Source organism: Streptomyces sp. NPDC046900, assembly GCF_040644975.1.
Lineage (GTDB): Bacteria > Actinomycetota > Actinomycetes > Streptomycetales > Streptomycetaceae > Streptomyces.
In genome coordinates, this window is record NZ_JBEYXD010000009.1 from 1 (window position 1) to 57,671 (window position 57,671).

Annotated in this window: 46 protein-coding genes, 1 pseudogene and 1 riboswitch (1 of these 48 running past the window's edge); of the genes and pseudogenes, 26 read left to right on the forward strand and 21 right to left on the reverse strand. The window is 69.7% G+C overall.

Annotated features, from left to right (window positions below):
- Positions 1–2,095, reverse strand: a 2,095-nt coding sequence (locus ABZ904_RS11690) for a maltotransferase domain-containing protein (protein WP_361822693.1), incomplete at its 3' end; no start/stop codon positions are given.
- An 816-nt stretch (positions 2,096–2,911) separates the two neighbouring features.
- Here ABZ904_RS11690 and ABZ904_RS11695 point away from each other — a divergent pair.
- Positions 2,912–5,536: a glycosyltransferase family 1 protein gene (locus ABZ904_RS11695; protein WP_361822696.1), complete on the forward strand. Its 2,625-nt coding sequence runs from the start codon at positions 2,912–2,914 to the stop codon at positions 5,534–5,536.
- Between the two features lie 47 nt (positions 5,537–5,583).
- Here ABZ904_RS11695 and ABZ904_RS11700 read toward each other — a convergent pair whose 3' ends face one another.
- The 7 genes from ABZ904_RS11700 to glgX form a co-directional block, all read right to left on the reverse strand.
- Entirely contained in the window at positions 5,584–6,099 is a 516-nt protein-coding gene (locus tag ABZ904_RS11700; protein WP_359395104.1) for a DUF1990 domain-containing protein, read from the reverse strand.
- Positions 6,100–6,168: 69 nt separating this feature from the next.
- The gene (locus tag ABZ904_RS11705; RefSeq protein ID WP_361822699.1) at positions 6,169–7,839 is read right to left on the reverse strand and encodes a M4 family metallopeptidase; all 1,671 of its coding nucleotides are present in this window, start codon (positions 7,837–7,839) and stop codon (positions 6,169–6,171) included.
- Between the two features lie 242 nt (positions 7,840–8,081).
- A complete protein-coding gene (locus tag ABZ904_RS11710; protein ID WP_361822702.1) occupies positions 8,082–10,124 on the reverse strand; it encodes a M4 family metallopeptidase in 2,043 nt (680 codons plus the stop codon).
- Positions 10,125–10,398: 274 nt separating this feature from the next.
- Complete coding sequence (locus tag ABZ904_RS11715) at positions 10,399–10,644, reverse strand: helix-turn-helix domain-containing protein (RefSeq protein WP_359395098.1); 246 nt, start codon at positions 10,642–10,644, stop codon at positions 10,399–10,401.
- Between the two features lie 133 nt (positions 10,645–10,777).
- Complete coding sequence (locus ABZ904_RS11720; protein ID WP_359395096.1) at positions 10,778–12,703, reverse strand: ABC transporter ATP-binding protein; 1,926 nt, start codon at positions 12,701–12,703, stop codon at positions 10,778–10,780.
- Entirely contained in the window at positions 12,700–14,493 is a 1,794-nt protein-coding gene (locus ABZ904_RS11725; protein ID WP_359395094.1) for an ABC transporter ATP-binding protein, read from the reverse strand. The genes ABZ904_RS11720 and ABZ904_RS11725 overlap by 4 nt, the downstream gene beginning before the upstream one ends.
- Before the next feature lie 151 nt (positions 14,494–14,644).
- A complete protein-coding gene (gene glgX, locus ABZ904_RS11730) occupies positions 14,645–16,906 on the reverse strand; it encodes a glycogen debranching protein GlgX (protein ID WP_361822706.1) in 2,262 nt (753 codons plus the stop codon).
- Between the two features lie 271 nt (positions 16,907–17,177).
- Between glgX and ABZ904_RS11735 the strand changes: the two genes are divergently transcribed.
- The 6 genes from ABZ904_RS11735 to ABZ904_RS11760 all read left to right on the forward strand — a co-directional run bounded on the left by ABZ904_RS11735 (position 17,178) and on the right by ABZ904_RS11760 (position 23,786).
- Positions 17,178–18,386: an Ig-like domain-containing protein gene (locus tag ABZ904_RS11735; protein WP_361822709.1), complete on the forward strand. Its 1,209-nt coding sequence runs from the start codon at positions 17,178–17,180 to the stop codon at positions 18,384–18,386.
- A 348-nt stretch (positions 18,387–18,734) separates the two neighbouring features.
- Positions 18,735–19,937 carry an Ig-like domain-containing protein gene (locus tag ABZ904_RS11740; RefSeq protein WP_361822712.1) on the forward strand — a complete coding sequence of 401 codons (1,203 nt, stop codon included), beginning with the start codon at positions 18,735–18,737 and terminating at the stop codon, positions 19,935–19,937.
- Between the two features lie 86 nt (positions 19,938–20,023).
- A complete protein-coding gene (locus tag ABZ904_RS11745; RefSeq protein WP_359395086.1) occupies positions 20,024–20,791 on the forward strand; it encodes an enoyl-CoA hydratase-related protein in 768 nt (255 codons plus the stop codon).
- A 336-nt stretch (positions 20,792–21,127) separates the two neighbouring features.
- Positions 21,128–21,631 carry an ATP-binding protein gene (locus ABZ904_RS11750; protein WP_359395084.1) on the forward strand — a complete coding sequence of 168 codons (504 nt, stop codon included), beginning with the start codon at positions 21,128–21,130 and terminating at the stop codon, positions 21,629–21,631.
- A 146-nt stretch (positions 21,632–21,777) separates the two neighbouring features.
- A complete protein-coding gene (locus tag ABZ904_RS11755; protein WP_359395082.1) occupies positions 21,778–22,611 on the forward strand; it encodes a polysaccharide deacetylase family protein in 834 nt (277 codons plus the stop codon).
- Positions 22,611–23,786, forward strand: coding sequence for a hypothetical protein (locus tag ABZ904_RS11760; RefSeq protein WP_359395079.1), 1,176 nt, complete (start codon positions 22,611–22,613; stop codon positions 23,784–23,786). Before ABZ904_RS11755 ends, ABZ904_RS11760 begins: the two co-directional genes overlap by 1 nt.
- A gap of 56 nt (positions 23,787–23,842) precedes the next feature.
- Here the strand turns inward: ABZ904_RS11760 and ABZ904_RS11765 are convergent, their stop codons facing one another.
- Entirely contained in the window at positions 23,843–24,478 is a 636-nt protein-coding gene (locus tag ABZ904_RS11765; protein ID WP_359395077.1) for a GNAT family N-acetyltransferase, read from the reverse strand.
- A gap of 55 nt (positions 24,479–24,533) precedes the next feature.
- Here ABZ904_RS11765 and ABZ904_RS11770 point away from each other — a divergent pair, with 55 nt between their 5' ends.
- The 3 genes and pseudogenes from ABZ904_RS11770 to ABZ904_RS11780 all read left to right on the forward strand — a co-directional run.
- A complete protein-coding gene (locus ABZ904_RS11770; protein ID WP_361822716.1) occupies positions 24,534–25,445 on the forward strand; it encodes a MerR family transcriptional regulator in 912 nt (303 codons plus the stop codon).
- A gap of 60 nt (positions 25,446–25,505) precedes the next feature.
- Positions 25,506–25,718: an EF-hand domain-containing protein gene (locus ABZ904_RS11775; RefSeq protein ID WP_360997828.1), complete on the forward strand. Its 213-nt coding sequence runs from the start codon at positions 25,506–25,508 to the stop codon at positions 25,716–25,718.
- 147 nt (positions 25,719–25,865) lie between these two features.
- Positions 25,866–26,543: pseudogene (locus ABZ904_RS11780) on the forward strand (NAD(P)-binding domain-containing protein); the annotation flags it as partial.
- Positions 26,544–26,619: 76 nt separating this feature from the next.
- Here ABZ904_RS11780 and ABZ904_RS11785 read toward each other — a convergent pair.
- The 5 genes from ABZ904_RS11785 to ABZ904_RS11805 form a co-directional block, all read right to left on the reverse strand.
- Positions 26,620–27,177, reverse strand: coding sequence for a glycoside hydrolase family 25 protein (locus ABZ904_RS11785; RefSeq protein ID WP_361822719.1), 558 nt, complete (start codon positions 27,175–27,177; stop codon positions 26,620–26,622).
- 86 nt (positions 27,178–27,263) lie between these two features.
- Positions 27,264–28,295 carry a phosphatidylinositol-specific phospholipase C domain-containing protein gene (locus tag ABZ904_RS11790; protein ID WP_361822722.1) on the reverse strand — a complete coding sequence of 344 codons (1,032 nt, stop codon included), beginning with the start codon at positions 28,293–28,295 and terminating at the stop codon, positions 27,264–27,266.
- A gap of 177 nt (positions 28,296–28,472) precedes the next feature.
- Entirely contained in the window at positions 28,473–29,267 is a 795-nt protein-coding gene (locus ABZ904_RS11795) for a ferritin-like domain-containing protein (protein WP_361822724.1), read from the reverse strand.
- Entirely contained in the window at positions 29,267–31,576 is a 2,310-nt protein-coding gene (locus ABZ904_RS11800) for an HAD-IB family hydrolase (protein WP_361822870.1), read from the reverse strand. Before ABZ904_RS11800 ends, ABZ904_RS11795 begins: the two co-directional genes overlap by 1 nt.
- Entirely contained in the window at positions 31,576–32,403 is an 828-nt protein-coding gene (locus ABZ904_RS11805) for a hypothetical protein (protein ID WP_361822727.1), read from the reverse strand. The genes ABZ904_RS11800 and ABZ904_RS11805 overlap by 1 nt, the downstream gene beginning before the upstream one ends.
- Before the next feature lie 545 nt (positions 32,404–32,948).
- On the opposite strand from ABZ904_RS11805, the gene ABZ904_RS11810 reads away from it, so the two are divergent.
- From ABZ904_RS11810 to ABZ904_RS11820, 3 genes are read left to right on the forward strand one after another with little or no spacing between them, the layout of a single operon-like run.
- Positions 32,949–33,740 (forward strand): SDR family oxidoreductase, encoded by a 792-nt coding sequence (locus ABZ904_RS11810; protein WP_361822871.1) that lies wholly within the window; start codon positions 32,949–32,951, stop codon positions 33,738–33,740.
- Positions 33,741–33,779: 39 nt separating this feature from the next.
- Positions 33,780–34,487 (forward strand): lysophospholipid acyltransferase family protein, encoded by a 708-nt coding sequence (locus tag ABZ904_RS11815; protein WP_360997817.1) that lies wholly within the window; start codon positions 33,780–33,782, stop codon positions 34,485–34,487.
- Between the two features lie 12 nt (positions 34,488–34,499).
- The gene (locus tag ABZ904_RS11820) at positions 34,500–36,200 is read left to right on the forward strand and encodes an FAD-binding oxidoreductase (protein ID WP_361822730.1); all 1,701 of its coding nucleotides are present in this window, start codon (positions 34,500–34,502) and stop codon (positions 36,198–36,200) included.
- Positions 36,201–36,392: 192 nt separating this feature from the next.
- Here the strand turns inward: ABZ904_RS11820 and ABZ904_RS11825 are convergent, their stop codons facing one another.
- The 4 genes from ABZ904_RS11825 to gcvT all read right to left on the reverse strand — a co-directional run bounded on the left by ABZ904_RS11825 (position 36,393) and on the right by gcvT (position 40,729).
- Positions 36,393–37,760 (reverse strand): L-serine ammonia-lyase, encoded by a 1,368-nt coding sequence (locus ABZ904_RS11825; RefSeq protein WP_360997814.1) that lies wholly within the window; start codon positions 37,758–37,760, stop codon positions 36,393–36,395.
- Positions 37,761–37,845: 85 nt separating this feature from the next.
- Complete coding sequence (gene glyA, locus ABZ904_RS11830) at positions 37,846–39,108, reverse strand: serine hydroxymethyltransferase (RefSeq protein ID WP_359395053.1); 1,263 nt, start codon at positions 39,106–39,108, stop codon at positions 37,846–37,848.
- Positions 39,109–39,124: 16 nt separating this feature from the next.
- Complete coding sequence (gcvH, locus tag ABZ904_RS11835; protein ID WP_359395051.1) at positions 39,125–39,502, reverse strand: glycine cleavage system protein GcvH; 378 nt, start codon at positions 39,500–39,502, stop codon at positions 39,125–39,127.
- Between the two features lie 108 nt (positions 39,503–39,610).
- On the reverse strand, positions 39,611–40,729 hold the full coding sequence (gene gcvT, locus ABZ904_RS11840; protein WP_359395048.1) for a glycine cleavage system aminomethyltransferase GcvT: 1,119 nt from the start codon (positions 40,727–40,729) through the stop codon (positions 39,611–39,613).
- A gap of 183 nt (positions 40,730–40,912) precedes the next feature.
- Positions 40,913–41,026, reverse strand: a riboswitch (glycine riboswitch).
- A 165-nt stretch (positions 41,027–41,191) separates the two neighbouring features.
- Between gcvT and ABZ904_RS11845 the strand changes: the two genes are divergently transcribed.
- From ABZ904_RS11845 to ABZ904_RS11880, 8 genes are all read left to right on the forward strand, one after another.
- Entirely contained in the window at positions 41,192–41,866 is a 675-nt protein-coding gene (locus ABZ904_RS11845; protein ID WP_361822735.1) for an AAA family ATPase, read from the forward strand.
- A gap of 67 nt (positions 41,867–41,933) precedes the next feature.
- Entirely contained in the window at positions 41,934–42,725 is a 792-nt protein-coding gene (locus ABZ904_RS11850; RefSeq protein WP_359395043.1) for an enhanced serine sensitivity protein SseB, read from the forward strand.
- A 271-nt stretch (positions 42,726–42,996) separates the two neighbouring features.
- Positions 42,997–43,791, forward strand: a complete 795-nt coding sequence (locus ABZ904_RS11855) for an enhanced serine sensitivity protein SseB C-terminal domain-containing protein (protein WP_361822738.1) — start codon at positions 42,997–42,999, stop codon at positions 43,789–43,791.
- A 320-nt stretch (positions 43,792–44,111) separates the two neighbouring features.
- Positions 44,112–45,119 (forward strand): ABC transporter permease, encoded by a 1,008-nt coding sequence (locus ABZ904_RS11860; protein ID WP_360997802.1) that lies wholly within the window; start codon positions 44,112–44,114, stop codon positions 45,117–45,119.
- Positions 45,120–45,188: 69 nt separating this feature from the next.
- Complete coding sequence (locus ABZ904_RS11865; RefSeq protein ID WP_361822742.1) at positions 45,189–46,985, forward strand: ABC transporter substrate-binding protein; 1,797 nt, start codon at positions 45,189–45,191, stop codon at positions 46,983–46,985.
- Positions 46,986–47,095: 110 nt separating this feature from the next.
- Positions 47,096–48,094 carry an ABC transporter permease gene (locus ABZ904_RS11870; protein ID WP_361822745.1) on the forward strand — a complete coding sequence of 333 codons (999 nt, stop codon included), beginning with the start codon at positions 47,096–47,098 and terminating at the stop codon, positions 48,092–48,094.
- The gene (locus ABZ904_RS11875; protein ID WP_361822748.1) at positions 48,091–49,188 is read left to right on the forward strand and encodes an ABC transporter ATP-binding protein; all 1,098 of its coding nucleotides are present in this window, start codon (positions 48,091–48,093) and stop codon (positions 49,186–49,188) included. The genes ABZ904_RS11870 and ABZ904_RS11875 overlap by 4 nt, the downstream gene beginning before the upstream one ends.
- Positions 49,185–50,528, forward strand: coding sequence for a dipeptide ABC transporter ATP-binding protein (locus ABZ904_RS11880; RefSeq protein ID WP_360997794.1), 1,344 nt, complete (start codon positions 49,185–49,187; stop codon positions 50,526–50,528). The genes ABZ904_RS11875 and ABZ904_RS11880 overlap by 4 nt, the downstream gene beginning before the upstream one ends.
- 80 nt (positions 50,529–50,608) lie before the next feature.
- On the opposite strand, the gene ABZ904_RS11885 is transcribed toward ABZ904_RS11880, so the two are convergent.
- Positions 50,609–51,130, reverse strand: coding sequence for a hypothetical protein (locus ABZ904_RS11885; protein ID WP_359395028.1), 522 nt, complete (start codon positions 51,128–51,130; stop codon positions 50,609–50,611).
- Between the two features lie 365 nt (positions 51,131–51,495).
- Here ABZ904_RS11885 and ABZ904_RS11890 point away from each other — a divergent pair, with 365 nt between their 5' ends.
- Positions 51,496–52,152: a trimeric intracellular cation channel family protein gene (locus ABZ904_RS11890; RefSeq protein ID WP_359395122.1), complete on the forward strand. Its 657-nt coding sequence runs from the start codon at positions 51,496–51,498 to the stop codon at positions 52,150–52,152.
- Here ABZ904_RS11890 and ABZ904_RS11895 read toward each other — a convergent pair.
- Positions 52,061–53,287 (reverse strand): alpha/beta hydrolase-fold protein, encoded by a 1,227-nt coding sequence (locus ABZ904_RS11895; RefSeq protein WP_361822752.1) that lies wholly within the window; start codon positions 53,285–53,287, stop codon positions 52,061–52,063. The two genes, ABZ904_RS11890 and ABZ904_RS11895, sit on opposite strands and share 92 nt — an antisense overlap.
- Before the next feature lie 313 nt (positions 53,288–53,600).
- On the opposite strand from ABZ904_RS11895, the gene ABZ904_RS11900 reads away from it, so the two are divergent.
- A complete protein-coding gene (locus ABZ904_RS11900; protein ID WP_361822755.1) occupies positions 53,601–55,220 on the forward strand; it encodes an IS200/IS605 family accessory protein TnpB-related protein in 1,620 nt (539 codons plus the stop codon).
- Between the two features lie 78 nt (positions 55,221–55,298).
- Positions 55,299–56,159, forward strand: coding sequence for a thioesterase family protein (locus ABZ904_RS11905; protein ID WP_361822757.1), 861 nt, complete (start codon positions 55,299–55,301; stop codon positions 56,157–56,159).
- A 259-nt stretch (positions 56,160–56,418) separates the two neighbouring features.
- On the opposite strand, the gene ABZ904_RS11910 is transcribed toward ABZ904_RS11905, so the two are convergent.
- Positions 56,419–57,045 carry a TetR family transcriptional regulator gene (locus ABZ904_RS11910; protein ID WP_359395022.1) on the reverse strand — a complete coding sequence of 209 codons (627 nt, stop codon included), beginning with the start codon at positions 57,043–57,045 and terminating at the stop codon, positions 56,419–56,421.
- 134 nt (positions 57,046–57,179) lie between these two features.
- Between ABZ904_RS11910 and ABZ904_RS11915 the strand changes: the two genes are divergently transcribed.
- A complete protein-coding gene (locus ABZ904_RS11915) occupies positions 57,180–57,347 on the forward strand; it encodes a hypothetical protein (protein WP_359395019.1) in 168 nt (55 codons plus the stop codon).
- Between the two features lie 128 nt (positions 57,348–57,475).
- A protein-coding gene (locus tag ABZ904_RS11920) for a DUF4190 domain-containing protein (RefSeq protein ID WP_359395119.1) crosses the window boundary here: on the forward strand, positions 57,476–57,671 show its 5' portion. It continues 17 nt past the right edge of the window; only the first 196 of its 213 coding nucleotides appear in the window; its start codon is at positions 57,476–57,478; its stop codon lies beyond the right edge, outside the window.

Genomic DNA, 57,671 nt, shown 5'->3' on the forward strand with positions numbered 1-57,671 from the left:
TCTGCGGTGAGGACGGTCGCAGAACACTGAGCACATGCGCCGGACTCTCACCCGGCACAAGCCGCACATAATTGGTCCTGCCCCAGTGGTAGGTGGCACCGGTGAGCTCATCACGCACCGGCACGCTCTCGTGCCAGTCCAGGCCGAGTCGCGGCATGTCCAACGAAACCGTCGCCTCCTGGGTGTGGTGCGGATCCAGGTTGACCACCACCACAACCGTGTTCGAACCCGCACGCTTCGAGTAGACGATCACCTCGTCCTTGTCCGCATGATGAAAGTGCAGGTCGCGCAGCTGCCGCAGCGCCGGATGAGCCCGCCTCACCCGGTTCAGCCGCGTGATCAGCGGTGTGATGGTGCGGCCCTCGCGCTCGGCCGCCTCCCAGTCCCTGGGCCGCAACTGGTACTTCTCCGAGTCCAGATACTCCTCGCTGCCCTCGCGCAGTGGCACGTTCTCACACAGCTCGAACCCCGAGTACATCCCCCACGTCGGCGACAGCGTCGCCGCCAGCACCGCCCGCACCTCGAACGCCGGCCGCCCCCCGTGCTGCAGATACGCGTGCAGAATGTCCGGAGTGTTCACGAACAGGTTCGGCCGCATGTACGCCGCCGCCTCACCCGACAACTCGCTCAGATACTCCGTCAGTTCCTGCTTCGTGTTCCGCCAGGTGAAATACGTGTACGACTGCTGGAAACCGGCCCTGGCCAGCGTGTGCATCATCGCCGGCCGCGTGAACGCCTCCGCCAGGAAGATCACATCCGGATCCGTGCCGTTGACCTCCCCGATCACCCGCTCCCAGAACACCACCGGCTTGGTGTGCGGATTGTCCACCCGGAAGATCCGCACCCCCAGCCCCATCCAGAACCGCAGGACCCGCAGCGTCTCCGCCACCAGACCCTCAAGGTCCCCATCGAAATAGACCGGATAGATGTCCTGATACTTCTTCGGCGGGTTCTCCGCATACGCGATCGACCCGTCCACCCGCTGCCGGAACCACTCCGGATGCTTGCCCACCCACGGATGATCCGGCGAACACTGCAACGCGAAATCCAGCGCCACCTCAAGCCCCAGGGACCGCGCCCGCTCAACGAACCATGCGAAGTCCTCCACCGTCCCCAGCTCCGGGTGCACCGCATCGTGCCCGCCCTCCGGCGACCCGATCGCCCACGGCACCCCCACATCCCCCGCACCCGCCGACAACGTGTTGTTCGGCCCCTTGCGGAACGTCGTCCCGATCGGATGCACCGGCGGCAGATACACCACGTCGAAGCCCATGTCCGCGATCACCGGCAACCGCCGCGCCGCCGACCGGAACGTGCCGTGCGCACACTCCGCCGTCCCCTCCGACCGCGGGAAGAACTCGTACCACGACCCGAACAACGCCCGCTCCCGCTCCACCACCAACGGCAACGCCTCCGAGGACGTCACCAACTCCCGCAACGGAAACCGGCCCAACACCCCCTCCACCTCGGGCGTCAACGCCGCCGCCAGACGGGACGAGGCAGGACGTCCGGTGTCGCGCAGGGCGTCCACCGCGGCGAGGAGCACGTCCCGCCCGGCCTCGCCGTCCGGGACGCCGGCGGCCGCGCGCTCGTAGTGCCGTGCGCCTTCCTCCAGGACCAGTTCGGTGTCGATCCCGGCCGGGATCTTGATCTCCGCGTGGTGCCGCCAAGTGGCGACCGGATCGCCCCATCCCTCCACGGCGTAGGTCCAACGGCCCTCGCTCGCCACGGAGACGGTGGCGCCCCAGCGGTCGGTGCCGGGGGCGAGCTCACGCATCGGCGTCCAGGGACCGGGGCGCCCCTGCGGGTCCGTGAGCACGACGTCGGCGGCGACGGCGTCGTGGCCCTCGCGGAAGACCGTCGCGGAGATCTCGAACTCCTCGCCCACCACCGCCTTCGCCGGGCGGCGGCCCTGGAGGACGAGGGGGCGTACGTCCAGCACGGGGATCCGTCCCACAGCGGGACCGGCTTGCGGGGTCGGGGTGGGACTCGGGCCCGCGGAGGGTGTCCGCGGAGCGGAGGGCACGGTGTCGGTCTGCTGTGTCGAGGATGAACCGGTTGCCGGGGATTCCGGCGAGTGGTGCGTCGGGGGCATGACCGCTCCTGTCCGCGTCAACGTCGGTGGCGGATGAGGGTGCCGGAAGGCGAGGTACCGGAGGAGCCTTCCACCCTGCGGGGGTGGGCATTCCGGCACTTTCTTAACTACTCACGCGTATGTCTACCTTCAAGACCGGCCGCATCCGTAACAGCGAGAAAATGTCCGGTCCCGCCTGCTGGAGGGGCGAGGCCGGCAACGTTACGCGTGTCCGGTTAATTCTTGTTTACGCGTGCCCGGTCGGGCGCGGTCAAGGATTGTCCACTTGCGTCGGCCTGTTCGGTGATCGGGCGCCGGTGCCCTTGACCGTGCCGGAGACCGCACGCTCATGAGCGCCCGGCTCACCAGCGCCGCGGGAGCCCGGCAGCGGCCGGCGGGACGGAGTGCGAAGGCGCCCGCGACGTGCGCGGTCGTCATCGACGAGTCGGCACCGTCGGGCAGAAGTTCACCCGGATCGGGGCTTCCTGTCGCGGCCGGTACGCCCGTGGGAGGGCTTTCGTGTGAGGTGAGGCCGCCCGTCGACCGGGAGGGCGGAACCGGTCATATCAGCCCTCCTCGGCATGTAAAGGTTGCGTTGTTTTTTTGGACCGCTCGCGCAGGAGCCGGCGAGGGGGAGCGGCCGGGCGATCGCGGCCCGTCCGGCGCGTGAGGACCGGGCCGTTCGGGCCCGAGCGGGGTTCCGGAGCGCCGCTTCCGGGGTCCGTTCACCGCGACCGCGGCTGCCTGCGAACCCCTCGGGAAGCGAAACGCGCCCTTGCCGCGCGGCGTACCGTCGGGGGTGACACTCCGCGTACGTCCCCCGTGAAGGTGGAACTCGTGAAGGCCATCCGCAGGTTCACCGTACGTCCCGTCCTCCCCGAAGCCCTTCACCCGCTGAGCGATCTGGCGCGCAATCTGCGCTGGTCGTGGCATGCGGAGACCCGTGACCTCTTCCAGTCCGTCGACCCCGAGCGATGGGCGTCCTCCGGCGGCGACCCGGTGCGGCTGCTGGGGAGCGTGCCTCCCGCCCGGCTCGCGGTGCTCGCCGAGGACCGTCGCTTCCTGCGCCGTCTCGCCGCGGCCACCGACGATCTGGCCGACTATGTGACCGGCGACCGCTGGTACCAGTCCCGCGCGTCCGGCTCCGATCTCCCCGCCGCCGTCGCCTACTTCTCGCCCGAGTTCGGCATCACGGCGGCGCTGCCCCAGTACTCCGGCGGCCTCGGCATCCTCGCCGGCGACCATCTGAAGGCGGCCAGCGACCTCGGCGTCCCGCTGATCGGCGTCGGACTGCTGTACCGGCACGGCTACTTCCGGCAGACCCTCTCGCGGGACGGCTGGCAACAGGAGCACTATCCGGTGCTCGACCCGAACGAACTGCCCGTGGTGCCCCTGCGCGAGCCCGACGGCACCCCCGCCCAGGTCTCGCTCGGCCTGCCCGGCGGCCGACGGCTGCAGGCCCGTATCTGGCTCGCACAGGTGGGCCGGGTACCGCTGCTGATGCTCGACTCGGACGTGGAGGAGAACGCCCTCGGCGAGCGGGGCGTCACCGACCGGCTGTACGGCGGCGGCAGCGAGCACCGGCTGCTCCAGGAGATGCTGCTGGGCATCGGCGGGGTACGCGCGGTGCGCACGTACTGCCGGCTGACCGGGCACCCCGAGCCCGAGGTGTTCCACACCAACGAGGGCCACGCCGGCTTCCTCGGCCTGGAGCGGATCGCCGAGCTGTCCGACGCCGGCCTCGACTTCGACTCGGCCCTGGAGGCGGTGCGGGCAGGAACGGTCTTCACCACCCACACACCCGTCCCGGCCGGCATCGACCGCTTCGACCGGGAACTGGTGGCCCGGCACTTCGGACCCGGCGCGGAACTCGAGCGGATCGAGGTGGGGCGGATCCTGCGGCTCGGGATGGAGACGTACCCGGGCGGCGAGCCGAACCTGTTCAACATGGCCGTGATGGGCCTGAGGCTGGGCCAGCGTGCCAACGGCGTCTCCCTGCTGCACGGCAATGTCAGCCGGCAGATGTTCTCGGGCCTCTGGCCGGGATTCGACGCGGACGAGGTGCCGATCACGTCCGTGACCAACGGGGTGCACGCGCCGACCTGGGTGGCGCCGGAGGTGTTCCGGCTCGGGGCGCGGCAGATCGGCGCCGAACGCACCGAGGACGCCATGACGGTGGGCGGTTCCGAACGCTGGGACGCGATCGCGGAGATCGCCGGCCAGGAGATCTGGGACCTGCGCCGGGTGCTGCGCGAGCAGCTGGTGCTGGAGGTGCGGGAGCGGCTGTACGCCTCCTGGCGGCAGCGCGGCGCCGGGACGGCCGAACTCGGCTGGATCGACGGAGTGCTGGACCCCGACGTGCTGACGATCGGCTTCGCCCGCCGGGTGCCGTCGTACAAGCGCCTGACACTGATGCTGCGCGACCGGGACCGGCTGATGGAGCTGCTGCTGCATCCGGAGCGCCCTGTCCAGATCGTGGTGGCCGGCAAGGCGCACCCGGCGGACGACGGCGGGAAGCGACTGATCCAGGAGCTGGTCCGGTTCGCGGACGACCCTCGTGTGCGCCACCGCATCGTCTTCCTGCCCGACTACGGTATGGCGATGGCGCAGAAGCTCTACCCCGGCTGCGACGTCTGGCTGAACAACCCTCTGCGCCCGCTGGAGGCCTGCGGGACGAGCGGTATGAAGGCGGCACTCAACGGCTGCCTCAACCTCTCCGTCCTGGACGGCTGGTGGGACGAGTGGTACCAGCCGGACTTCGGCTGGGCGATCCCCACCGCCGACGGCGTGGGAACGGACGAGGACCGGCGCGACGACCTGGAGGCGGCGGCGCTGTACGACCTGCTGGAGCAGCGGGTGGCGCCGCGCTTCTACGAGCGGGGCCGGGGCGGGCTGCCGGACCGCTGGATCGAGATGGTCCGCCAGACCCTCATGAACCTGGGGCCGAAGGTGCTCGCCGGGCGGATGGTGCGCGAGTACGTGGAGCGCCTGTACACCCCGGCGGCCCATGCGCACCGGGCGATGACGGCGGACGCGGCCCGGGAGCTGGCGGGCTGGAAGGCGCGGGTCCGGGCGGCCTGGCCGGGTGTGACGGTCGACCATGTGGAGACCTCGGCCGCGACGGCGACGGCGGAACTGGGCACGACGCTCTCGCTGCGCGTCCGAGTCGGTCTCGGCGACCTGGGGCCCGACGACGTGGAGGTCCAGGCGGTCTCGGGGCGCGTCGACACGGACGACCGCCTCGAGGACGCGACGGCGACGGCGCTGAAACCGGCGGAGGCTCCGGACGCGGACGGCCGCTGGGTGTACGAGGGCCCGCTGTCACTGGATCGGACGGGTCCATTCGGCTGTACGGTCCGGATTCTTCCGGCCCACCGGTTGCTCGCGTCGGGCGCGGAGCTGGGCCTGGTGGCGGTACCGGCGGAGGAGCTGGCCGAGGCCGCAGGGGTGCTGATGCGGTGAGGACGCGCTTCCGTGACTGATCTCTCGGCGCGGCGGAGGTGCGGCCGTCAGGCCTCCTCCGTCGCGCACAGCCGGCGCATAGCCGCTCCGCAGCGTCGGGCGTATGCCTGCTGGAATCCGCGGGCCGCCGGGCCGACTGCCTTCGCGTACCACTTGGCCGGGCGGCTGAAGCCCATGACCGTCAGCCAGACCGTGCCGTCCCCGGTGCGGTCCACGACGAACGCCTCCTCGCCGCACTCGGGGTGGCCCGGCAGTGTGCCGTAGGCCCAGCCCGTGCGGCGGTGTTCCTCCACCGTCCAGACCACCCGACACGGGGCCTTGATCACACCGGCCAGGGTGACGGTGACGTCCACGCCCGGGGCCGCCCGCTCCGCGTCGACCTGGACGCCGACGCCCAGCGCCCGGTGCATCTCCCAGCCGAGGAGCGCCTCGGACGCCCGGTCGAAGACCTCCTGGCCCTCGCCGATCCGCGTGCGGACGTGCAGGGCGCGGAAGCCGTCGGGACAGTGACCGGGCTCGCGGGTCGCGCCGACATCCTCATAGGTGAAGTCCGCCAGTGACATGAGACCCCAGCGTAGGGCGGCCCCCTGTGCTGCCTTCGCGCCGGGGGCCGCTGTGTCGCTCTGTGCGTACTAGCTCACATTGACCGCGGACCAGGCCGCCGCCACCGCGTTGTACTCCGCGCTGCCGGAGCCGTAGAGGGCGGCCGCCGCGGAGAGGGTGCCCGTGCGGGCGGACTTGTAGTTGGTCGTCGACGTGAAGTACGTCGTCAGTGCCTTGTACCAGATCTGCAGCGCCTTGGCGCGGCCGATGCCGGTGACGGTGGAGCCGTTGGACGTCGGGGAGTTGTAGCTGACCCCGTTGACGGTCTTGGCGCCGCTGCCCTCCGAGAGGAGGTAGAAGAAGTGGTTCGCGACACCGGACGAGTAGTGCACGTCGAGGTTGCCGACGGACGAGGACCAGTAGTCGGCGGAGCCGCCGTCCTTGCTGGGCTTGTCCATGTAGCGCAGCGGGGTGCCGTCGCCGTTGATGTTGATCTTCTCGCCGATGAGGTAGTCACCGGGGTCGGAGGCGTTGTTGGCGTAGAACTCCACGCCGGTGCCGAAGATGTCCGAGGTGGCCTCGTTCAGGCCGCCGGACTCGCCGGAGTAGTTCAGGCCCGCGGTGTTGGAGGTGACGCCGTGGCTCATCTCGTGGCCGGCCACGTCCAGCGAGGTCAGCGGGTGCGTGTTCCCGGACCCGTCGCCGTAGGTCATGCAGAAGCAGCTGTCGTCCCAGAACGCGTTCACGTACGAGTTGCCGTAGTGGACGCGGGAGTAGGCGGCCTTGCCGTCGTTCTTGATGCCGCTGCGGCCGAAGGCGTTCTTGTAGAAGTCCCAGGTCACCTGGGCGCCGTAGGCGGCGTCGACGGCCGCGGTCTGGTCGGTGGTGGAGCTGGAGGCCGACCCGGTGCCCCAGGTGTCGTCGGCGTCGGTGAACAGGGTGCCCGCGGAGGAGCTGGTGCCGTTCGCCTTGTTGTACGTCTTGTGGCCGCCGCGCGTGGTGTCGTTCAGCTGGTAGGACGAGCCCGACAGGGTGGTGTTCAGGGTGACCGTGCCCGAGTACAGGCTCTTGCCGGTGCCGGTCTCGATGCCCTGGTACTCGAACAGCTTCTTGCCGGTGGCGGCGTCCGTGATGACGTGGAGCTGGTTCGGGGTGCCGTCGTCCTGCAGTCCGCCGACGACCGTCTCGTACGCGAGGACCGGAGTGCCCGAGCCGGCCCAGACGACCTTGCGCGGCGCGGCGTCGGCGGCCGTCCTCGCCGAGCCCACCGACCGCGCGGCCGTCACGGCCTGCTTCTCGGCCTTGGCCGCGGTGATCTGCGGTTTGAGCGAGGCCACCTTGATGGCCGCCTTGTTCGCCCGGGTCACCCCCTCGGTCCTGCCGGACCCGGACTCGTGGACGACGAGGTCGCCGCTGAGCACCGGCAGACCCGCGTAGGTGCGCTCGTAGCGGGTGTGGACGGTTCCGTCGGCGTCCTTCACGACGTCCTTGACGACCAGCTGCTCCTTGACGCCCAGGCCTATCTTCCGGGCCGTCTCGGACGCGCCGGCCTGGGCCTCCTTGATGAGGGAGGTACGCGCGGCCGCGGACAGCGCGAGCGGGGCGGCGGCGAGCGGCTTGGCGCTTGTGCCGGCCGGGGAGGCGGGGACCTGGGCGGAGGCGGCACCCGTGCTCAGACCGGTGGTGAGCAGGGCTCCGGCGGCGACGGCGGTGGCGACGGCGAGAGTGGTGCGCTTGTGACGCGCGTAGAGGGGAGTCACGCAAGCTCCTTCTGTGGGGGCGCCCATGCGGCGTGGGGTGGCCGTACGGACGGAATGAAGTTGCGGTGCGGGTGAGCCGTGCGGTGGAAGAGTGACACTTAAGTCGCGTACATGTCAGGACTCCGACGTGATGTTGGCTGAAAAAAGACAGCCGAGTGAAATTGCGGAAATGTGAACGGGCGCCGCCCCGGGGTGTCGTGACCCCGGGACGGCGCCCTGTCCATGCCGCTTCCCCGTGCGGTCTACGGGAAGGTGAGCTTCCAGCTGTTCAGCTTGCCGGTGTCCAGCCTCGCCTGGTCCTGGACCTTCAACTTCCAGGTCCCGTTGGCCGTTTCGGACGAGGCGTTGACGGTGTAGGTGGCGTTCACGTTGTCCGCCGAGTCGGAGGAGCTGAAGTTCTTCAGGCGGTACGAGGCGCCCGAGGGACCCACCAGATCGATCACCAGGTCACCCCGCCAGGTGTGGGTGATGTCCACGGTCACCTGGAGGTTGCTCGGCGCGTTTCCGGTCCTGCCGGACACGGCGATCGACGAGGTGACCGCGGGTCCGTTGTCCGGAATGGACAGCGGGGTCGTGTTCTCGTACGAGGTCCCGCCACCGCCGCCCCCGCCGGAGCGGGAGCCGACCGCGACGGCCGCCCACGCGTCCTGCACCGCCTTGTACTCGGCGCTGGTGGTGCCGTACAGCTCGCCCGCCGCCGCGAGCGTGCCGGTGCGCGCCGCCGCGTAGTTGGTGGTCGAGGTGAACTTGGTGGTGAGCGCCCGGTACCAGATCTGCAGCGCCTTGTCGCGGCCGATACCGGTGACCGGGAGGCCGTCCGCCGTCGGCGAGTTGTAGCTGACGCCGTTGATGACCTTGGCGCCGCTGCCCTCGCTGAGCAGGTAGAAGAAGTGGTTCGCGGGGCCCGACGAGTAGTGGACGTCGATCGACCCGATCCCCGAGTACCAGCTGTCCTTGGACGCGCCGTCCTTGCTGGGCTTGTCCATGTAGCGCAGCGGGGTGCCGTCGCCGTTGATGTCGATCTTCTCGCCGATGAGGTAGTCACCGGGGTCGGAGGCGTTGTTGGCGTAGAACTCCACGCCGGTGCCGAAGATGTCCGAGGTGGCCTCGTTCAGGCCGCCGGACTCGCCGGAGTAGTTCAGGCCCGCGGTGTTGGAGGTGACACCGTGGCTCATCTCGTGGCCCGCCACGTCCAGGGCCGTCAGCGGGTCCGCGTTGGCCGAGCCGTCGCCGTAGGTCATGCAGAAGCAGCTGTCGTCCCAGAACGCGTTCACGTACGAGTTGCCGTAGTGGACGCGGGAGTACGCGGCCTTGCCGTCGTTCCTGATGCCGCTGCGACCGAAGGTGCTCTTGTAGAAGTCCCAGGTGGTCGCGGCGCCGTAGTGCGCGTCTGCGCCCGCGGTCGCGGCGTTCGACGTGGTGCCGTTGCCCCAGGTGTCGTTCGACTGCGAGAACAGCGTGCCGGTGCCGGACGTGCCGCGGTTGAGGTTGTACGTCTTGTGGCCGCCGCGCGAGCCGTCGTTCAGCGTGTACGTCGAACCCGACTGCGTGGTGGTCAGGGTGACCTGGCCGCTGTATTGGGTGTTGCCGATGCCGTTCTTGATGCCCTGGTACCGGAAGAGCTCCTTGCCGGTGGCCGCGTCGCTGATGACGTGCAGTTCGTTCGGGCTCCCGTCGTCCTGGAACCCGCCGATCACCGTCTCGTACGCCAGGACCGGCTTGCCGCTCGCCGCCCAGATCACCTTGCGGGGCGTGTGGTCGGCCTCCGTCTTCGCCGAGCCCGCCGCCCGTGCGACGGACAGCGCCTGCTTCTCGGCCTTGGCGGCGCTGACGGCCGGCGTGAGCGAGGCGACCTTGATGGTGGCCGTCGTGGCCTTGACGACCCGCTCGGTCGCGCCGGACTTGGCCGTGTCCACGACCAGGTCGCCGCCGAGGACCGGAAGGCCCGCGTAGGTGCGCTCGTAGCGCGTGTGCAGGGTGCCGTCGCCGTCCTTGACCACGTCACGGACGGTCAGCTTCTCCTGCGCTCCGAGGCCTATCGCCCGGGCGGTGTCCGCCTTCGCCGCGTCGGCGTCGCGGATCAGCTCGGCGCGCTGCGAGGGCGAGAGCTTCAGGGCCATGTGCGCGGGGTCGGCCTTGCCGGCGGCGGGGCCGGTCGGGGCGGCATGCGCGGCGCCGGACTGGACGGCGGCGGCCAGCAGGGCGGACACGCCGACGAGGGCGACGGCTGCGGCGCGCCGCGCGGGGGTGTGGGAGGTGCGTCTGCGAGAGGAACTGCTGCTCACACTGACTCCTTCTGCATGGCCGCGGATCGCGCGGCCAGGGGAGACCGGACGGAAGTCAGCCGTCCGGGCAGAACAGGCGGAACGCGGAACCAGGTGCATGAAGGTGACGGGCCACCGCACAGCGGGAAAGCTGTGGGGTTGCTGTGAAGCGGCCGTGGGAAGCGTGCCAGAGGACGCCGCTTCCTGTCAGGAGCGCGTCAAGAACTTGTCCGGAATCGTTCGTTGGCCGGGAGGTCGTGTTCGGTATACGAACCGTTCGTGTTGCAGGGCCGGTTCAGGCGGAGGCCAGGTGGGTCTTCAGGGCCGGATGCACCTGCAGGGCCCGGTCGCCGTGGCGCCATTGCGGGCCGAGCAGTGCCGAGATCCGGTCGATGCGCTGGTAGAGGGTGTTGACGTGGATGTAGAGCGCCGTGGCAATACGGGCGAGGCTGCCGTCGCAGGCGAAGTATGTGAGCCCGGTGCGCACCAGGTCGCCCAGAAGTCGGCACCGCAGATGCGCACGATCGTGAACGAGGTCCACGCCCTAGGCGGCTGACCGGGCCCGCGGTGAGCGACGCGAAGACCGAGGACCCGCCCGTGCTCCGTACCGCCCCATGCCGGACGGTACGGAGCACGTCTGCACGGCCCTGTCCGCAAGACCGCACCGCGTCCGCTCAGGCCAGACTGTCCCGCCACGCCCGGTGCAGATCCGCGAACCGACCGGTGCCCGCGATCAGTTCGGCCGGGCTGCCGTCCTCCACGATGCGGCCGCCCTCCATGACCAGGACGCGGTCCGCGATCTCCACCGTCGACAGCCGGTGGGCGATCACGACGGCCGTGCGGCCGCGCAGCACCGTCTCCATCGCCCGCTGCACGGCCCGTTCCCCGGGGATGTCCAGGGAGCTGGTCGCCTCGTCGAGGATCAGGACGGCCGGGTCCGCGAGCAATGCCCGGGCGAACGCGACGAGTTGCCGCTGCCCCGCCGAGATCCGGCCGCCGCGCTTGCGTACGTCGGTGTCGTAGCCCTCGGGCAGCGCGCTGATGAAATCGTGCGCGCCGATCGCCTTCGCCGCCTGCTCGATCTCCTCGCGGCTCGCGTCGGGACGGCCGATCGCGATGTTGTCGGCGACCGTGCCGGAGAACAGGAACGCCTCCTGGGTCACCATCACGACACCGCGCCGCAGCCCGGACAGGGCGAGGTCGCGCAGGTCCACTCCGTCCAGCAGGACCCGGCCGTCGGTGGGGTCGTAGAAGCGGGCGAGCAGTTTGGCGAGCGTCGACTTGCCGGCGCCCGTCGCGCCGACCACCGCGACCGTCTGACCGGCGGGCAGGGTCAGCGAGAACCTCGGCAGCACCTCGCCGCCCGTGCGGTACGCGAAGCGGACGTCCTCGAAGACGACCGTGCGGCCCGGGTGCTCGCCCTCCCGTGCGGGCAGCCGCACCGGGGTGGACGGCTCGGGCACCGAAGGGGTCTGCGCCAGCAGCCCCGCGATCTTCTCCAGTGAGGCCGCCGCCGACTGATAGGCGTTGAGGAACATCCCGAGCCGGTCGATCGGGTCGTACAGGCGCCGCAGGTAGAGCACCGAGGCCGCCAGTACGCCCAGCGCCAGCGAGCCCTCCGCCACCCGGTACGCGCCCCACAGCACGATCCCGGCCACCGCGGTGTTGGCCACCAGCCGGGAACCGACGACATAGCGGGCCATCTCCAGGAGCGCGTCGCCGTTGGTCCGTGCGTGCCGCTCGTTGAGGACGGCGAAGGCGGCGTCGTTGGCCGCCTCGCGGCGGAACGCGCGCACCGGCCGGATGCCGTTCATCGTCTCCGCGAACTTCACGATGACCGCGGCGATCGCGGTGGACCGGCGGCGGAAGATGCGGCCCGACCGGCGCTGGTAGATCCGCACCAGCCCGTACAGCGGCACGAAAGACGCCACCGCGACCGCTCCGAGGCCGAGGTCCAGCCACAGCAGCATCGCCGAGATGTAGACGAACGACAGGATCACCGTGACGAGTTCCTGCAGGCCCTCGGCGAGCAGTTCGCGCAGCGACTCGACGTCCGTCGTGGAGCGGGAGATCAGCCGGCCCGAGGTGTAGCGCTCGTGGAAGTCGACGCTCAGTGCCTGGGCGTGCTTGAAGATCCGGCCGCGCAGCTCGAGCAGCACATCCTGGTTGACGCGGGCGGAGGCGCGGATGAACACGTACTGGAGCCCGCCGCCCGCCAGGGCGGACAGCAGATAGGCCACGGCCACCGCGATGAGCGGGCCGTGATCGTGGTGCCGGAAGGCCGGGACGGCGCGGTCGATGGCGTACGCCACCAGCAGCGGGCCCACCTGCACCGCGGCCTGCTGGAGCAGGAGCAGCAGGCAGGTCACCACGACCCGGGCCCTCAGCGGGGCGAGCAGCGAGCGCAGCAGCGCGGCCGTGGCGCCGGGGAGCGTGGGCAGGGCGTCCTGGTCGAAGGGGTCGTCGGAGACCGCGGGCGGCAGGTCGGGCCGTTTGCCGGTCGCGTCCTCGCTGTCCCCGTTCTCCTCGCCGTTCGGCGCGGTCGACCGGGGTCTCCGCTGCTCGGACGAAGGTGAGAGCTTGGGGAAGGGCGCCGTCATCTGGCCTCCTCGCTGTTCCCGGAGTCTCCGGACATCAGATGGGCGTACTCGGCGTTCGTGCGGAGCAGTTCCTGGTGGGTGCCGACGGCGGCGATGCGGCCGCCGGAGAGCAGGGCGACGCGGTCGGCGAGCAGGACCGTGGACGGGCGGTGCGCCACGACGAGGGCGGTGGTCCCGCTCAGCACCTGGCGCAGAGCCGCCTCGACCGCGGCCTCCGTGTGCACGTCCAGGGCGGACAGGGGGTCGTCGAGGACCAGGAAGCGGGGGCTGCCGACGACCGCGCGGGCGAGCGCGAGTCGCTGCCGCTGGCCGCCGGAGAGGCTGAGGCCCTGCTCGCCGACCTGGGTGCGGGCGCCCTGCGGAAGGGCGTACGCGAAGTCGGCCTGGGCGATGCCGAGGGCACGCTCGAGCTCCTGCACGCCGGCCGTGCCCGGGGCGCCCATGAGAACGTTGTCGCCGACGGTGGCGGAGAAGAGCGTGGGCTCCTCGAAGGCGACGGCCACTCTCGTCCGCAGGTCGTCGCGGGACATGGCCGTGATGTCCTCGCCGTCCAGCGTGATACGGCCCGAGGTCAGCTCGTGCAGCCGGGGGATGAGCGCGGTGAGCGTGGTCTTCCCGCTGCCGGTGGCACCGACGAGTGCCATGGTCTCGCCGGGGCGGATGTGGAGGTCGATGCGGTCGAGAACGGGGAGCGAGTCGGCGGCGCCGTCGGGGTACCGGAACCGGACGCCGTGGAACCGGAGCCCGCTGTCCGCGGATTCCGGCGGCAGGCTGTCCTGGGCCGCGGGCCGTGCCGACTCGGGCGTCTCGTCCATGACTTCGAAGAACCGTTCCGTCGCCGTCGCCGCCTCCTGGCTCATCGCCAGCAGGAACCCGATCGAGTCGACGGGCCAGCGCAGCGCGAGCGCCGTGGACAGGAACGCCACCAAGGTCCCCGCGGAGAGCGCGTCGTTGGCCACCTGGATGATGCCCAGCACCAGCGCGGCCCCGATCGCCACCTCCGGCAGGGTGACGATGACCGCCCAGATCGACGCGAGCAGCCGCGCCTTCTCCAGCTCCGTGCCGCGCAGGGTCCGCGACAGTTCACCGAACGCCCGCGCCTGGCTGCGGTGGCGGCCGAACCCCTTGATGATCCGGATGCCGAGCACGCTCTCCTCGACCACCGTCGTCAGATCGCCCACCTGGTCCTGCGCCCGCCGCGCCACCAGCGCGTACCGCCGCTCGAAGATCGCGCACATGACCACGACCGGGATGCCCGGTCCCAGGATGACCAGTCCGAGCGTCCAGTCCTGGACCAGCATGATGATCACGCCGATCAGGATCGTCACCCCGTTGACCAGCAAGAAGGTCAGCGGGAAGGCAAGGAACATACGCACCAGCATCAGATCCGTCGTGCCCCGCGACAGGAGCTGGCCCGAGGCCCAGCGATCGTGGAAGGCGATCGGGAGCCGCTGCAGATGCCGGTACAGATCCGCCCGCATGTCCGCCTCGACCCGGGACAGCGGCCGCGCCACCAACCACCGCCGTATCCCGAACAGCACCGCCTCGGCGATCCCGAGCAGCAGCAGGTACAGCGCCCCGAGCCATACGCCCGCGGGGTCCCGGTCGGCCACCGGTCCGTCCACGAGCCACTTCAGGACGAGGGGGATCACCAGGCCGACGCAGGACGCGACGATCGCGATGAACGCGGCCGTGAAGAGCCGCGTCCGCACCGGCCGCACGTACGGCCACAGGCGAAGCAGCGTCCGGACGGCGGAACGGTCCTTGGGTGTTACACGTTGTGTGGGCATCAGGGGCGAGCCTACGGTTCGGCACTGACAGTGCCCACCGAGTTTTGGCCGGACCCTCGTCCGCCTGAGGACCTACGACCTGGGTCTTCGACGGGCCGTAAGGCCGTGGCCGCCTGCCGGCCGGTGCTCCTGCGCATGCGTCCCCCTCCGCTCAGTCCACCACCCGGAGCAGCAGGACCGCCCGCGCCGGCACCGTCACCGTGGTGCCCGCCCGGTGCACCGTCCCCGGCGCCTGCGTCTGCTCCTCGCGGGAGGTGTCCACCACCAGTTCGTACCGCCGTGCCCACGGCGGACCGGGCAGCACGAAACTCGCCTGGCGGTCCCCGGCGTGCAGGACGGCGAGGAAGCTGTCGTCCACCACCGGCGCGCCCCGCGCGTCGCGGCCCGGAATGTCACGGCCGGAGAGATACATGCCCAGCGTCGCCGCGGGCGCATACCAGTCGCGTTCCGTCATCTCGGCCCCGCGTTCCGTGAACCACGCCAGGTCCCGCAGGCCCTCCGCCGAATGGGCCCGCCCGGAGAAGAACGCCCGGCGGCGCAGCACCGGATGGCGGTGGCGCAGCTCGATCAGCCGTGAGGTGAGCTCGAACAGCGCCCGCCAGCCGGGCTCCTCCTTCAGGCTCCAGTCCACCCAGCCGATCTCGTTGTCCTGGCAGTAGGCGTTGTTGTTCCCGCGCTGGGTGCGGCCCATCTCGTCGCCCGCCACCAGCATCGGCACCCCTGTCGACAGCAGCAGCGTGGTCAGCAGGTTGCGCAACTGCCGTCGTCTGAGGGCCCGCACGCGCTCGTCGTCCGTCTCGCCCTCCGTGCCGCAGTTCCACGAGCGGTTGTCGTCGGAACCGTCCCGGTTGCCCTCGCCGTTGGCCTCGTTGTGCTTCCGCTCGTACGACACCAGGTCGCGCAGTGTGAAACCGTCGTGCGCCGTGACGAAGTTGACCGACGCGTAGGGCCGCCGGCCGCCCCACGCGTACAGGTCGCTCGACCCCGACAGGCGGTACCCGAGGTCCCGTACGTCCGGCAGCGCACCGCGCCAGAAGTCCCGCACGGCGTTGCGGTAGCGGTCGTTCCACTCCGTCCACAGCGGCGGGAAGGCGCCGACCTGGTAGCCGCCCGAGCCCACGTCCCACGGTTCCGCGATCAGCTTCACCCGGTGCAGCACCGGGTCCTGGGCGATGACCGCCAGGAACGGGGACAGCATGTCGACGTCGTGCATCGACCGCGCCAGCGCCGCCGCCAGGTCGAAGCGGAAGCCGTCCACGCCCATCTCCGTCACCCAGTAGCGCAGGGAGTCCGTGATCAGCCGCAGGACGTGCGGCTGCACCACGTGCAGCGTGTTGCCGCAGCCGGTGTAGTCCGCGTACCGGCGGGCGTCGGACTGCAGCCGGTAGTAGCCGCGGTTGTCGATGCCCTTCAGGGACAGCATCGGGCCCAGTTCGCCCGCCTCCGCCGTGTGGTTGTAGACCACGTCGAGGATGACCTCGATGCCGGCCGAGTGCAGCGCCCGCACCATTCGCTTGAACTCGCCGACCTGCTGGCCCGTTGTGCCGGAGGCCGCGTACGCCGCGTGCGGGGCGAAGTAGCCGATCGAGTTGTAGCCCCAGTAGTTCTTCAATCCCCTTCTGAGCAGATGGTCCTCGTGCGCGAACTGGTGCACAGGCAGCAGCTCCACGGCCGTCACGCCCAGCTTCACCAGATGGTCGACGGCCGCCGGGTGCGCCAGACCGGCGTAGGTGCCCCGCAGCTCCTCGGGGATGTCCGGGTGCAGCCGGGTGAAACCGCGGACGTGCAGCTCGTAGATGACCGAGTCCGCCCACGGGGTCTTCGGGCGCCGGTCGTCCGCCCAGTCGTCGTCATCGTGCACGACCACGCCCTTGGGGACGTGCGGCGCGGAGTCCCGTTCGTCGCGCACGGTGTCCGCGACACTCTGCTGCGGCCAGTCCCGCACATGGCCGTACACCTCCGGCGGCAGGCCGAAGTCGCCGTCCACCGCGCGCGCGTACGGGTCGAGGAGCAGCTTCGCCGGGTTCCAGCGCGCTCCGGTCCACGGGTCCCAGCGTCCGTGCACCCGGTAGCCGTAGCGCTGCCCGGGCATCACTCCGGGCACGAAACCGTGCCAGATCTCGTGCGTCAGCTCGGTGAGCCGCACCCGGGTCTCCCGGCTGTCGGCGCCCCGGCCGTCGAACAGACACAGCTCCACCGCCTCGGCACCGCCCGCCCACAGCGCGAAGTTGGTGCCCACGACCCCGTCCGGGCCCGCGCGGAAGCGCGCCCCGAGAGGTGTGGGCGCGCCCGGCCACAACGGCACGGCCGGCACCTTCTGCCGACTGCCGTCGAGCACGGCGGCCGGGCGCGCGGACCGTTCCTCGTCCGCCCGCTCCCCCTGCACTGCCTCCTGCTCGGCTGCGCTGGACACCTCTCAGCCTCCCGCGGCTCGGTGGGCCGACACGGAAAGAGGGCGCACGGTGCCCCGCCCTCTTCCTGGCTTGCTCGCCTCCGGGGAGCCGGTGCCGGGAAGCCGGGCCGTGCTCAGCCCCAAGGGCGTTCGCACGCTCGGCCTCTCGGTTCCGGCACGCCCCTGCGGCTCACGGGCGCGGCTCCCCATCACGTCGTCCTCCCCACTGTTCTGCCCAGAGCGTGCCTCGCACTCACGTTTCCCCAGCACGGGCTGGGTCGTTGGGATCGTCGTGATGCACGTACAGACGCGCGCGCGGCGCGCAGGGGCCGCACTGGCCGCGGCACTGATCTGGGCTGCTCTCCTGACAGGCTGCACTTCGCACGGGGTCGACGACCTGCTCGGGAAGGCGCACGCTCCCGACGAGGTCATCCGCGTCTCTCCCGACAACGGCAGCAAGGACGTTCGTGCTGGCCGGCGGCTGCGGGTCCGGGTGCCGAGCGGCCGCCTGGAGTCGGTGACCGTCGTCAGGTCCCTGGACGGTCAGGACACACCGGTGCCCGGCCATCTCTCCGGTGACGGCCTCGTCTGGGAGCCGGACGACCCCCGACTCACCCTCGCCGCCAAATACACGGTCGACGCGGTGGCCCACGACGGCGACGGTCATCGTGCCGCCCGCCACGCCACCTTCACCACCTTCGTCCCCGACCAGCGCTTCATCGGGTACCTGATGCCGGAGAACCGAGCCGTCGTGGGGACCGGAATGATCGTTTCCGTGCAGTTCAACCGGAAGATCGAGAACCGTGCCGCCGTCGAGCGCGCGATCCGGGTGACCTCAAGACCCGCTGTCGAGATCCGCCCGCACTGGTTCGGCGAGGACCGCGTCGACTTCCGGCCCGCGACGTACTGGACCCCCGGCACCCGGGTCACGGTCGCCCTGCGGCTGCGCGACGTCGAGGGTGCGCCCGGCGTGTACGGACGGCAGTACAAGGACGTCCACTTCACCATCGGCCGCAGCCAGGTCTCGCTCGTCGACGCGGCGGCGCACACCATGCAGGTCCGACGCGGCGGCGTGCTGGTGGCCACCGTGCCGATCACCGCGGGTGCCCCCGAGAGCACCACGTACAACGGGAAGATGGTGGTGATGGAGATGCTCGAGGTCACGCGCATGGACGGCCGCACGGTCGGCTTCGGCGGCGAGTACGACATCCCCGACGTCCCGCACGCCCTGCGCCTGACCGACTCCGGCACCTTCGTGCACGGCAACTACTGGGCCCCGAACGCCCCCGGGCACATCAACGTCAGCCATGGCTGCGTCGGTCTGAAGGACGTCAAGGGCGGCGGTGCCGAGACCCCCGCGCGCTGGTTTTTCGACCGCAGTCTCGTCGGCGACGTCATCGAGGTCGTGCACAGCGACGACAAGAAGGTCGCTCCCGACAACGGGCTGGGCGGATGGAACATGACCTGGAGCGAGTGGACGTCGGGCAGCGCGATCCGGTAGCCGGGCCGGGGGCGCGCGGGGGGTGCGCACCCATTGGCCCCAATGCGCCTGAGCACGCCGCTGATTTGGGACTGAACAGTGACAATCGCGGGGAGTCATCGGGGCAGGGGGTGTGATTAATTTGCGCAGTGCACGCGGGTGTCGCGAGCTGTAGCCGCAGGGACGCGCCGGTGCCGGAAGACCAAGTGAGCAGAGAGCCCCGAGGGCCGAGCACGATCGGTGTTGCGGCACCGGTTCGGCCGGTTCTGGGGCGGGGAAAACTGGCGGGGTGCGGGCCTCAGCAGGCCGTGCGAGGGGAGAAAGAACGTGAACGGGCGACCGATATCGGGGGCGTCGGTTGGTACGCGGATGCGTACGGGACGGAAAGGACTGTCGGCGCTGATATTGGGCGCCCTTCTGGTCACCGCCACCGCGTGCGGCGGGGGCGGGCACTCGGGGGCGACCACCGCCGACGGCAAGGGTCATGAGTCGGCCAAGGCCGCGAGCAAGCAGTCGCAGGCCGTGGTCACGATAGCCCCGAAGGACGGGGCCAAGGCCGTGGACACGAGCGGTGCCCTGAAGGTGACGGCGGCCAAGGGCAAGCTGACCGAGGTCAAGGTCGAGGACTCCAAGGGTCACGAGGTCACCGGGGCGATATCCGGCGGGGGTGCGACCTGGACGCCCTCCACGCACCTCGCAGCGGCCACCACGTACAAGGTGCACGCGGTGGCCAAGGACTCCGCGGGGCTGACCTCCGCCGAGGAGTCCTCCTTCACCACGCTGACTCCGCAGAACACCTTCATCGGCAACTTCACCCCCGAGGACGGTTCCACGGTCGGTGTCGGGATGCCGTTCTCGATCCGGTTCACCCGGGGCATCACCCACCCGGACGACGTGGAGAAGGCCATCTCCATCAAGACCGAGCCGGCCGTCGACGTCCGCGGCCACTGGTTCGGCAACGACCGGCTCGACTTCCGGCCCGAGAAGTACTGGAAGGCCGGCACCAAGGTCACCGTCAGCCTCAACCTGGACGGCGTCGAGGGCCGGCCCGGTGTCTACGGCAAGCAGGCCAAGACCATGTACTTCACCATCGGCCGCAGCCAGGTCTCCACCGTCGACGCCAAGACCCACAAGATGGTCGTCAAGCGCGACGGCAAGGTCCTCAAGACCCTCTCCGTGACCACCGGCAAGCCGGGCTACGACACCTGGAACGGCCAGATGGTCATCAGCGAGCGCCTGGTCGTGACCCGGATGAACGGCGAGACCGTCGGCTACGGCGGCGAGTACGACATCAAGGACGTACCGCACGCCGAGCGCCTGACCGACTCCGGCACCTTCATCCACGGCAACTACTGGGGCGGCGGAGCCTTCGGCAACTACAACGCGAGCCACGGCTGCGTCGGTCTGCGCGATGTGCGCGGCGGCTACGACAAGTCGGTGCCGGCCGCCTGGTTCTACAACAACTCGATGATCGGTGACGTCGTGGTCGTGCAGCACTCCAACGACAGGACGGTCTCCCCGGACAACGGGCTCAACGGCTGGAACATGCCCTGGAGCGAGTGGATCAAGTAGGCCCGATCCGGTGACCCCGGGCCCGGTGTGCCGCTGTGAGCGAGCACACCGGGCCCGGGGTCGTTAGTGCCCGTTAACCTTCCTGCATGACTGTGCATCTGGAAGTCGCCGAGGGCGTGGGCACCATCCGTCTGGACCGCCCGCCCATGAACGCGCTGGACGTCGCCACCCAGGACCGGCTCAGGGAGCTCGCCGAGGAGGTCACGCGCCGCGAGGACGTGCGCGCCGTGGTCATCCACGGTGGGGAGAAGGTGTTCGCGGCGGGCGCGGACATCAAGGAGATGCAGGGCATGGACCACGCCGCGATGGTCCTGCGCTCCCGCGCTCTGCAGGAAGCCTTCACCGCCATCGCCCGTATCCCCAAGCCGGTCGTCGCCGCCGTCACGGGCTACGCCCTGGGTGGAGGCTGCGAGCTGGCGCTGTGCGCGGACTACCGCATCGCCGCCGAGAACGCGAAGCTGGGGCAGCCGGAGATCCTGCTCGGCCTGATCCCCGGTGCGGGCGGCACTCAGCGCCTTGCGAGGCTCATCGGCCCGTCCAAGGCCAAGGACCTGATCTTCACGGGCCGGATGGTGAAGGCGGACGAGGCGCTGACGCTGGGTCTGGTCGACCGGGTGGTGCCGGCCGGGGAGGTGTACACCGAGGCGCACGCCTGGGCCGCCAGACTCGCCCAGGGCCCGGCGATCGCCCTGCGCGCCGCCAAGGAGGCCGTCGACACGGGTCTGGAGACGGACATCGAAACGGGCCTCGCGGTGGAACGGACCTGGTTCGCTGGCCTGTTCGCCACCGAGGACCGCGAGCGCGGTATGCGCAGCTTCGTGGAAGAGGGGCCGGGCAAGGCGAAGTTCGTCTGATCGATCGGTCACCGACCGTGCCTGACAGCCGACTTCACAACTGGACGTGAGAAACGTTCAGGAAGTCGCCCTGACCCTCTTGCAGTTGACGCGACGTCTCACCCGGTTCCCTCGATGGAGCGGTTTATCGCAGCCTTAAGGCAACCTTAAGGCTGTCAACCCGAAGACGCTTGGCGATTGCCCCCCACTGGCCTGTTCCCCCAGGTCAGCGGGGGTGTGCGCGACCCACTGTTGCATCTGGCATATGCCGACCGAATGGTGTGGAAAGTGTGCTTGCAGGGGTCGTGTTGCGCCGTAACGCCTCCGAACAGCCCCTTGGGCCGCCATCATGGGTGCATGGCGGGGCTGGAGGGCATCGAACAGCCGCGGCGGCACGGAAGTGCGACCGCGGCGCGCTGGTCGCCTGCGGTCGAGGACGAACGGGCGCTCAAGGCACTGGAGTTGTTCGGCAATCCCACGGAGGCGGAGGTGTCGCTGCCGTCCCGGCCCGAATCCGCGGCCACCGCCCGCCGGCTCGCCCAGGTCGTGATTCTGCGTCACTGGGGGCTGGCCTCGAGGATGGCCGAGGACGCGGTCCTGCTCGTCTCCGAGCTCGTGGGCAACGCCGTTCGGCACACCGGGGCGCGCTCCTTCGGGTTACGGATGCGCCGGCGACGGGGGTGGATCCGTATCGAGGTCCGCGATCCCTCCCGCGGCCTGCCCTGTCTGATACCGGTTCAGGAACTGGACGTGAGCGGCCGCGGACTCTTCCTCGTGGACAAGCTCGCCGACCGGTGGGGCGTCGACCTGCTGCCGCGCGGCAAGACGACCTGGTTCGAGATGCGAGTCGCCGACCGCTGACGGCGGCCGCGCCGCCCGGCGGCGCGCCCACCGGGCCCGTCCGCGTACCGCTCCGGACGCCACGACCGACGGACGGTCAGGCCCCCTGCGACCCGCCCGACCTTCCTTGGGTCAAATCGCCCGATTTCCCGTCACCTTGTCCTTAAATGGGGAGAGTGACTACGCCCGTCCCTCCCACCCCACCGGACCGTGAGACGGGCACCGCGCGCACGGTGCCCGGCCGCCGGTCGGCACTGCGCGCGGGCGCGGGGCTCGCCGCAGGTACGTTCGCCACAGCCTGTTCCCCCGGTGGCCACATCCTCCACCGGCCCGTCGAGTCTCCCGCCTCCGCCGCCCCGCGCTCCCCGACCCCAGCACCCGAGCCTCGCGCCTATGCGCAGCAGCCCGGCCAGATCGACCACGGCCCGCGGGACCGCCCCCGGGTCGCCCTCACCTTCCACGGCCAGGGCGATCCCCGTTTCGCCAGGTCCATCCTGGACACGGCGGAGAAGGCGGGCGCGAAGATCACCGTGCTCGCGGTCGGCACCTGGCTCGACCAGCATCCCGAGGCCGCCCGGCGCATCCTCGCCGGCGGTCACGACCTCGGCAACCACACCCTGCGCCACCTCGGCATCAACACCATGTCCGAGACGGACGCGTACGCCGAGATCCAGGGGTGTGCGCAGCGGCTGCGGCGGCTGACCGGATCCATCGGCACCTGGTTCCGGCCCTCCCGCGCCCCGCGTGCCACCCCGCTCGTCGAACGCCTGGCCCGTCTCTCCGGCTATCCGCACGTCCTGTCGTACGACGTCGACTCGCTCGACTACACCTCGCCGGGCGCCTCCGCCATCACCCGCAAGGTGGCCGGCGAGGTGCGCAACGGGTCCGTGGTGAGCCTGCATTTCGGGTACGCGGACACGGTCACCGCTTTTCCCGCCCTGCTGAAAGAACTCGAACGCCGCGGCCTCACCGCGGTGACCACCACGGAGCTGCTGAGCTGATGCCCTCCACGACCGTCACGCGTGTACTGATCGCCGGCGCCGCCCTCGCCGTGCTCGCCGGATGCAGCAGCGGATCCGCCCACAAGGACAAGGGCCTCCCGTCCAAGAGCCCGGGCAGGACCGCACAGCGGCAGATGACCGTCCAGACCCTGCCGGGCATGCCGCCCGTGCTCGACCCGAAGGACGTCTACGCGGCCGACCGCCCGAACCAGCTGTCCCCGGTGGTCAAGGGCTTCCCGTCCCGCATCTACGTCCCCAACACCAACTCCAACACCGTGTCCGTCATCGACCCCGGCACCTACAAGGTCATCGACACGCTCCGGGTAGGCCGCCAGCCGCAGCACGTCGTGCCGTCCTGGGACCTGAAGACGCTGTGGGTCAACAACGACCTGGGCAACTCCCTCACCCCCATCGACCCGAGGACCGGCCACGCCGGCAAGCCGGTCGACGTGCACGATCCGTACAACCTGTACTTCACGCCGAACGGCAAGTACGCGGTGGTCATGGCATCCAGGGACCGCCGGCTGGTCTTCCGCGACGCGCACACCATGAAGGTGGCGAAGTCCGTGCCCGTGGACTGCGCCGGCGTCAACCACGCCGACTTCTCGCGCGACGGCCGCTACTTCATCGTCTCCTGCGAGTTCAGCGGCGAACTGCTCAAGGTCGACACCGAGAAGATGGAGGTGCTCGACCGGCAGAAGCTGCCGGTCCGCGGTTCCATGCCGCAGGACGTCAAGGTCGCGCCGGACGGCAGGACGTTCTACGTCGCCGACATGGTGGCCGACGGAATGTGGATCCTCGACGGCGACACCTTCGGCAAGCCGACCTTCCTGTACACAGGCAAGGGCGCACACGGCCTGTACGTCAGCCGCGACTCCCGCGAGATGTACATCTCCAACCGGGGCGAGGGCACCGTCTCCGTCTTCGACTTCACGACGAACCGCCTGACCAAGAAGTGGCGTCTGCCCGGCGGCGGCAGCCCGGACATGGGCGGCGTCTCGACGGACGGCACGGTGCTGTGGCTCTCCGGCCGCTACAACTCCGAGGTCTACGCGATCGACACCCGCACCGGCCGGCAGCTCGCCCGGATCAAGGTGGGCAGCGGCCCGCACGGGCTCGCGGTCTACCCGCAGCCCGGCCGCTACTCGCTGGGGCACACGGGTGTCTACCGATGAGGCGCACACGGCCGTGACGGCGGCTCCGGACCGCCCTGGCAACGGCGAGTCGCGCCTCACGCGACGAGCAATGCCTCCGACGCCACCGGACGGTAACCGGCCGCCTGGAACGCCCGCAGACTGCGGGCGTTCCCCGCCGAGACCTGGGCCCACACCGGCTCGCCTCCGGCCAGCTGCCGCGCCGCCGAGACGAGCGCCCGCCCCAGTCCCCGGTGCCGTACGTCCGCGTCCACCTCGACGGCGACCTCCATGCGCCCCGCGACCCCGCGTCCCAGCACGAGGACACCGCCCGGCGTGGACCACACCCGCACCTCGTCCCGCCGTCTGAGGGAACTGACGACCCGAGGATGGGCGGGATCGTCGATCTCCTTCAGCGTGAGCGGCGGCTCGCCGGGCAGCGGGGAGCCGACCATGAGCACGTCGATCGTGTCGCTCCGGCGCCCCGTCCGTTCCATGAACGCCGCCAGGAACCGTGCGTTCATCGTGGCGGCCAGCGCGTCGCAGTCCGTGCGCTTCAGCGTCTCGCGCACCCACTGCGGATCCTCGTCCGTGAACACGACGGAGTGCGCGGTGAAGGCGATGACCCCCGCGTCCCGGGGGGAGTGCTGGCGTACGACGCTGGTGGCGCCGTCCGCCGGAGGGAAGACGCCCCGTGCCGCCGCCTCCAGAATGTCCCGCAGACTCTCGGACATGGGTCCGTCCCTCCGGCTTGAGTCTCCACCCACTGGAAGGCCCAGACTCGCAGACATGATCGAAAACGGCACCGGCCTGTTCACCATCGGCGAACTGGCCCGGGCCACCGGACTGACCGTCCGCACCATCCGCTACTGGTCGGACGAGGGCGCCCTGCCCCCGGTGGCCCGGTCCCAGGGGGGCTACCGCCTGTACGACGCGGCGTCCGTGGCCCGCCTCGAACTGATCCGCACCCTGCGCGAACTGGGCCTCGGTCTGGACGACGTCCGCCGGGTGCTGGGCGGCGAGACGACCGTCGCCGAGGTGGCGGCGACGCATGTCGCGGCCCTGGACGCGCAGATCCGCGCCCTCAGGGTGACCCGGGCGGTGCTGTCGACCGTGGCGCGACGTGGCTCGAGTACGGAGGAGATGACCCTGATGAACAAACTGGCACGGCTGTCGGCGGCCGAGCGGAAACGGATCATGGAGGAGTTCGTGGAGGAGATGCTCCACGGGCTCGACACCGTCGACCCGGAGATCCGGGAGCGGATGCGGAACACCGCGGCGGACCTGCCGGAGGACCCGACGCCCGAGCAGGTCGACGCCTGGGTCGAGCTGGCCGAGATGATGCAGGACCCCGGGTTCCGGGCCCGGATGCGCAAGGCGGCCGAGTTCAACGCGGCCGACCGGGGGCCCGACGTGCCCGCCGGGGCGTCGATGTGGTTCGCGAGGCGTCTCGTCGACCTGGTGGGGCCGGCGCGCGAGCGCGGGGTGGCGCCCGAGGCGCCCGAGGCCGACGCGGTGCTGCGCGAGCTGCTGGGGGACGCCGACCGGACCGCCGTGCTCGAGCGTATGGAGACGGCCTTCGACGAGCGGGCCGCCCGCTACCGCGAACTGCTGTCCGTCGTGAAAGGACAGCCGGCACCGCCGCACAGGGAGGAGTTCGCCTGGGTGGTCGCGGCACTGAGGGCCCGGGCGGGCGGCTAATCTGACCTCCGTCAGTAGGACGGCCGTACGACGGCCAGTGCACCAAGAAGGGGCGGATCGGTGGCGGACATCGAGGAAGCACGCATGCAGTTCGAGCGGATCGATGCGGACGGTGACGGGTTCATCACCGCCGCCGAGTTCAAGTCCGCCCTGGCCCAGGGCGGTGACTGGAACGTCACCGACACGGTGGCCGAGAGCATCATCAAGACCCGTGACCTCAACGGTGACAAGGTGCTGTCGTTCGACGAGTTCTGGACGTACCTGAGCAAGTGAGCAGGAGCCGAGGGGGCGCCCGCCCGGCAGGGAATGGGCGCCCCCTCGGCGTGCCGCCGTCAGCCGTTCGGCGTATATCCGGAATAGGCCGTCCGGCCCGGGGGTTGGTGCTGCCCGCACACACCGTGCGAGCACACGACCCCCGGAAGGGCGAGGCCAGTCATGAAGATCGGCATCATCGGCGCGGGAAACATCGGCGGCAATCTCACCCGGCGGCTCACCGCCCTCGGCCATGAGGTCTTCGTCGCCAACTCCCGCGGCCCGCACACGCTCACCGCGCTCGCCGAGGAGACGGGCGCGACCCCCGTTCTGGTCGAGGAGGCCGCCCGCGGCGCCGAGGTCGTCGTGATCACGGTCCCGGTGAAGGCGGTCCCGCACCTGCCGTCCGGAGTGCTGGGCGGGGCGGCGGAGGGTGTCGCCGTGATCGACACCGGCAATTACTACCCCCGGGAGCGGGACGGACGGATCCCGGGCATCGAGGACGGGGGTGTCACCGAGAGCCGCTGGACCGAACAGCAGATCGGCCATCCCGTCGTCAAGGCCTTCAACGGCACCTACGCCCAGGACATCCTGGATGGCCCCCGCCCCGCCGGCGACCCCGACCGCATGGCGCTCCCGGTCGCGGGCGACGACGCGGCGGCCAAGCGCCGGGTGCGGGACCTCATCGACGAACTCGGCTTCGACACGGTCGACGCCGGCGGTATCGACGACTCCTGGCGTCAGCAGCCGGGCACCCCGGTCTACGGCCTGCGGGCCGGGACCGACGGGGTCACCAAGGCGCTGGCGGAGGCGGCGCCCGAACGCACGCCGGAGTTCCGCGGCTAGGTCCGGACCGCCTTGGGGGACCGGTGCGGCCCGTCCGGCAGCCGCACGCGCCGCACCGGCCCCGCGACACGTGCGCTCAGGCGCTCCCGGCCCACTCCCGCAGCGCCGTCTTGGTGGTGAAGTTGGCGACGTCCTTGTCGATGGGGTCGGAGGAGTACTGGTGGAAACGCCATGCCGCCTGGATGCGGGGCTTGCCCGCGGTGACGTAGTCGGCGATCCACAGGCCGTCGCCCGCGTACGACGTGGTGTCGACGGTCAGCCAGAAGTTCCGGCTCGTGTACAGGACGACCCGGTTGTCCGGCCGGAGCTGTTTGACCTTGCGGATGAACCGGTCCTTCTCGGCGTTGCTCGCGTGCGTGCCGTCGCCGGTCGTCTCCCAGTCGACGGCCAGCAGGTCGCCGGCCTTCTCCGGGGTCTTGCCGACGAAGTACTCCGCCTGGGCCGTGAGGTTGCCGGGCCACAGGAAGTGGTAGAAGCCGACGACGCAACCGGCGTCCCGGGCGGTCTTCGTCTGGGCGGTGAGTTTCGGGTTCACGTACGAACGCCCCTCCGTCGCCTTGATGAAGACGAAGGAGAGGCCGCTCGTGTCGTATGCGGATGGCTGGTATGCGCTGACGTCGACGCCTCGCAGCATGGGGGCTCCCTGAGTGTGCTGGTGGGGGTACAGGGATGGTTGCCTGTTTCACCTGGCGCGGGTGATATGCCCCAAAAGCGCGAAGGTCAGCCCCGATCGGCCACCGAACCGAGGACGGAGGGCGATGCGGCGGCCCAGTCGGAGGTGATCACGCTGGCGTGGTCGGACGCCAGCAGCCCGAGCCGTGCCGCCACTTCGGCGTCCGTGGGGTTCGTGGACGAGATCGAGGGGGACACGTTCGCCGCGTCCGTCATGATCAGGAAATAGTGACTGGTGTCGTACCAGGACGTGTCATAGCCGTTGTCGACGTACGTCGAGGCGTCCCCGTCGAAGAACACGAACCACGGGCGGATGGACGCGTCGTAGCGGCTGGTGCGCGGGTCGCCCGAGGCGGCGCCGAGCACGGCGGGGAAGGCCTGGGCCTTCGAGATGTTCCCCGCGGCGTACAGGTCGCGCAGGTAGTCGCCGTACTCCCGGTCCGTCCAGTAGTGGTCGAACGGGTTGTTCATCTCGACCGTGCCGGGGATGAGTTCGAAGAGGACCTTGCCCTTGAGGTCGTCCCGGGAGGGCCAGGCGTTCGCCTTCGCGGCCGCGTCGAGCGTCGAGTACGTGGAGCCCAGCAGGTCGGACGGCTTGTAGACGATGCCGCCGAGCTTGGCGGACACCAGTGCGTCGAACTCGTCGGGTCCGAGGCCGCCGTTGTTGTTGAAGCCGTTCTTCATCTCCACCTTGAAGACGATCGGCCGGTGGTCGGGGTGCAGCTGATGCCAGGCGGCGATGTTGTCGAGGCAGCTGCCGAGGTCCTGGTTGCGGCTCTTGCTGTACAGCTCGCCGGGCGTCTTCGCCGCCTCGCAGTTGTTGTCGTTGCCGAACGGATTGCTGTGGCTGACCCGCCAGCGCTTGGTGATGCTGTCGGTGTAGACGTCGAGTTCGAGCAGCGAGGCACCGGAGTCGAGGGCCTGCGCGAAGTAGGTGTACTTGGCCTTGTCGTAGGCGTTGTGCGTTCCGATGGTGGTCGCGTCGGAGAACTTGGGCGCGGCCGCCCGGGCGTTGCCCCCTGCTGCCATCAGCATCGCGGCGGCACCCAGCAGCACCGCCAGCCGCCTTGTCGTCCGCACGTGTCAACTCCCCTTCAAAGGTGCCGAGTTGGCGACAGCCTAGAGAGAGTGGATTACCGTGCGGTAGCCCCGGGGGGAACATCGGCCCCGGGGGTCGTGGCGACCTGCGACCACCCCGGAGTCATGGGTGTGGGAGCCGGCCCGGCCGGATGTCGATCGTGCGGACGCACAGCTGCATCAGGAGGCGATGCCGCGCTTGTCCATGGAGTCCTCGACTATGCGCAGCCCCTCCATGCCCGGCAGCTTCGCGATGTGCGAGTCGATGTCGCGGATGAGTCTGCGGCCCTCGGGGCCTGCGAAGAGGTGGGTCATGACGTACGTGACCTCGCTCTCGGACATGACGCCCGAGCCGACCGGGCCCCAGGCCTTCTCGAGCGCGAACCGGGCGAACACACGGGCCTTCTTGCTCGCCGCGAGCCGTTCACGCGCCTGCGACGCATAGAACGCGACGTGCTTCGTCTCCTGCTGCGCGATCCGCTTCAGCAGCGGTACCAGCACCGGGTGGCTCTCCAGCGCGGCAAGCCGGTGGTACGCCGCGGTCGCCGACCACTCGTTCGCCGCACCCCATGCCATGTGCACGGCGACGAAGTCATGTCCGATGATCCGGCTCATCGCCGTCTGCTTCACCGTCCCCAAACGGTCCCTCCAACCGAGCTTCAGACGCGTCGCCTTGAGCTCGTCGAAGTCGATCCGGACGCCGTGGCGCTCGAGCACGGCCGCGAGCGCTTCGCCGTGCCAGAACTCCTCGCGGTTCCACATCGTCATGAAGGCGCCCACCGCGGGCTCGTTGTGAGACGGGGTCGTCAGCAGATCACGCATGTAGCAGACCGTGTGGTATTCGATGTCGCACATGTAGCGCAGCGTGCGCAGCGTCCCCTCGGGCAGCGGGTTGCGCTCGAACTCGTCGAAGTCGAGGTCGGCCCACTGCACCCCGGTGGAGTTCTTCGTGTACTTGTCTATGTCGAAAGCCATCAGTCACTCTTCTCGTCGGTGCGCGCCGGAGGCGTCACCCGGGCAGCGATGACCTCGCTGCGTACACCCGAACCGCCCCTCTTCCATCGGTGGATGTCCCAGTTCCTCTGGTGCGACTCGCGCGCCAGTTCGGCGTCGGGGTTGATCGCCGAGGGCTTGCCCAGCAGCGACAGCCACGGCAGGTCGGAGTGGCTGTCGCCGTAGCCGTAGGAGGCCGCGAGGTCGTAGCCGCCCTCCTCGGCGTACCGCCGAAGCCACGCGGCCCTCGCCTCGTCGACGAGCGGCGGCTTGGCGAGGTAGCCGGTGAGCACACCGTCCTTCACATGCATGGAGCTCCCGACGACCTCGTCGAACAGGTCGGCGAGCGGAGCGGCGAGCAGGCCGATGGAGCCGGTGACCAGGACGGTGCGGTGACCCGCCGCACGGTGCTCGCGGATGCGCGCCAGGGCCTCCGCGCTCGTGTGCCGCAGCATCGTGTCGGCGTAGCCGCGCCGCACGACCTCCTCGAGACGGGCGACGGGCATACCGTGGTAGCGGCGCAGGAACGCACGGATGAACTCGCCTCGGTCCCGCCTCTCGGCGCGGAGGTAGCCGGGCAGCGACGTGAGCAGGTCCGCGACCTCCTTCGGCCAGGCCGCCTTGCGGAAGCCCGAGGTACGTACCCAGAGGTACTGCTCGACGATGTTGGAGTCGACGACGGTCCGTTCGAGGTCGAAGACGGCGAGCACGTCGGTACGCTGCGGCAGCTCGGGTTTCGGGCGGTTCGCCGGCCGGGCGGTCGTGGCCTTCCGGCGACGGTGGGCCGCTGTCAGCTCGCTCATCGCGGGGAGGTGTACCTTCTGCAGGTACTCCTCCCAGTCGATCCGCTCCACATCGAAGCCACGGTCCTCGCGCGCCTCTGCCGGAAGGGCGTTGTTCAGTGCGCGGGCGTTGCGGTCGTCGAAGATGATCTCGGTCCGCACATACGCGCGGTAGAGGTCGGTGAAGTTGCCGAGGGTGGCGATGCCGGCGCGCAGCTTGGCGTTCTCGGCCGCGAGGGCGCGCTTGCGCTCGTCGTTCGGCATCAGCCGCAGACCGGCGTCCCACAGGTCGGCCTTCTTCTTCGCCAGCAGAAGCCGTCGGTTGAACTTGCGCTCGCCCGCGAACTTCCAGGTCGGTACCTTGACGAAACCGTCGTCCTTGGGCAGCGGGTGCTGCGTGTAGTAGTCGCGTACGTTCTCGTACATGCGGTGGAAGGGCAGCGGATTCGACGCGCCCGAGGCGATGTGGAAGTACGTCGGTTCGTCGACAGGGGCCGGGTTGGCCGCCGCGGCGAGGATGGCGTTGACGACGAAGTCGACGGGGATGACATCGAGGATCGAGTCGGGCAGCCCCGGGAAGTCCGGCAGCTGGCCGCGGCCGTAGGCGAAGATCAGCGGATCGGCGACCTTGAAGCCGTCGATCCAGCCGGGGAACGGATGCTGGAGGGCGCTCTCGATGATCGAGGGCCGGACCACCGAAAGCCTGTGCCCGGCCTCGCCCCAGAGGTCTTCCGCGGCACGTTCCGCGAGTGCCTTCGTCAGTGTGTAGACGTCGGTCCACCCCAGGCTCTGGGCGCGCCGCCGGCCGGCGTCGACGAGGTGGGAACGCACCCACTCGCGCCGCGCGTTCTCGCTCGCGCGGGCCGCCGCGATCGGGCCCTCCTTGCCGTGGTTGCCGCGGGCGCGGGACATGAACCGCTCGAGCTGCGCCGGTTCCCGCGAGGTGAGCTCGGTGCGCTCGTGGGCCTGTGTCGCCGAGGTCCACTCGGCGCGCCAGTCGACGTCGTGCTCGAGCTTGGCCTCGGGCACCACACCGCGACGGAGTCCCCCGACGTAGCAGGTCGACACATGGACGACGTGCGGGTCCGATCCGGAGGCGAGCAGGGCCTGGTAGAGGCTTACGGCGCCGTTGACGTTCGTGTCGAACGCCTCGTGGACGGGCGGGTCGAACGAGACGGTCGAAGCCGAGTGGATGACGACGTCGAGGCGGGAGGGCAGCTCAGGAATGCCGGTCATGCTGCCGTCGAGCACCGTGATCCGCTCACGGACGATGCGCTCGGCCTCCTCGGCCCCCACGGCATCCCGCCAGCGCTCGAACACGGGTTTGCGCAGAAGCCTGCGGAGTCGGTCCTGCCCGGTCTGTCTGCCCTTCCCGCGCACGAGGAGCGAGATGTGGGTGGCGGGGTGATCGGTGAGCAGCCGCTCGAGCACGGCTTGCCCGACGAAGCCGGTCGCGCCGGTGAGCAGGACGTGCGCGCTGCCGAGTTCGGTCTTCGCGCTGTGCGGCATCACGGAAGGAGCCTCGATTCCACGGTGGATGCGACACCGGGACCGATGCCGGGGAGCGTGGCGACCATCGCGCGGATACGGCCCGCCTCGGCCCGTCCGCTCTGGTCGCCGAAGACATGGCGTTCGAAGAAGGTGCGCTCGTGCTTGGCGCGATCGACCGAGCCGAGCGGCCAGGCGGAGTGCCGGAGGGCGCGGCGGGTGATGCGCTGGGCGCGGACCGAGTTCCCGAGCCGCCGCCGCGACTCCTCGGCGAGGAAGCGGATGTGGCGCAGTTTGATCTCCACCAGGGGGTTGAGGATCGACGCCACGGCGGGGGACACCCCGGCCAGACGCCGGTAAGCCGCCTGTGTGATCCATTCGTCCACGAGGCTCGTCGTCACGTGTGCGGCGACGATCTGCGTACCGGTGACGGTGGCGATGAGGGAGTGACGGATCGGGCCACGGCGCTCGCGGCGCTCCGCCAGTACCCACCGTGCCGGGCCGGCGCTCGAAGGGAGGCCGCGGGCGGCGGCAGAAGCATCCAGGACGGCATCGAGGGCGTCGGCGATCCAGAATCTCTCGAACATCCACGTGGTGAGGAACGCGGTGACCCGGGCGTCCTTGTGTGTCGCCGTCACGAGGAGGTCGCGCACGCGGTGCAACGTCGCACGTTCCATGTCACGCAGCGCGCGAACGAGCCGGACGGATTCGGCGTCGAGCGGCTCTTCGACGAGCGACCCGAGGTCGAGCGTTCCGCGGTGGCTGCCGTGTGCCGTACGGGCGAACTCACGCACGTCGAAGCCCGCTGTCTCGGGCGGCGCGGTCGTTGCTTCGTCGTTTGGGTTCATGCACGGACTTTCTGGGGCCGGAGCCGGGGCGGGTAACTCTGCAGAGGCCCCGGAACGTGCGAAAAGCCGTCGGGGCTGTCACCTGAGACCGGGCAACCGGCGCATGTGTGACACGCGGCCTGATTCCGCATGGAGGCGGATGGGGAGAACTGCGCACTTTCGGCGGGACAACACACGTCGGCACAGCGCGCGATGAGGGCCTGTGGTCATAGGTCGATTCCTGAGTCCGCACGAGCATGTGCGGAAGCTCGTGTCACAGGTTCGATGCGTGCCCGGTCTAAGGGGACGAGCCGAGAAAAGAAGGGTGTGTCATGCGCGAGGAGTCAGCCATCGGCTGCTGCACGACCGCAGCAATTCACCTGGGTCGGCTCGCCGGGCATCGAACGCGGAAGCTTTCTGGGATCTTCCTGTCCGCGCGCAGAAGCGGTTTGTTAACCAGGCGGCTCGGAAAGGCGGTGTCGGGCTCGACAGCGTGACCCGCTCGCCACCCCATGTAATAGCTACGAGCGGGGAGTTCGAATGTCGAGCAGATGCCGTATGAAACTATGCTGAGCCGTCCGGGAGTGGCACTTGTCACCGGTGCCACGTCGGGTATCGGAGCAGCGTTCGCGCACGCTCTGGCAGACCGTGGATGGGACCTTGTCCTGGTGGCGCGCGACAGGGAGCGGCTCGACCGGACGGCGGTCGAGCTGGAATCCCGGGGCCGTGCCGTCGAGGTGCTGCCCGCCGACCTGTCCGATCGCGCCGATGTCGAGCGTGTCGCCGCCCGGCTGGAGGACCCCGCCCGTCCGGTGGACATGCTCGTGAACAACGCCGGTTTCGGCGTGCACGCACCGATCACCTCGGCCGACACCGCTCCGCATGACCGGGCGATCGAGGTCATGGGGCGCGCGGTGCTGGTGCTCGCCGGCGCCGCTGGGCGGTCCATGCGCGAACGCGGGCACGGCGCGATCGTCAATGTGTCGAGCACGGCTGGGTTCGTCACGATGGGGAGCTATTCGGCCGTCAAGGCCTTCGCCACCTCGCTCACCGAGGGACTGGCGAACGAGCTGCATGGAACGGGCGTCACCGTGACGGCACTTTGTCCGGGCTGGGTCCGCACGGAATTCCACGAGCGGGCCGGAATCCGGTCGTCGAGCATTCCGGACTTCCTCTGGCTCGACCCCGAGCGACTCGTCGAAACGAGTCTGCGCGACGTGCGGCGCGGACGGGTGATCTCCATGCCGAGCTTTCGGTACCGGCTGCTCATCTGGTTCACGCGTCATCTTCCGCGCCGCACGGTGCGGTGGATCTCGCGACGGATCTCGGCCGGCCGCAACGACAGTCCCACTCACTGAAAGAAGCAGTGCGGGCGAGCCCGCACCGGAAGGAAGCGGATGCCCGCGACGATGCGCGACCGTTTCACCTCACGCTCGCACGCTGCGGCGCGTTTCGTCGCGCAGCGGGGGCTGCTGAAGCCCGTCGTCTGGAGCGTGACCAGCGTCACGGTACTTGGGCGCGAGCGCCTGGAGAACGTCGACGACACGTATGTCGTCGTCGCCAATCACGCCTCGCACCTCGACACGCCCCTCATCATGGGCGCGCTGCCCCGCCGACTCGCGCGCTACCTCGCGGTGGGAGCCGCCGCCGACTATTTCTTCGACGTGTGGCGGCGGCGAGGCCTCACGGCACTCTTCTTCAACGCCTTCCCGGTCGACCGCACCGGAATGAACGCGCGCAGAGTGAGCGCCAAGTCGTTGCTGAACCGGGGAGTGCCGCTCCTGATCTTTCCCGAGGGCACCCGCTCGCGCGACGGATCGCTCGGGGCGTTCAAGCCGGGGGCGGCGGCGCTCGCCTCGTCGGTCGAGGTGCCGGTGCTCCCCGTCGCGGTCATCGGCGCGCATGCGGCGCATCCCCGCGGATCGAATTGGCCCCAACCGGGCCGCCTGCCGGTCGGGGTTGTCTTCGGCGAACCGCTCACTGCCCTTCCCGGAGAGTCGGTGAGCGAGTTCACCGAACGCATCCGCTCGGCGATCGTCGCTCTGGCCGAGGAGAACTCCGAGCGCATCCTCGGCGCGCATGCCACCTCACGTCGTCATACCTGAAGGAGACCGTCCGTGACCGAACCCACCAGCCGCACCGACGCGATGCGCACCGGTGATGTGAAACACATGAAGTGGTGGGGCTGGGGCGTAGAAGGCGTCGGCTTCCATCACGAGGACAAGCCCGGTTTCGCGCCGTTCGTCCAGAAGGCCGTCGGTCTCGATCTCTGGAGGGTCGAGCCCACCGAACGGCCCGACTTCTCCGAGTTGAAGGTGCCGGCCTCGACGGCACCGGAGGAGTTCCTCACGGTCCTGAGCGGCATCGTCGGAGCCGGGAACGTCGTTGTCGACGACCTGTCCCGGGTCGTTCACACGTACGGCAAGAGCCTGCGTGACCTGGTTCGCATCCGGTCCGGCGAGATCGCGCGCAGTCCCGATGTGATCGTCTACCCGGCCGACGAGGCGGAGGTGCAAAGCGTCGTCGAGGCGGCCGTCGAGGCGGACGCCGTGATCATCCCCTTTGGGGGCGGCAGCAATATCGCGGGCAGCCTCGAGCCGCACCCGGACGAGTCGCGGGTGGTCGTCTCACTCGACCTCGGCCGCCTGGGCCGGGTGCTGGAGATCGACGCCGACGCCGGACTGGCGCGCATCCAGGCCGGGGCGCTGGGCCCTGATCTTGAGGCTCAACTCAACCGGGACGGCTGGACGATGGGGCACTTCCCCGACTCGTTCACCCACTCGACGCTCGGCGGGTGGGTCGCCACGCGCTCGTCCGGCATGCAGTCGGACAAGTACGGCGACATCGCGGACATCGTCAAGGGGCTGCGTGTCGTGCGGGCCGGCGGCGCCCTCGTGATCCGTGCTGTTCCGAGTGCGTCGACCGGGCCGAGCGTGCGGGAGATGGTGGTGGGCTCGGAGGGGCGGCTCGGCGTCATCACCGAGGTCACGGTGCAGGTGCACCGGCTCCCCGAGAGGCGTGGCATCTACGCCTACTTCTTCAAGAACCTCGACCACGGCCTCGCCGCGATGCAGGAGATCGCCGAGAGTGACGTCTCGCCGTCGGTCACCCGTGTTTCGGACGCCCACGAGACGGGCTTCTCCCTGGCGACGAGCAAGGAGTCGAAGGGCATCCAGAAGATGGCACAGGCAGGCCTCATGGCGTATCTCAAGAGGCGTGGCTGGGACCTCGACGAGATGTGCCTCTCCTTCATCGGTTTCGAGGGCGGCGAGGCGTACGCGAAGCGGCAGAAGTCGCTCGTCGACCGGATCGTACGCAAGCATCACGGCATCGGCGTCGGCAAGGGACCCGGTGCGCTCTACGACCAGAAGAAGTTCGACACGCCGTACATCCGCGACTTCCTGCTCGACCGCGGTGCAGCAGGCGACGTGAGCGAGACCGCTGGTCCGTGGTCGAAGCTGCGTGGCATCCACGCGGCGGTCTACGAGGCGGCCGACCGCGCCTACGAGGAGATCGGCCGCAAGGGCTGGACGATGTCGCACATGTCGCACTCGTACCACTCCGGAGCCTGTCTCTACTTCACCTTCGCCTTCGTGTTCGGTGACGACCCTCTCGGCGAGTACGACACGGTCAAGCGCGCCATCCAGCAGGCGTTCGTCGATGCCGGCGGCACCATCTCGCACCACCACGGGGTGGGCCTGGAGCACGCGCCGTGGCTGGAGGAGGACATCTCGCCTCAGGGCGTCGCGGTCATGTCGGGCCTCTTCGGCGCTGCCGACCCGGGCGGCAACTTCAACCCGCGCAAGATCGTGGTCTGAGCGCGGCGTCCCATGGCCCGCGTGCCTGGGCGGTGCGCGGGCATCGGCGCGGCCACGCCACGACCGGGGCGCCGAGATACTCGTCCTCCTCGCGGACGGGGACGGCCTTGGGCGTCGGCGGACCACTGAGTGGCGTCGTAGGGGCCCGGTCGAGCCGCCGCACGGGAGGTCGCCGGATCAGGGCCCGTCCCCTCAGCACTCGATGATGTTGACCGCCAGTCCGCCGCGCGCCGTCTCCTTGTACTTCACGCTCATGTCCGCGCCGGTCTCCTTCATGGTCTTGATGACCTTGTCCAGGGAGACCTTGTGGGTGCCGTCGCCGCGCATCGCCATACGGGCCGCCGTGACGGCCTTGACCGCCGCCATACCGTTGCGCTCGATGCACGGGATCTGCACCAGACCGCCGACCGGGTCGCAGGTCAGGCCGAGGTTGTGCTCCATGCCGATCTCGGCCGCGTTCTCCACCTGCTCGGGGGTGCCGCCCAGCACCTCCGCCAGCGCGCCCGCCGCCATCGAGCAGGCCGAGCCGACCTCGCCCTGGCAGCCGACCTCCGCGCCCGAGATCGAGGCGTTCTCCTTGAAGAGCATGCCGATGGCGCCGGCCGCGAGCAGGAAGCGCACGACCCCCTCCTCGTCGGCGCCCGGCACGAAGTTGATGTAGTAGTGCAGGACCGCCGGGATGATCCCCGCCGCCCCGTTCGTCGGGGCGGTCACCACCCTTCCGCCGGCCGCGTTCTCCTCGTTCACCGCCATCGCGTAGAGGGTGATCCACTCCATCGCGCGGGACACCGGGTCGCCCTCGGCGCGCAGCTGGCGCGCGGTGACGGCGGCGCGGCGGCGCACCCTGAGGCCACCGGGCAGGATGCCCTCGCGGGACAAGCCGCGCGACACGCACGCCTGCATGACCCGCCAGATGTCGAGCAGCCCCGACCGGATCTCCTCCTCCGTGCGCCAGGCCCGCTCGTTCTCCAGCATCAGCGAGGAGATGGACAGGCCCGTCTCCTTGGTCAGGCGCAGCAGCTCGTCGCCGGTGCGGAAGGGGTACTTCAGCACCGTGTCGTCCAGCTTGATGCGGTCCGCGCCCACCGCGTCCTCGTCGACGACGAAGCCGCCGCCCACGGAGTAGTACGTCTTCGCCAGCAGCTCGGCTCCCGAGGCGCCGTACGCCCACAGCGTCATGCCGTTCGCGTGGTACGGGAGCGTCTCGCGCCGGTGCAGGATCAGGTCGTCGTCGAAGGAGAACGCGATCTCGTGCTCGCCGAGCAGCCGGATCCGGCCGGAGGTCTTGATGTCCTCCACCCGCTGGTCGGCGGTCTCCACGTCCACGGTGCGCGGCGAGGCGCCCTCCAGGCCGAGCAGCACCGCCTTCGGCGTGCCGTGGCCGTGGCCGGTGGCGCCGAGGGAGCCGTACAGCTCCGCGCGTATGGACGCGGCCGAGTCCAGGAGGCCCTCATTGCGCAGCCGGTGGGCGAACATGCGCGCCGCGCGCATCGGGCCGACCGTGTGGGAGCTCGACGGGCCGATGCCGATCGAGAACAGGTCGAAGACCGAGATGGCCACGGTGTCTCCTCAGTACGGGGGTGGTGCGGGGGCCGGCCGGGCACCGGGCACACGTCCAGTGTGCGCGGTGCCCGACCGGAGTGACTTACTTGGTGAGACCCGGGTACAGCGGGTGCTTCTCGGCCAGGGCCTTCACCCGGGCCTTGAGCGCCTCGGCGTCGTAGGACGGCTTCAGCGTCTCGGCGATGACATCAGCGACCTCGGCGAAGTCCTCGGTCGTGAAGCCGCGGGTCGCCAGGGCGGGCGTGCCGATGCGCAGACCCGAGGTGACCATCGGCGGGCGCGGGTCGTTCGGGACCGCGTTGCGGTTGACCGTGATGCCGACCTCGTGGAGGCGGTCCTCGGCCTGCTGCCCGTCCAGCTCGGAGTCGCGCAGATCGACCAGCACGAGATGCACGTCCGTGCCGCCGGACAGAACGGAGACACCGTGCTCCCGGACGTCGTCCCTGACCAGGCGCTCGGCGAGGATCCGCGCGCCGTCGAGGGTGCGCCGCTGCCGCTCCTTGAAGTCCTCGGAGGCCGCGACCTTGAAGGCGACCGCCTTGGCCGCGACCACGTGCTCCAGCGGACCGCCCTGCTGACCCGGGAAGACCGCGGAGTTGATCTTCTTGGCGAGCTCGGCCGTCGACAGGATCACGCCACCGCGCGGACCGCCCAGCGTCTTGTGGGTCGTGGTGGTGACCACATGGGCGTGCGGCACCGGGTTCGGGTGCAGCCCCGCCGCCACCAGACCGGCGAAGTGCGCCATGTCGACCATGAGGTACGCGCCGACCTCGTCCGCGATCCGCCGGAACGCGGCGAAGTCCAGCTGACGCGGGTAGGCGGACCAGCCCGCCACGATCAGCTTCGGCCGGGTCTCCTTGGCCAGCCGCTCCACCTCGTCCATGTCGACGAGACCGTCGGCACCGACGTGGTAGGGGACCACGTTGTAGAGCTTGCCGGAGAAGTTGATCTTCATTCCGTGGGTCAGGTGCCCGCCGTGCGCGAGGTTCAGACCCATGATCGTGTCGCCGGGCTGCAGCAGCGCGAACATCGCGGAGGCGTTGGCCTGCGCGCCCGAGTGCGGCTGCACATTGGCGTGCTCGGCGCCGAAGAGCTCCTTGACGCGGTCGATGGCGATCTGCTCGACCACGTCGACGTGCTCACAGCCGCCGTAGTAGCGGCGGCCCGGGTAGCCCTCGGCGTACTTGTTGGTGAGGACCGAGCCCTGCGCCTCCATGACCGCCACCGGGGCGAAGTTCTCGGAGGCGATCATCTCGAGGGTGGACTGCTGGCGGTGCAGTTCGGCGTCGACGGCGGCCGCGACGTCCGGGTCGAGCTCGTGCAGCGGGGTGTTCAGAACAGACATGTGTGCGGGTGACTCCTCAGCCGGCGATGTGGGTGTCGTACTCATCGGCGGAGAGCAGGTCGGCCGGCTCCTCCGTGACGCGCACCTTGAACAGCCAGCCGCCCTCGAAGGGGGCGGAGTTCACCAGCGACGGGTCGTTCACCACGTCCTCGTTGACCTCCGTCACCTCGCCGCTGACCGGCGAGTAGAGGTCGCTCACCGACTTGGTCGACTCCAGCTCACCGCAGGTGTCACCCGCGGTCACCGAGTCTCCGACCTCCGGGAGCTGGACGAACACGACATCGCCGAGCGCGTTGGCGGCATGCTCCGTGATGCCGATCGTCGAGACGCCGTCCTCGGCGGCCGACAGCCACTCGTGCTCCTTGCTGTAACGCAGCTGCTGGGGATTGCTCATGGCCTGAATTCTCCTGTACGCGGGGAGTGGTGGTGAAAGGGGGACTGCTGGAGACGTGTGTGACCAGGGTCTACGGGTGGGATGCCACGCCCGCCCCTGGCCCAGTCTCTACTTCTGGCGCTTGTAGAACGGCAGCGCCACGACCTCGTACGGCTCATGGCTGCCCCGGATGTCCACCCCGACCCCGGGCGTGCCCGGCGCGGAGTGCACGGCGTCGACGTAGGCGATCGCGATCGGCTTGCCCAGCGTGGGGGAGGGCGCGCCGGAGGTGACCTCACCGATCACCTCGCCGCCGGAGACGACCGCGTACCCGGCGCGCGGGACGCGACGGCCCTCGGCGACCAGCCCTACGAGGACCCGCGGCGGGTTCTGCTCCGCGCGCTCCGCGGCCTCGTGCAGCGCGGCGCGCCCCACGAAGTCGCCCTCCTTCTCGAACTTCACCACGCGGCCGAGACCGGCGTCGAAGGGGGTCAGGGAGGTGGTCAGCTCGTGCCCGTACAGCGGCATGCCCGCCTCCAGGCGCAGCGTGTCCCGGCAGGACAGCCCGCAGGGGATGAGGCCGACGGGCGCGCCCGCCTCGGTCAGCGCCTGCCACAGCTTCTCGGCGTGCTCGGGGGCGACGAACAGCTCGAAGCCGTCCTCGCCGGTGTAGCCGGTGCGCGCGATCAGCGCCGGGACGCCGGCGACCGTGCCGGGCAGACCCGCGTAGTACTTGAGGCCGTCGAGGTCGGCGTCGGTGAGGGACTTCAGGATGCCGGGCGACTCGGGGCCCTGGACGGCGAGCAGCGCGTAGGCGTCGCGGTCGTCGCGCACCTCGGCGTCGAAGCCGGCGGCGCGCTCCACGAGCGCGTCCAGCACCACCTGGGCGTTGGAGGCGTTGGCGACGACCATGTACTCCTGCTCACCGAGCCGGTACACGATCAGGTCGTCGAGGATGCCGCCGTCCTCCTGGCAGATCATGGTGTAGCGGGCCCGGCCGACGCCGACGGAGGAGATGTTGCCGACCAGGGCGTGGTCGAGGAGCCGGTTGGCCTGGGGCCCGGTCACGGTGATCTCGCCCATGTGCGAGAGGTCGAAGAGGCCCGCCTTCGTCCGGACGGCGATGTGCTCGTCGCGCTCGGATCCGTACCGCAGGGGCATGTCCCAGCCGGCGAAGTCGGTCATCGTCGCGCCGAGCTCACGATGCCGGGCATCGAGGGCGGTGCGGCGCAGGGGGCTGCTGCTCATCGGTTGTGCTCCCAAGGCGATGGGGGTCCCCCGGCGCGAGCGAAGCCGAGCGTGGGGGAGGGCGAGGTCGTTCCTCCCCATCTGTCATCGGAACCTGAGAGGTTCGCCATGACTCCCGCGGCGGGTCGTCACGGCTTGCACCTTGGGTGGAGCCGTCCGAAGCGGCTCGCTTTCCAGATGTGCCTCGCCCGCGCGGTATCGGGGCCTGAGAGATTCAAGGGAGGGACTTGCTCCTTCGGCGCCCGGACGGACGTACGGCGGACGTACGCGTACCCGGGACTCTCCCGCGCGGATTCAAGCGGCCGGTATGCAGTTGGCGCGCACATCATTGCACGCATCGACGGATGGTGGCAGGGCAGCATCCGGAACCGGCCTGTGGCGGTACGCGAACGAAATCGCGAGACGCGGACATTACCTTCTCTTTACACTCTGTGGGGAGTGACTCCTGACCAAGGGAGGGCGATGACAGTGGACAGGCCCACGGCGTATGCCACGACCTCGGGCATCGCGGTGCCCGGCCAGCCCGACACCCCGGCGCGGGAGGCCCGCGGACCCCGGCGGAAGGCCGTGGTCCGGGATCTGCGCGCCTGCGCGGGGCGCAGCCCGCACGGGCTCACCTTCTCGGCGGGCGACCTCGTCGTCGTCACCGGTCTGCCCGGCAGCGGCAAGTCCACGCTGATGCGGCGCGCCGTGCGGGGCGTGCGGGTCGACTCCCAGGACACCCGCGACCGCTGGGACACGCGCGTGGCCCGCTTCCTGCCGTACGGGGTCTACCGTCCCCTGGTCCGTCTCGCCCACTACGCGGGTCTGCGCCGCGCCCTGCGCGCGGGCACCGGGGTCGTCGTGCACGACTGCGGCACCCAGGCCTGGGTGCGCGGCTGGCTGGCCCGGGAGGCCCGGCGCCGCGGCGGCACACTCCATCTGCTCCTGCTCGACGTCCCCCCGGACACGGCCCTTGCGGGACAGTACGAGCGCGGCCGAGGTGTCTCGCGGCACGCGTTCGTCAAGCACCGCCGGGCCACCCGCCGCCTGCTGCGCGCCGTCGAGCAGGGCCGGCTGCCCGAGGGCTGCGGCTCGGTGGTGCTGCTCGACCGGGACGCGGCGGACGTCCTGCGCCGCATCGACTTCGCGGCCTGACCGCCCCCGCACCCCTGGCGCTAGCCTTTGGGACCACAGCAGCGGTTCTGAGCAGGCGGTAGAACAGATGGACTTCCCGGCGGATCTCCCCGCGGACTTTCCCCCACAGGCGCACCCCCATCCGCACGGCGGATGGCCGGGCAACGAACTGGAGGAGGTGCTCTCCGCCTCGCTCGGCGTGCCCTCGGCCGGCGGCCGGATCATCGAGGTCCTCGGCCGCAGCTTCGTCTGGGTGCCGCTGCCCAATGACGGCGGACCGCACAGCGGCCCCCTCGACCTCCCCACCCTTCAGATCGAGGGCCAGGCCTACGTCCCGGTCTTCAGTTCGGAGGAGCAGTTCCGCCAAGTCGTCGGCAATCACATGTCGTACACGATCGCGCCCGCCGTCGAGTTCGCCCGCGGCCTGCCCCCGCAGGTCGGTATCGCGGTCAACCCGGACGGAGTGGTCGGTGTACCGCTGCCGCCCGACGCGGTGGCCGAGCTGTGCCGCACCGGGCGCACCCCGCTCGACGGGCTGGTGAGCGGCGGCCGTGTCCGGCTCTTCGAGCCCGACTGGCAGGACGAGCCGGTGGACTTCCTCGCCGCCGCCTCGGCCGAGTTCGCGGCGACCGGCGCGGTGCTCACCGCGCGGCGCTGTCTGGCCGCGATCGAGACCGCCGATCCCGTGATGTTCATAGGCGTCGAGCTCGCCTCCTGGGAGGCCGACGCACGCAGCCTCGTGCTGGACGCGCTAGGCCGAGCGCTCGGCAAGGTGCCGGTCAGGACCCCGGTGAACATGGTGTTCCTGGACGTGGCCCAGGATCCGGTGGGGGACTGGATGCGGGAGCGGGTGCGCCCCTTCTACCAGCATGGACTGTGAACCGTCCGCAGGCTCGGCGCGCGACGCCGGACCGAAGTGGGGTGGCGCGCGTCAAGTTGCTGTCAGTATGGCGCCTTAACCTGGTTTCATGGCCGCAGCGGGAGTGGCCCGCGTCCGGCCGGGGCCGGCCCGCGGCGACGCCGCAGGAGGATGCGGTCTCCCCGGGGCAAGGGAGAATGACCCGGTCGGGGCGGTGCGGCTGGAATCCGCCCGCGCCGCAGCGGAGAGATCCGTCGGGGTCGGCAGGTTCGTGGTGAAGGGGCGGTAGAGGGTGAGCGCGTCGGGCACGGCCGCGGCCGGGCAGGTCGAGCACATGCTGCGCCAGGTGACGCCCGGGCGTTACGACGCCTACGAGGCGCTCCTTCACGCGCTCGCAACCCCCGCTTCCGGACAGGTCTGGATGCTGCTCTGGCACGGCCAGGCGGGCTCGCCCGACGCCCAGTACGGGAACATGGAGGTGGCCGGCCACGGCTACGCGCCCTGCGTCACCTCCGCCCAGGAACTCTCGGCCAGCGGCTGGAACCGCTCGTACGAGGTGGTCGACGGCCTCGACGTCGCCCGCACCCTCTACCCGGACCACTACGGCCTGTGGCTCAACCCCCACGCGCCGGGCGGCGGTGTCGGCATCCCCTGGCTCGATCTGCGCCGCATCGCCACAGGTCTCGAACGCCAGCCCGCGGGGCCGCTGAGGCTGTCCGAACCGGCCTTGGAGATCCCGCAGTTCTACGCCCTCCTCACGCAGAACGCCCACCGTACGGCCGCGGTCCGCTCGCTGCGCCGGGCCTGGGTGCAGCCCGCCCACGGCGCTCCGTACCTGGTGATCGGCCTGGACGTGTACGACACCTCGCCGCCCGCCGTCGACTCGGTGCGCGCGATGATGCAGCAGTCCGTCGCGGCCGTGCCCGAGGGACTGCCCGTGTCGACCGTCGCGATGTCCGACGAGTACGACCCGGTCGTGATGTGGCTGCGCGCGGGCACCCGCCCGTTCTACGACCGCGAGGCCCACGCGGTCCAGGCCCCGGCCGTGGGCGGCTACGGCTATCCGCCGGCCCGCGGGGCCTACTGAGTTCGGCACCCCGGCCGTCCGCGGCCGGTTCTCCGCCACGGGCACGTCTTCGCGCGTAGAACAGGGCGGACGATCACGCTTTGGTGTGCTGTGTGGCAATTGAGGCGCGTCCGACGCCCGTTACCCGCTGTCCGGATAACGGAACCCCCCAGACCTCATCACGTTTACGCATCCATTTACCGCCAAGTCTGGCAAGTGATCGCCGAAGCGTTGAAGACTCCCGCTTCAAGGGGTTCGCCCCTGTGTACGACGGACTGTTTCATGCCGCCACAGCGGCAAGCGCGGGCCGGTCACCGCCGGTTGAGAGGGGTCCCTGCCAGATGACGGCACCATTGCACGAGCCGACCGCGGAAGCGGCCCCAAGTGCTGCCGAAGAAGCGGCGGTTGCCAGAGCCGACGCGAAGGCCGTACAGGGGCGTTCCCTGGGCCGGATCGCATGGGAGCGACTGAAGAGGGACAAGCTCGCCCTCACCGGCGGGATAGTCGTGCTCGTCCTCATCCTGGTCGCCGTGCTCGCGCCGGTGATCACCAGCCTGGTCGGGCAGGATCCGGACGCCTACCACGAGAACCTGATCGACCCGCTGTTCGGTACTCCCACGGGCTCCCTGGGCGGCATCAGCGGCGACCACCTGCTGGGCGTCGAGCCGGTCAACGGCCGCGACATCTTCGCGCGCATCCTCTACGGCGCCCAGATCTCCCTCCTGGTCGGCTTCCTGTCGGCCGTGGTCGCCGTGGTCCTGGGCACCGTCCTCGGCATCCTGGCCGGCTTCTTCGGCGGCTGGGTCGACTCCCTGATCAGCCGCGTCATGGACGGTCTGCTCGCCTTCCCGCAGCTGCTGTTCACCATCGCCCTGGTCTCCGTCATGCCGAACGACATGCTGGGCCTGTCCGGCTCCAGCGTGCGCGTGCTGGTGATGATCGTGGTCATCGGCTTCTTCGGCTGGCCCTACATCGGACGCGTGGTGCGCGGCCAGACCCTCTCGCTGCGCGAGCGCGAATACGTCGAGGCCGCCCGATCGCTGGGCGCCGGGCGCTTGTACATCCTGTTCAAGGAACTGCTGCCCAACCTCGTCGCCCCGATCATCGTGTACACGACGATGATGATCCCCACCAACATCCTCACCGAGGCGGCGCTCAGCTTCCTGGGCGTGGGCGTCAAGCCGCCCACGGCCTCATGGGGGCAGATGCTCTCCAGCGCGATCGACTACTACGAGTCGGACCCCATGTACATGGTGGTCCCGGGTGTAGCGATCTTCATCACTGTTCTCGCCTTCAACCTCTTCGGCGACGGCGTGCGGGATGCGCTGGACCCGAAGGGCTCCCGCTGAACTGCCGTACCCCAAGCGTCCCGTGCCACTGACACGGGGTCTCTCATCTAAACCGGAGGATCCGAGATCGTGACTACCCAACGCACCTCAGGGCGGCGGAAGCAGGCGTTGGCCGCTGCTGCTGCGGTCGCCGCGCTGCTGACCACGGCGGCGTGCGGCGGCGGTGGCGCTGACGACAACAAGGGCTCGAAGACCGGTGCCGCCGGCTTCGACGCGGCCAACAACAAGGTCGCGCAGGCCTCCCTTGTCAAGAAGGGCGGCACGCTGCGGTTCGGTGGCGCCCAGGACGCCGACTCGTGGGACACCACGCGTGGCTACTACGGCTTCATGTGGGACTTCGCGCGCTACTACAGCCGCCAGCTCGTCACGACCAAGGCCGAGCCGGGCAAGGCCGGCGCCCAGCTGACCCCGGACCTCGCCACCGGGCTTGCCAAGGTCTCCGACGGTGGCAAGACCTACACGTACACGCTGCGTGACGGCGTGACGTGGGAGGACGGCAAGGCGATCACCTCCAAGGACGTCAAGTACGGCATCGAGCGCGTGTGGGCGCAGGACGTGCTGTCCGGTGGTCCGACGTACCTGAAGGACGTCCTCGACCCCAAGGGCGAGTACAAGGGCCCCTACAAGGACACGGCCAAGGACAAGCTGGGTCTGAAGGCGATCGACACGCCGGACGACAAGACCATCGTCTTCCACCTCCCGAAGGCCAACTCGGACTTCGAGGACATGCTGGCCCTGGTCTCGGCCTCCCCGGTCCGCCAGGACATGGACACCAAGTCCAAGTACGGTCTGCACCCCTTCTCCTCCGGCCCGTACAAGTTCCAGTCGTACAGCCCGGGCAAGGACCTGACCCTGGTCCGCAACGACCAGTGGAAGCAGGCGTCGGACCCGGTCCGCAAGGCCTACCCGGACAAGATCACCGTCCAGTTCTTCTCGGACGCCAACCAGCTCGACCAGCGTCTGCTCAACGGTGACCTGGACCTGGACATCAACCAGACCGGCATGTCGCCGCAGGGCCGCACCACCGCCCTGAAGGAGCACAAGGCCAACCTGGACAACCCGGTCTCCGGCTACATCCGTTACGCGGTCTTCCCGCAGAGCGTGAAGCCGTTCGACAACATCGAGTGCCGCAAGGCCGTCATCCTCGGCGCCGACCACGTGTCGATCCAGACCGCTCGTGGTGGCCCGATCGCCGGTGGCGACATCGGCACCAACATGCTCCCGCCGTCCGTCCCGGGCGCCGAGGGCCAGAAGTACGACCCGTTCGAGATCGCCGGCGCGAACAAGAACGGCAACGAGGCCAAGGCCAAGGAGGCCCTGAAGGCCTGCGGCAAGCCGAACGGCTTCTCCACCACCATCGCCGTCCGCAACAACAAGCCGGTCGAGGTGGCCACCGCCCAGTCCCTGCAGGCGTCGCTGAAGAAGATCGGCATCAACGCGCAGATCGACCAGTACGACGGCTCGCAGACCACCGGCATCATCGGCAGCCCCTCGAACGTGCAGAAGAAGGGCTACGGCATCATCATCATGGGCTGGGGCCCGGACTTCCCGTCCGTCCAGGGCTTCGGTCTGCCGCTGTGGGACAGCAAGTACATCCTGCAGAGCGGTAACAACAACTACGCGCTGATCAAGGACAAGGCGATCGACGGCCTGTTCGACGACTACGTCAACACGCTGGACGACGCCGGCAAGACCAAGATCGCCACGGAGATCAACCACAAGGTCATGGAGGGCGGCTACTACATGCCCTTCACCTTCGAGAAGTTCATCAACTGGCGCGGGGACAACCTGGCGAACGTGTACACGACCGACGGCTACAGCGGCACGTACGACTTCGTCAACCTCGGCCTGAAGTCCGCGAAGTAGAACCGGCACACCCGCCGTACGGCACGAAAGGCAGGTGAAGGCCGGCGACGCGTGATCGCGGGCCACCGGAAGACCTCCGGTGGCCCGTGGTCCGCGGCGGGCCGAGAGCTGTGCTCGCTTACCTCATCAGGCGGCTGTTCGCCGCCGCAGTGATGCTCGTGGTCATCATCATGGTGGTCTTCGGCATCTTCTTCCTCGTCCCCAAGTGGGCGGGCGTGGACATCGCCACGAGCTTCGTGGGCAAGCAGGCCGACCCGGCCGCCGTCGAAGCGGTGCGTGTGAAGCTGGGGCTCTCAGACCCGATCTACGTTCAGGTCTGGGAGTTCTTCAAGGGCATCTTCGCGGGCCGCACGTACGCGGCCGGCGGTGACGTCACCCACTGTGCCGCGCCGTGCTTCGGCTACTCCTTCCGCAGCGAGCAGGCCGTCTGGCCGGTGCTGACCGACCGCTTCCCGGTGACCCTGGGCCTGGCGCTCGGTGCCGCCGTGCTGTGGCTGGTCTTCGGTGTCGCGGCGGGTGTGCTCTCCGCGCTCAAGCGCGGCAGCATCTGGGACCGCGGCGCGATGGTCGTCGCGCTGTCGGGTGTCTCCCTCCCGATCTACTTCACGGGCATGCTCTCGCTGGCGATCTTCGCCTTCGGGCTCCACTGGATCGACGCCAAGTACGTGCCGCTGGATCAGAGTTTCAGCGGCTGGCTGGGCGGCATGATCCTCCCGTGGATCACCCTCGCGTTCCTGTACGCGGCGATGTACGCCCGTATCACCCGCGCCACCATGCTGGAGATCCTCGGTGAGGACTACATCCGCACGGCGCGCGCGAAGGGCCTCAAGGAGCAGGCCGTCATCGGCAAGCACGCCATGCGCTCCACGATGACGCCCATCCTGACCATGCTCGGCATGGACCTCGGCGCCCTCATCGGCGGCGCGATCCTGACGGAGTCGACCTTCAACCTTCCCGGCCTCGGCCGCGCGGTGCTCGACGCCATCAAGAACCAGGACCTGCCCATCATCCTGGGCGTCACCCTGATCACTTCTCTCGCGGTGCTGATCGCCAACCTCGTGGTGGACATCCTGTACGCCGTGATCGACCCCCGAGTGAGGCTCTCATGACCGAACTCAGCAAGACCGGAGCTGCCGTGGGCGAGCCCACCTCCGCCTCGTCCGCCCCGACCTCCTTCCTGGAAGTGCGCGACCTGAAGGTGCACTTCCCGACCGACGACGGTCTGGTCAAGTCCGTCGACGGCCTCAGCTTCAAGCTGGAGAAGGGCAAGACCCTCGGCATCGTGGGCGAGTCGGGTTCGGGCAAGTCGGTGACCTCGCTCGGCATCATGGGCCTGCACACCGCCGGCCAGTACGGCAAGCGCAAGGCCCAGATCTCCGGCGAGATCTGGCTGAACGGCACCGAGCTGCTGTCCGCCGACCCCGACCACGTGCGCAAGCTGCGTGGCCGTGACATGGCGATGATCTTCCAGGACCCGCTGTCCGCGCTGCACCCGTACTACACGATCGGGCAGCAGATCGTGGAGGCGTACCGGATCCACCACGACGTCGACAAGAAGACCGCCCGCAAGCGGGCGATCGAGATGCTCGACCGGGTGGGCATCCCGCAGCCGGACAAGCGGGTGGACGGCTACCCGCACGAGTTCTCCGGCGGTATGCGCCAGCGCGCGATGATCGCGATGGCGCTGGTCAACAACCCCGAACTGCTCATCGCGGACGAGCCGACGACCGCCCTGGACGTGACCGTCCAGGCGCAGATCCTCGACCTGATCCGCGATCTGCAGAAGGAGTTCGGCTCCGCGGTCATCATCATCACCCACGACCTGGGCGTCGTCGCCGAGCTGGCCGACGACCTCCTGGTGATGTACGGCGGCCGCTGTGTGGAGCGCGGTCCGGCCGAGAAGGTGTTCTACGAGCCCCGGCACCCCTACACCTGGGGTCTGCTCGGCTCGATGCCGCGTCTGGACCGCGAGCAGCAGGACCGCCTGATCCCGGTCAAGGGCTCCCCGCCCTCGCTGATCAACGTCCCGTCCGGCTGTGCCTTCAACCCGCGCTGCCCGTACGCCGACATCCCGAAGGACAACGTCACCCGCACGGTCCGCCCCGAGCTGACCGAGGTCGGCAGCCAGCACTGGGCCGCCTGCCACATGACGCAGGAGCAGCGGGAGCGTATCTGGATCGAAGAGATTGCGCCGAAGCTGTGAGCGAGAACCCCAAGGACGCAGCGGTGACCATTCCCGCGCAGAGCGATGGTGCCACCCTCACCAAGGACGCCGCTCCCGGCGAGACCCTGCTGAAGGTGACCGGGCTCCAGAAGCACTTCCCGATCCGCAAGGGCCTGCTCCAGCGGCAGGCCGGCGCGGTGCGCGCCGTCGACGGCCTCGACTTCGAGGTCAAGGCCGGCGAGACGCTCGGTGTCGTGGGCGAGTCGGGCTGCGGCAAGTCGACGATGGGCCGGCTGATCACCCGGCTGCTCGAACCGACGGCCGGCACGGTCGAGTTCCAGGGCAAGGACATCACCCACCTCGGCGTGGGCGGTATGCGTCCGCTGCGCCGTGATGTGCAGATGATCTTCCAGGACCCGTACTCGTCGCTGAACCCGCGCCACACCATCGGCACGATCATCGGTGCTCCCTTCAAGCTCCAGGGCGTCGTGCCCGAGGGCGGCATCAAGAAGGAAGTCCAGCGGCTGCTGTCGGTCGTGGGTCTCAACCCCGAGCACTACAACCGCTACCCGCACGAGTTCTCCGGCGGCCAGCGCCAGCGCATCGGTATCGCCCGCGCGCTCGCGCTCAACCCGAAGCTGGTCGTGGCGGACGAGCCGGTGTCCGCTCTGGACGTGTCGATCCAGGCGCAGGTCGTGAACCTGCTGGACGACCTCCAGGAGGAGCTCGGCCTGACGTACGTGATCATCGCGCACGACCTCTCGGTCGTCCGGCACGTCTCGGACCGGATCGCGGTGATGTACCTCGGCAAGATCGTGGAGCTGGCGGACCGCGAATCGCTGTACAAGGCGCCGATGCACCCGTACACCAAGGCGCTGATGTCGGCGGTTCCGGTCCCGGACCCGAGGCGCAAGAACGCCAAGAGCGAGCGCATCCTGCTCAAGGGCGACGTTCCCTCGCCGATCGCGCCGCCGAGCGGCTGCCGTTTCCACACGCGGTGCTGGAAGGCGACGGAGATCTGCCGGACGACCGAGCCGCAGCTCATCGAGCTGAAGCCGGGGCAGCGAGTGGCCTGCCACCACCCGGAGAACTTCGAGGACCAGGCCCCGCAGGACACGGTGCTGCTGTCGGCCGCGAAGGAAGCGGCCGAGCTGGTGGCCGACGAGGTCCTGGCGGAGTCCGCTGCGACATCGGCGGCGGTGGCGGCGGAGGTGGAGGCTGCGGCCGCCGCGGAGACGGCGACCGACACCGAGACCGCGGCTGACACGGAGACCGCGGCCGGCACGGCCTCGGACACCGAGGAGCCGGCCGAGACGCCCGCTGAGGCTGCTTCCGAGGAGACCGCCTCCGAGGAGTCGGAAACCGACGGCACGAAGTAAAAGACATTCGCTCACGCGTATGCCCCGGAAACCGCAGGACTGGTTTCCGGGGCATACGTGTCGAGAAGTCGATCCGGGGATCAGGAACTGGTCTCCCAGTAATGCCACCCGACGGAACTCGCCGGTAGTTTCGCCGTGCCCGAGGCGAGCGTCGTGACCGTGCAGTTCGGGTTCGTGCGGTTCGATTCCCAGCTGACCTGGTAGCCGTTGGAGCCGTACTGCAGATTGCCGTACTTGCGGGCGTTGATGTTGTGCGAGTACGTGTGGCCGGTCGTGACGGCCACGGACTTCGTGATGCTGCCGCTCACCGACGCCTTGGCCGAGGCGAACAGGTAGCTCGCGCTCACCTCGAGCGAGGCGGACACGCTGTAGGTGATGGTGGTGGCCCGCGTGACGGAGGCCGTGATGGTGCCGCCAGGACCGTCCTTGAAGTACGCGCCCTTGGCCGGAAGGCGATAGGCCTTGTGCGACTTGATGAGAACCCCGTAATCGACCGGGCACGACCTCTTCGGCGTGACGACCGCGGACGCCGGCGCCGCCCCCGCGAGAACCGGCATGGTTCCGGCCACGACAAGTGCGGCCAGCTTTGCTCTCTTACGCATGAGAGAGTCCCCCATATTGAGTGGTCGGATCTCCGCTGCTGCGGAAATCGGTCAAGCGCGAGCGAGCCTATGAATTTGACAGGGTGCGGTCAATCTTCCCCTTGATTGGTTGAGGAAGAATTGAGCCTGCGGCAGTGCTGATTGAAAAGTCCCGTAAATTCTTCGAAAAATAGCGGCGCCGATTGTGATCTTGGGCCCCGCACTGATGGGCGTGCCCGCCGGAGCGGCACGGCCTTCCGGCGGGGGTGGCTCGCCGGGTTGCCGGGAGTGACTCCTGCGGCGGAGTCGGCTTTGCAACGTCGGCGTTTCCGTCCTGATACCTTGCTTTGCAAGGTGCACCCGCTTCGATGGGTAAGAATATAAGGGTGCTCCAGCAATTGTTCAGCCCCTCGGTCCAGCACACGCTGGACCTCGTCGGCATCTTCGTCTTCGCGATCTCCGGCGCGCTGCTGGCCGTCCGCAAGAACTTCGACGTCTTCGGTATCGCGGTGCTCGCCGAGGTCACCGCGCTGGGCGGAGGGCTGTTCCGTGACCTGATCATCGGGGCCGTGCCGCCGGCCGCGTTCACGGACCGGGGGTACTTCCTGACCCCGCTGCTCGCCGCCCTGCTGGTCTTCTTCCTCCACCCTCAGGTGGAGCGGATCCAGGTGGCCGTCAACGTCTTCGACGCGGCCGGTCTCGGTCTGTTCTGCGTGGCCGGGACGACGAAGGCGTACGAGTACGGGCTCGGCGTCACCTCGTCCGCCGCCCTGGGCCTGGCCACCGCCGTGGGCGGTGGCGTCCTGCGCGACGTCCTCGCCAACGAGGTGCCCTCGCTGCTGCGCTGGGACCGCGACCTGTACGCGGTGCCCGCGATCGTCGGCGCCACGATGGCCGCGCTGTGCATCCGCTACGACGCCCTGACGCCCTTGACCACCGGGCTCGCGGTGGTCACCGCTTTCGCACTACGCCTGCTGGCGATGCGGTTCCACTGGCGAGCGCCGCGCGCCTGGAACCGGCGCTCCACGGTTGCCGAGGAGTAGCCGCGCCCTCGGTCCCGCCGGTCATCTGCTGGGTCAGCCAGGTGAACACGTACGGGATCTGCGGGCGCCACAGGGCCATGCTGTGGCCGCCCGCGCTGCGCGGGATCAGCACCGCGCGGACCGTGGTCGGCGGTTTGGCGATCTGCTGCAGCGCCGCGGCCGCCTGGTAGCCGTCGCCCAGCTGGCCGGACAGGTACAGGGAGACGCGGGGCGGGATGCGGTTGTCCTTGAGCAGGTAGTACGGATTGTTCTGGCGGCGCAGCTCGAGGCTCTGGGCGGCGAGCGAGCGGCGCTCGCCGATCGGGTCGTTGTAGCCGGACAGGCTGATCGCCGCCCGGTAGCGGTCCGGGTGTGCCACCACGAGTTTCGTCGCGCAGTGCGCACCGGCCGAGTAGCCGGCGGCCGCCCAGCCGTTCGGCGCGGACCGGGCGCGGAAGTTGTCCGTGACCATCTTGGGCACGTCGATGCTGAGCCAGGTGTCGGCGTTGACGGTGCCCGGGATGTTCGCGCAGCCGGTGTCGACCTTGGCGATGAGGTTGGTGCGCGGGGCCACGAGGATGAACGGCGCCACCTGACCGCTGCGCATCAGCGGCAGCAGCTGCTCGTGCACCTTCAGCGATCCGAACCAGGCCTTCGCCGAGCCCGGGTAGCCCGAGAGCAGCTCGACGACGGGGAACTTCTTGTTCCGGTAGGCGGGCTCGTAGTACTGCGGCGGCAGCCACACATAGACCTCGGCGTCGACGCCGGACACCCGGCCCTTGAGCTGGGTGACGCGCACGCCGCCGGCCGCGTGCATGGCGGGTCCGTCGGCCCGGGTGAAGGTCTGGCGGACTTTCGGCAGGGCCTTGATCTGGATGCCTCCGGTGCCGTCCTTGCCGAGGTCGACGGCCTGCTGCACATGGTTTCCGGTGCCGAGCAGATCGCCCCAGTTGTCGTACAGGTTGTTGGCGTTGTTCACCAGTACAAAGACCAGGGTGACCGCTGTGGCCTGGGCGAACAGCAGCATCAGCATCCGGGCGGCATGGCGCAGCACCACCGGGCCGCGGATCCGGGACCACAGGAGAAGCGGCAGGATGATGGCGACGGCCACGAGGGCGATCGACGTGAAGAGGAACGGCGTCCCGGTCAGGCTCATCGGCGTATCCGGCTCTTCCTGTGAAACGGGCGGAACTGGCTGTACGTCTTCTCAGAGGGAAGCCGGGGGGTGCCGGTCACGGACGAGTGCGGACACTTACCTAAAAATTGCCAAAACCACACCCCTGGGTGGCCGGGTCCATGCGGGGTTGGGAACTGTTCGTTTTCAGATGTGCAGGAGCGTGTGTGGGTGTGCATGAGCATGTACTGGTTCGTGGTGTTGCAGCGCGCACAGGTCGCATGACGGGCACTGTCAGTGTCGGCCGGTACCGTTCTTCCTGTTGCTGCTCAAGCGTGGTGGAGGGGGTACATCGATGCGTGAGGGGTCGCTGCGCACGATCGCTGCCCCTTTCGTGGCCCTCGGCCCGTCCGGTGTGGCGATCCGCACCCGCCTAAAGCACCTGGGGGCCGACGACGAGCAGGTGTTGCGCCTGGTGGGCGCGCATCTGGGCTCGCTGGCCTCGAAGGACCTCAAACGCCGGTGCACTGATGGCCTGGAGCACTCCACTGATACGTGGGCGGGGCGCAAGCGGGCCCTCACGGAGGAGTCTTCGTCGCGCTGGGCCGGGAGCATCACCAAGGCCACGCACGATCAGTGGGCGCTTGCGCGGCGTGCCCAACTCGCGCACATCGAAAGCCTTCAGGCGGGCGTGCGGACGATCGCGCACCGCCTGTCCCTGCCGATCGGGGAGAAGGGAAGCAGGCGGGCGCCGGGCGGCTACCGCAGCGCCAAGGAGTGGTTCGCCAAGTCCCGGCGCCTGCAGGTCCTTCAAGACCGGCTGGATGCCGAGCAGGCCGAGCACGCTGTGGGCCGCGTCCGGGTGGTGCGCGGCGGGAAGCGGCTCGCGCGCAATCGGCACCACCTCAAGGCCGCCCAGCTCACGCAGGTGCAGTGGCGGCAACGTTGGGAAGCATCGCGCTGGTTTGTGCAGGCGGACGGGGAATCGGGCAAGCGGTTCGGCAATGAGACGATCCGCGTCACGCCTGAGGGCGAAGTGTCGCTCAAGCTGCCTGCTCCGCTCGCCCACCTGGCCAACGCCCCGCATGGCCGGTATGTGTTCACCGGCGCTGTGGTCTTCCACCACCGGGGCGAGGAGTGGGCCGACCGCATCACCACGAACCGGTCCGTGGCCTACCGCATCCACTACGACACAGGCCGCGCCCGCTGGTACCTCACCGCCTCCTGGACCATCCCGCCCATCAAGACCGTTCCCCTGTCCCACGCCCGCACAGGCGGTCTGATCGGTGTGGACACGAACGCCGACCACCTCGCTGCCTGGCGGCTGGACGAGCACGGCAACCCATGCGGCCAACCGCGCCGGTTCTTCTACGACCTGTCCGGCACCGCGATGCACCGTGACGCCCAGGTACGGCATGCACTGATCCGGCTCCTCCACTGGGCCCAACGCCACGGCCTGTCGATCGCGATCGAAGACCTCGACTTCAGCACGGAGAAAACCCGGGAGAAGCACGGGCGCCGGAAGCGGTTCAGGCAGGTGATCTCCGGCATGCCCGTGTCCAAGCTGCGGGCCCGGCTCGTCAGCATGGCGGCCGAACTGGGCATCACCATCATCGCCGTCGACCCCGCCTACACCAGCAGGTGGGGCGCCCAGCACTGGCAAAAGCCCCTTACCTACACGACCAGGAAAACCACCCGTCACGATGCCGCGAGCATCGCGATCGGCAGGCGCGCCCTCGGGCACCGCATCCGGCGACGGACGGCACCGCCCCCACACGACCAGAGCGATCGTGTGGGGCATCGGACCGCCCAGGCCGGACACGGCACCCCAGGGCGTGAGGGAACCCGCCCCCGCATCCCCGGACCACGGACACGATCCACTGGGACCAGACGCGGCGCGAACGCGGGAGACCAGGACGCCCAACACCGTTCGGAGCGTCCGACTGAGCCCGTGCAACTCAAGCTCAGTCCCTAGGAACGGTTTCAGGCGATCGTCATGTGACGGCGACTACCAAAGCTACTGCTTAGTAATTTCCTGTTGTACCGTTCAGGTATGCCAGAAGCAGCTACCGCGCAGGCCGCGCGAGCCACGATCGGCGACAGCGAGTTCGACCGCGACACCGCCGTCACCCTCCGGGAACCCGGCGTCTACGACACCGACCTCTCCGCCGGCTGGACGATCATCAAGGCCGTCAACGGCGGCTATCTGCTGGCCGTCCTGGGCCGGGCCCTCGCGGACGCTCTTCCGCACCGGGACCCGTTCACGATCTCCGCGCACTACCTCACCGCGTCCACCCCCGGTCCCGCGGTGATCCGTACGGAGGCCGTTCGTACCGGCCGCACCCTCTCCACCGGTCAGGCGTCCCTCTTCCAGTACGACGGCGAGGGCCGCGAGGTCGAGCGGATCCGCGTCCTCGCCTCCTACGGCGACCTCGAATCGCTGCCCGACGACGTCCGGACGAGCGCCGAGCCGCCCGCCATTCCGCCCATGGCCCAGTGCTTCGGCCCCGAGGACGGTCCCGCACCGGTCTCCGGCAGCTCGGCCATCACGGAGCGGCTGAAGCTCAAGCTCGACCCCGCCACGCTGGGCTGGGCCCTCGGCTCGCCCTCCGGCAAGGGCGAGATGAGGGCGTGGTTCGGGCTGGCCGACGGCCGCGACCCGGATCCGCTCTCGCTGCTGCTCGCGGTGGACGCGCTGCCGCCCACCGCCTTCGAGCTCGGGATCTCCGGCTGGGTGCCGACCGTCGAGCTGACCGTGCACGTGCGGTCCCGCCCGGCGCCGGGACCGCTGCGTGTCTCGATCACCACCCGCAACCTCGCCGGCGGCTTCCTGGAGGAGGACGCCGAGGTCTGGGACAGCAAGGACCGTCTGGTCGCCCAGTCCCGGCAGCTGGCACGGGTCAGGCTGGCCTGATCCACGCCGAGGATTTCCTGGGTGCGCCTTCTTGCGCCCCGACGCGGCTCGGCCGGCAGGGGGCCGGCCGGGGCGCCTCCCGGGCTGCGCGGGGGTGCTGTCCCGCGGTCCTGGCGGTGGCCAGGGCGGCTGCGGTGGTCCGAGCGACGGCCCGGCGGCTGTGTGTGGGGACGCACGGGCTCACGCGCTGGTACGTCGGCGGCGCACCCGCTGAACGGGTGCGCCGTCGACGGCCGTCATGGGCGCGATGCCCGTCGGGTCATGACTTCCAGTGGTGGCGGCCGATGCTGATGAGCCGCAGCCGCTGCACCGCCACCCGGGACACCCGGTCCCGCTCCTCGGCGGGACCCTCCATCGCCTCGAGGAACTGAGAGGCCGTCATCAGCATCTGGTCGACGTAGAGACCGGCGAGCATCAGCAGGTCCGCGTCGCTCCACCCGGCGGACTCGGAGTGTTCGGCCAGGGCGACCTTCACCTCCTCGGCGAACCGCGCCAGTTGCCGCCGGATCGCCTCCCGCACGGGCTGGACGCCGCCGTGCCGTTCGCGTGCGATGAAGCGGACGTGCGCCGGATACGCGTCGACATGGCGCGCGATCAGGGCGACGGCGCGGACGATGCGTTCGTCGCTGTCACCGGATGTGGCGACCGTGGACTCGATCATCGGGTGCAGGCTGCCGAGCGCTTCCTCGACCAGCTCCACACCGAGGTCCGCGGTCGAGCGGAAGTGCCGGTAGAAGGCGGTCGGGGCGACGCCGACCGCGCGGGTCACCTCGCGCAGGCCCAGGCTGCTCAGGCTCTGCTCCTCCAGCAGCACGAGCGCCGCGTCCAGGAGCGCCTGCCGTGTCTTCTGCTTCTGGGCCTGCCGGATCCCGAGGGTGTGACTCATGCCATGCAGTTAACAACTGTTCTCTGGAATTGCAAAGCCGTCGGACGCGTTAGACTTCGAAGTCAGTGAACAACTGTTACCACAACCGTTCACCGAAATGTAACGAGAGGCATCTCGGAGGGGGATCTCATCCCATGCTGTTCCTCGTCGCCGCGCTTCTGCTGCTGGGCGCCGCCCTCGGCACCGTGGCCCACGCCCCGCTCCCCGTCACCCTTGTCGTCGCGGCCGTGATCGCCGTATGGCTCGTGATCTTCGCGATCCGCGAGCGGCACGGGCGCCGGCGGCAGACATCCGCCCACTGATCCGCGTATCCGAACCCACTGCCGGGAGCTGACGCAGCATGCAACTGACCGCCGCACGAACCGAACGACCCGCACGAGCCGAGGCCGGCACCGCGCCGGCCCGTACCGGCGGGCGTGACGCGGACGGCATGGCCGTCGCGTCCTTCATCCTGGGCCTGCTCGGCCTCCTCGTCCTGAACGTCTTCCTGGGTCCCGTCGCCATCGTCCTGGCGGCCGTGGCCATGTGGCGCGGCACCCGCCGCCGGGGCCGTGCACTTCTGGGGCTCGGCCTCGGCGTCGCGGACCTGGTGGTTCTGGTGACGCTCATCCAGCTGGACCACACGG

Excerpts from the sequence above, each read along its gene's own strand:
- ABZ904_RS11700 (WP_359395104.1), bottom strand. The coding sequence starts at position 6,099 with ATGTCACTGGCGGACTTCACCTATGAGGATGTCGGCGCGACCCGCGAG.
- ABZ904_RS11720 (WP_359395096.1), bottom strand. The coding sequence starts at position 12,703 with ATGACGGCGCCCTTCCCCAAGCTCTCACCTTCGTCCGAGCAGCGGAGA.
- ABZ904_RS11725 (WP_359395094.1), bottom strand. The coding sequence starts at position 14,493 with ATGCCCACACAACGTGTAACACCCAAGGACCGTTCCGCCGTCCGGACG.
- ABZ904_RS11740 (WP_361822712.1), top strand. The coding sequence starts at position 18,735 with ATGCGTACGGGACGGAAAGGACTGTCGGCGCTGATATTGGGCGCCCTT.
- ABZ904_RS11745 (WP_359395086.1), top strand. The coding sequence starts at position 20,024 with ATGACTGTGCATCTGGAAGTCGCCGAGGGCGTGGGCACCATCCGTCTG.
- ABZ904_RS11750 (WP_359395084.1), top strand. The coding sequence starts at position 21,128 with ATGGCGGGGCTGGAGGGCATCGAACAGCCGCGGCGGCACGGAAGTGCG.
- ABZ904_RS11755 (WP_359395082.1), top strand. The coding sequence starts at position 21,778 with ATGGGGAGAGTGACTACGCCCGTCCCTCCCACCCCACCGGACCGTGAG.
- ABZ904_RS11760 (WP_359395079.1), top strand. The coding sequence starts at position 22,611 with ATGCCCTCCACGACCGTCACGCGTGTACTGATCGCCGGCGCCGCCCTC.
- ABZ904_RS11765 (WP_359395077.1), bottom strand. The coding sequence starts at position 24,478 with ATGTCCGAGAGTCTGCGGGACATTCTGGAGGCGGCGGCACGGGGCGTC.
- ABZ904_RS11770 (WP_361822716.1), top strand. The coding sequence starts at position 24,534 with ATGATCGAAAACGGCACCGGCCTGTTCACCATCGGCGAACTGGCCCGG.
- ABZ904_RS11785 (WP_361822719.1), bottom strand. The coding sequence starts at position 27,177 with ATGCTGCGAGGCGTCGACGTCAGCGCATACCAGCCATCCGCATACGAC.
- ABZ904_RS11795 (WP_361822724.1), bottom strand. The coding sequence starts at position 29,267 with ATGGCTTTCGACATAGACAAGTACACGAAGAACTCCACCGGGGTGCAG.
- ABZ904_RS11800 (WP_361822870.1), bottom strand. The coding sequence starts at position 31,576 with ATGCCGCACAGCGCGAAGACCGAACTCGGCAGCGCGCACGTCCTGCTC.
- ABZ904_RS11805 (WP_361822727.1), bottom strand. The coding sequence starts at position 32,403 with ATGAACCCAAACGACGAAGCAACGACCGCGCCGCCCGAGACAGCGGGC.
- ABZ904_RS11810 (WP_361822871.1), top strand. The coding sequence starts at position 32,949 with ATGCTGAGCCGTCCGGGAGTGGCACTTGTCACCGGTGCCACGTCGGGT.
- ABZ904_RS11815 (WP_360997817.1), top strand. The coding sequence starts at position 33,780 with ATGCCCGCGACGATGCGCGACCGTTTCACCTCACGCTCGCACGCTGCG.
- glyA (WP_359395053.1), bottom strand. The coding sequence starts at position 39,108 with ATGTCTGTTCTGAACACCCCGCTGCACGAGCTCGACCCGGACGTCGCG.
- gcvH (WP_359395051.1), bottom strand. The coding sequence starts at position 39,502 with ATGAGCAATCCCCAGCAGCTGCGTTACAGCAAGGAGCACGAGTGGCTG.
- gcvT (WP_359395048.1), bottom strand. The coding sequence starts at position 40,729 with ATGAGCAGCAGCCCCCTGCGCCGCACCGCCCTCGATGCCCGGCATCGT.
- ABZ904_RS11845 (WP_361822735.1), top strand. The coding sequence starts at position 41,192 with ATGACAGTGGACAGGCCCACGGCGTATGCCACGACCTCGGGCATCGCG.
- ABZ904_RS11850 (WP_359395043.1), top strand. The coding sequence starts at position 41,934 with ATGGACTTCCCGGCGGATCTCCCCGCGGACTTTCCCCCACAGGCGCAC.
- ABZ904_RS11860 (WP_360997802.1), top strand. The coding sequence starts at position 44,112 with ATGACGGCACCATTGCACGAGCCGACCGCGGAAGCGGCCCCAAGTGCT.
- ABZ904_RS11875 (WP_361822748.1), top strand. The coding sequence starts at position 48,091 with ATGACCGAACTCAGCAAGACCGGAGCTGCCGTGGGCGAGCCCACCTCC.
- ABZ904_RS11885 (WP_359395028.1), bottom strand. The coding sequence starts at position 51,130 with ATGCGTAAGAGAGCAAAGCTGGCCGCACTTGTCGTGGCCGGAACCATG.
- ABZ904_RS11895 (WP_361822752.1), bottom strand. The coding sequence starts at position 53,287 with ATGAGCCTGACCGGGACGCCGTTCCTCTTCACGTCGATCGCCCTCGTG.
- ABZ904_RS11900 (WP_361822755.1), top strand. The coding sequence starts at position 53,601 with ATGCGTGAGGGGTCGCTGCGCACGATCGCTGCCCCTTTCGTGGCCCTC.
- ABZ904_RS11905 (WP_361822757.1), top strand. The coding sequence starts at position 55,299 with ATGCCAGAAGCAGCTACCGCGCAGGCCGCGCGAGCCACGATCGGCGAC.
- ABZ904_RS11910 (WP_359395022.1), bottom strand. The coding sequence starts at position 57,045 with ATGAGTCACACCCTCGGGATCCGGCAGGCCCAGAAGCAGAAGACACGG.
- ABZ904_RS11915 (WP_359395019.1), top strand. The coding sequence starts at position 57,180 with ATGCTGTTCCTCGTCGCCGCGCTTCTGCTGCTGGGCGCCGCCCTCGGC.